The 57,671-nt window shown below is 41.2% G+C and carries 48 protein-coding genes (2 of these 48 only partly in view); 11 read left to right on the top strand and 37 right to left on the bottom strand.

The window, feature by feature from the left end; translation table 11 throughout:
* The 6 genes from M2419_RS16380 to M2419_RS16355 form a co-directional block, all read right to left on the bottom strand.
* Positions 1 to 1,987 carry the 5' portion of a hypothetical protein gene (locus M2419_RS16380; RefSeq protein WP_153848302.1) on the bottom strand. The gene continues 170 nt to the left of window position 1, outside the view, so only the first 1,987 of its 2,157 coding nucleotides appear in the window; the start codon lies at positions 1,985 to 1,987; its stop codon lies beyond the left edge, outside the window.
* Between the two features lie 4 nt (positions 1,988 to 1,991).
* A complete protein-coding gene (locus tag M2419_RS16375) occupies positions 1,992 to 2,732 on the bottom strand; it encodes a TolC family protein (RefSeq protein WP_153848301.1) in 741 nt (246 codons plus the stop codon).
* Between the two features lie 20 nt (positions 2,733 to 2,752).
* Complete coding sequence (locus M2419_RS16370; RefSeq protein WP_153848300.1) at positions 2,753 to 3,949, bottom strand: sugar transferase; 1,197 nt, start codon at positions 3,947 to 3,949, stop codon at positions 2,753 to 2,755.
* A complete protein-coding gene (locus M2419_RS16365; RefSeq protein WP_075994586.1) occupies positions 3,949 to 4,314 on the bottom strand; it encodes a PleD family two-component system response regulator in 366 nt (121 codons plus the stop codon). The genes M2419_RS16370 and M2419_RS16365 overlap by 1 nt, the downstream gene beginning before the upstream one ends.
* A 118-nt stretch (positions 4,315 to 4,432) precedes the next feature.
* The gene (locus tag M2419_RS16360; RefSeq protein ID WP_259255393.1) at positions 4,433 to 6,676 is read right to left on the bottom strand and encodes an LruC domain-containing protein; all 2,244 of its coding nucleotides are present in this window, start codon (positions 6,674 to 6,676) and stop codon (positions 4,433 to 4,435) included.
* Positions 6,677 to 6,924: 248 nt separating this feature from the next.
* Positions 6,925 to 7,755 (bottom strand): AraC family transcriptional regulator, encoded by an 831-nt coding sequence (locus M2419_RS16355; protein WP_153848298.1) that lies wholly within the window; start codon positions 7,753 to 7,755, stop codon positions 6,925 to 6,927.
* A gap of 1,143 nt (positions 7,756 to 8,898) precedes the next feature.
* On the opposite strand from M2419_RS16355, the gene M2419_RS16350 reads away from it, so the two are divergent.
* Both M2419_RS16350 and M2419_RS16345 read left to right on the top strand, forming a co-directional pair.
* Positions 8,899 to 9,066 (top strand): hypothetical protein, encoded by a 168-nt coding sequence (locus M2419_RS16350; RefSeq protein ID WP_153848297.1) that lies wholly within the window; start codon positions 8,899 to 8,901, stop codon positions 9,064 to 9,066.
* A 41-nt stretch (positions 9,067 to 9,107) separates the two neighbouring features.
* Positions 9,108 to 11,060, top strand: coding sequence for a fimbrillin family protein (locus M2419_RS16345; protein WP_075990659.1), 1,953 nt, complete (start codon positions 9,108 to 9,110; stop codon positions 11,058 to 11,060).
* A 416-nt stretch (positions 11,061 to 11,476) separates the two neighbouring features.
* Here M2419_RS16345 and M2419_RS16340 read toward each other — a convergent pair whose 3' ends face one another.
* From M2419_RS16340 to M2419_RS16290, 11 genes are all read right to left on the bottom strand, one after another.
* Positions 11,477 to 13,744: a DUF4838 domain-containing protein gene (locus M2419_RS16340; RefSeq protein WP_153848296.1), complete on the bottom strand. Its 2,268-nt coding sequence runs from the start codon at positions 13,742 to 13,744 to the stop codon at positions 11,477 to 11,479.
* A gap of 11 nt (positions 13,745 to 13,755) precedes the next feature.
* A complete protein-coding gene (locus tag M2419_RS16335; RefSeq protein WP_259255392.1) occupies positions 13,756 to 16,164 on the bottom strand; it encodes an aminotransferase class V-fold PLP-dependent enzyme in 2,409 nt (802 codons plus the stop codon).
* Positions 16,165 to 16,184: 20 nt separating this feature from the next.
* Positions 16,185 to 19,055, bottom strand: a complete 2,871-nt coding sequence (locus tag M2419_RS16330) for a tetratricopeptide repeat protein (RefSeq protein WP_153848294.1) — start codon at positions 19,053 to 19,055, stop codon at positions 16,185 to 16,187.
* 6 nt (positions 19,056 to 19,061) lie between these two features.
* Positions 19,062 to 20,570 carry a glycosyltransferase family 2 protein gene (locus M2419_RS16325; protein ID WP_120335792.1) on the bottom strand — a complete coding sequence of 503 codons (1,509 nt, stop codon included), beginning with the start codon at positions 20,568 to 20,570 and terminating at the stop codon, positions 19,062 to 19,064.
* A gap of 10 nt (positions 20,571 to 20,580) precedes the next feature.
* A complete protein-coding gene (locus M2419_RS16320) occupies positions 20,581 to 21,660 on the bottom strand; it encodes a HEAT repeat domain-containing protein (protein ID WP_153848293.1) in 1,080 nt (359 codons plus the stop codon).
* Between the two features lie 3 nt (positions 21,661 to 21,663).
* Positions 21,664 to 22,680: a ParM/StbA family protein gene (locus M2419_RS16315; protein ID WP_147420966.1), complete on the bottom strand. Its 1,017-nt coding sequence runs from the start codon at positions 22,678 to 22,680 to the stop codon at positions 21,664 to 21,666.
* Between the two features lie 25 nt (positions 22,681 to 22,705).
* Positions 22,706 to 23,524, bottom strand: a complete 819-nt coding sequence (locus tag M2419_RS16310; RefSeq protein WP_259255391.1) for a PleD family two-component system response regulator — start codon at positions 23,522 to 23,524, stop codon at positions 22,706 to 22,708.
* A gap of 261 nt (positions 23,525 to 23,785) precedes the next feature.
* Positions 23,786 to 24,436 (bottom strand): response regulator transcription factor, encoded by a 651-nt coding sequence (locus tag M2419_RS16305; protein ID WP_153848291.1) that lies wholly within the window; start codon positions 24,434 to 24,436, stop codon positions 23,786 to 23,788.
* Between the two features lie 22 nt (positions 24,437 to 24,458).
* Positions 24,459 to 25,229 (bottom strand): hypothetical protein, encoded by a 771-nt coding sequence (locus M2419_RS16300; protein WP_075990650.1) that lies wholly within the window; start codon positions 25,227 to 25,229, stop codon positions 24,459 to 24,461.
* A 1-nt stretch (position 25,230) separates the two neighbouring features.
* Positions 25,231 to 28,209, bottom strand: coding sequence for a histidine kinase (locus M2419_RS16295; RefSeq protein WP_259255389.1), 2,979 nt, complete (start codon positions 28,207 to 28,209; stop codon positions 25,231 to 25,233).
* Between the two features lie 176 nt (positions 28,210 to 28,385).
* A complete protein-coding gene (locus M2419_RS16290) occupies positions 28,386 to 29,174 on the bottom strand; it encodes an HAEPLYID family protein (protein ID WP_153845448.1) in 789 nt (262 codons plus the stop codon).
* A 213-nt stretch (positions 29,175 to 29,387) separates the two neighbouring features.
* On the opposite strand from M2419_RS16290, the gene M2419_RS16285 reads away from it, so the two are divergent.
* A complete protein-coding gene (locus tag M2419_RS16285; RefSeq protein WP_153845447.1) occupies positions 29,388 to 29,999 on the top strand; it encodes a helix-turn-helix domain-containing protein in 612 nt (203 codons plus the stop codon).
* Positions 30,000 to 30,013: 14 nt separating this feature from the next.
* Here M2419_RS16285 and M2419_RS16280 read toward each other — a convergent pair whose 3' ends face one another.
* Positions 30,014 to 30,850 carry an AraC family transcriptional regulator gene (locus M2419_RS16280; RefSeq protein ID WP_153845446.1) on the bottom strand — a complete coding sequence of 279 codons (837 nt, stop codon included), beginning with the start codon at positions 30,848 to 30,850 and terminating at the stop codon, positions 30,014 to 30,016.
* On the bottom strand, positions 30,826 to 31,272 hold the full coding sequence (locus M2419_RS16275) for a response regulator (protein ID WP_153845445.1): 447 nt from the start codon (positions 31,270 to 31,272) through the stop codon (positions 30,826 to 30,828). The genes M2419_RS16280 and M2419_RS16275 overlap by 25 nt, the downstream gene beginning before the upstream one ends.
* Before the next feature lie 473 nt (positions 31,273 to 31,745).
* On the opposite strand from M2419_RS16275, the gene M2419_RS16270 reads away from it, so the two are divergent.
* Entirely contained in the window at positions 31,746 to 33,002 is a 1,257-nt protein-coding gene (locus M2419_RS16270) for a tyrosine-type recombinase/integrase (protein WP_153845444.1), read from the top strand.
* Positions 33,003 to 33,059: 57 nt separating this feature from the next.
* Here M2419_RS16270 and M2419_RS16265 read toward each other — a convergent pair whose 3' ends face one another.
* The 4 genes from M2419_RS16265 to M2419_RS16250 all read right to left on the bottom strand — a co-directional run bounded on the left by M2419_RS16265 (position 33,060) and on the right by M2419_RS16250 (position 37,720).
* On the bottom strand, positions 33,060 to 34,235 hold the full coding sequence (locus M2419_RS16265; protein WP_153845443.1) for a C1 family peptidase: 1,176 nt from the start codon (positions 34,233 to 34,235) through the stop codon (positions 33,060 to 33,062).
* On the bottom strand, positions 34,232 to 35,362 hold the full coding sequence (locus tag M2419_RS16260; protein WP_153845442.1) for an acyltransferase family protein: 1,131 nt from the start codon (positions 35,360 to 35,362) through the stop codon (positions 34,232 to 34,234). The genes M2419_RS16265 and M2419_RS16260 overlap by 4 nt, the downstream gene beginning before the upstream one ends.
* A gap of 104 nt (positions 35,363 to 35,466) precedes the next feature.
* The gene (locus M2419_RS16255; protein ID WP_153845441.1) at positions 35,467 to 36,549 is read right to left on the bottom strand and encodes an endonuclease/exonuclease/phosphatase family protein; all 1,083 of its coding nucleotides are present in this window, start codon (positions 36,547 to 36,549) and stop codon (positions 35,467 to 35,469) included.
* An 85-nt stretch (positions 36,550 to 36,634) separates the two neighbouring features.
* The gene (locus tag M2419_RS16250) at positions 36,635 to 37,720 is read right to left on the bottom strand and encodes a mechanosensitive ion channel family protein (RefSeq protein WP_259255388.1); all 1,086 of its coding nucleotides are present in this window, start codon (positions 37,718 to 37,720) and stop codon (positions 36,635 to 36,637) included.
* An 822-nt stretch (positions 37,721 to 38,542) separates the two neighbouring features.
* Here M2419_RS16250 and gldL point away from each other — a divergent pair.
* Positions 38,543 to 39,355, top strand: coding sequence for a gliding motility protein GldL (gene gldL, locus M2419_RS16245; protein WP_259255387.1), 813 nt, complete (start codon positions 38,543 to 38,545; stop codon positions 39,353 to 39,355).
* Between the two features lie 30 nt (positions 39,356 to 39,385).
* Positions 39,386 to 40,921: a gliding motility protein GldM gene (gldM, locus tag M2419_RS16240; RefSeq protein ID WP_259255386.1), complete on the top strand. Its 1,536-nt coding sequence runs from the start codon at positions 39,386 to 39,388 to the stop codon at positions 40,919 to 40,921.
* Positions 40,922 to 41,031: 110 nt separating this feature from the next.
* Here gldM and M2419_RS16235 read toward each other — a convergent pair whose 3' ends face one another.
* From M2419_RS16235 to M2419_RS16195, 9 genes are all read right to left on the bottom strand, one after another.
* Positions 41,032 to 41,457 carry a hypothetical protein gene (locus tag M2419_RS16235; RefSeq protein ID WP_259255385.1) on the bottom strand — a complete coding sequence of 142 codons (426 nt, stop codon included), beginning with the start codon at positions 41,455 to 41,457 and terminating at the stop codon, positions 41,032 to 41,034.
* Positions 41,458 to 41,521: 64 nt separating this feature from the next.
* A complete protein-coding gene (locus M2419_RS16230; RefSeq protein ID WP_259255384.1) occupies positions 41,522 to 42,082 on the bottom strand; it encodes a CHAP domain-containing protein in 561 nt (186 codons plus the stop codon).
* The gene (locus tag M2419_RS16225; protein ID WP_153845437.1) at positions 42,001 to 42,387 is read right to left on the bottom strand and encodes a hypothetical protein; all 387 of its coding nucleotides are present in this window, start codon (positions 42,385 to 42,387) and stop codon (positions 42,001 to 42,003) included. Before M2419_RS16225 ends, M2419_RS16230 begins: the two co-directional genes overlap by 82 nt.
* A gap of 28 nt (positions 42,388 to 42,415) precedes the next feature.
* Positions 42,416 to 42,958: a DUF6266 family protein gene (locus tag M2419_RS16220; protein WP_153845436.1), complete on the bottom strand. Its 543-nt coding sequence runs from the start codon at positions 42,956 to 42,958 to the stop codon at positions 42,416 to 42,418.
* 82 nt (positions 42,959 to 43,040) lie between these two features.
* A complete protein-coding gene (locus M2419_RS16215) occupies positions 43,041 to 43,685 on the bottom strand; it encodes a DUF6266 family protein (RefSeq protein ID WP_153845435.1) in 645 nt (214 codons plus the stop codon).
* Positions 43,686 to 44,056: 371 nt separating this feature from the next.
* Positions 44,057 to 44,362, bottom strand: a complete 306-nt coding sequence (locus M2419_RS16210; RefSeq protein ID WP_259255383.1) for a hypothetical protein — start codon at positions 44,360 to 44,362, stop codon at positions 44,057 to 44,059.
* A 30-nt stretch (positions 44,363 to 44,392) separates the two neighbouring features.
* Complete coding sequence (locus M2419_RS16205) at positions 44,393 to 45,145, bottom strand: LytTR family DNA-binding domain-containing protein (RefSeq protein ID WP_259255382.1); 753 nt, start codon at positions 45,143 to 45,145, stop codon at positions 44,393 to 44,395.
* 29 nt (positions 45,146 to 45,174) lie between these two features.
* Positions 45,175 to 46,233 (bottom strand): histidine kinase, encoded by a 1,059-nt coding sequence (locus M2419_RS16200; RefSeq protein WP_259255381.1) that lies wholly within the window; start codon positions 46,231 to 46,233, stop codon positions 45,175 to 45,177.
* 71 nt (positions 46,234 to 46,304) lie between these two features.
* The gene (locus tag M2419_RS16195) at positions 46,305 to 47,225 is read right to left on the bottom strand and encodes a hypothetical protein (protein ID WP_259255380.1); all 921 of its coding nucleotides are present in this window, start codon (positions 47,223 to 47,225) and stop codon (positions 46,305 to 46,307) included.
* Positions 47,226 to 47,369: 144 nt separating this feature from the next.
* On the opposite strand from M2419_RS16195, the gene M2419_RS16190 reads away from it, so the two are divergent.
* The 3 genes from M2419_RS16190 to M2419_RS16180 all read left to right on the top strand — a co-directional run bounded on the left by M2419_RS16190 (position 47,370) and on the right by M2419_RS16180 (position 48,863).
* Positions 47,370 to 47,582 carry a hypothetical protein gene (locus M2419_RS16190; protein ID WP_259255379.1) on the top strand — a complete coding sequence of 71 codons (213 nt, stop codon included), beginning with the start codon at positions 47,370 to 47,372 and terminating at the stop codon, positions 47,580 to 47,582.
* Between the two features lie 25 nt (positions 47,583 to 47,607).
* Positions 47,608 to 48,366, top strand: coding sequence for a Crp/Fnr family transcriptional regulator (locus M2419_RS16185; RefSeq protein ID WP_259255378.1), 759 nt, complete (start codon positions 47,608 to 47,610; stop codon positions 48,364 to 48,366).
* A 107-nt stretch (positions 48,367 to 48,473) separates the two neighbouring features.
* Positions 48,474 to 48,863 carry a hypothetical protein gene (locus M2419_RS16180; protein ID WP_259255377.1) on the top strand — a complete coding sequence of 130 codons (390 nt, stop codon included), beginning with the start codon at positions 48,474 to 48,476 and terminating at the stop codon, positions 48,861 to 48,863.
* Between the two features lie 43 nt (positions 48,864 to 48,906).
* Here M2419_RS16180 and M2419_RS16175 read toward each other — a convergent pair whose 3' ends face one another.
* From M2419_RS16175 to M2419_RS16160, 4 genes are read right to left on the bottom strand one after another with little or no spacing between them, the layout of a single operon-like run.
* On the bottom strand, positions 48,907 to 50,250 hold the full coding sequence (locus tag M2419_RS16175) for a RagB/SusD family nutrient uptake outer membrane protein (protein ID WP_259255376.1): 1,344 nt from the start codon (positions 50,248 to 50,250) through the stop codon (positions 48,907 to 48,909).
* Positions 50,251 to 50,278: 28 nt separating this feature from the next.
* Positions 50,279 to 53,485 (bottom strand): SusC/RagA family TonB-linked outer membrane protein, encoded by a 3,207-nt coding sequence (locus M2419_RS16170; RefSeq protein ID WP_259255375.1) that lies wholly within the window; start codon positions 53,483 to 53,485, stop codon positions 50,279 to 50,281.
* Positions 53,478 to 54,104: a TlpA disulfide reductase family protein gene (locus M2419_RS16165; RefSeq protein WP_259255374.1), complete on the bottom strand. Its 627-nt coding sequence runs from the start codon at positions 54,102 to 54,104 to the stop codon at positions 53,478 to 53,480. The genes M2419_RS16170 and M2419_RS16165 overlap by 8 nt, the downstream gene beginning before the upstream one ends.
* 1 nt (position 54,105) lies before the next feature.
* Positions 54,106 to 54,483, bottom strand: a complete 378-nt coding sequence (locus tag M2419_RS16160) for a hypothetical protein (RefSeq protein WP_182330469.1) — start codon at positions 54,481 to 54,483, stop codon at positions 54,106 to 54,108.
* A gap of 875 nt (positions 54,484 to 55,358) precedes the next feature.
* On the opposite strand from M2419_RS16160, the gene M2419_RS16155 reads away from it, so the two are divergent.
* Positions 55,359 to 55,844 carry a hypothetical protein gene (locus M2419_RS16155; protein ID WP_259255373.1) on the top strand — a complete coding sequence of 162 codons (486 nt, stop codon included), beginning with the start codon at positions 55,359 to 55,361 and terminating at the stop codon, positions 55,842 to 55,844.
* A gap of 306 nt (positions 55,845 to 56,150) precedes the next feature.
* Here M2419_RS16155 and M2419_RS16150 read toward each other — a convergent pair whose 3' ends face one another.
* Positions 56,151 to 57,059, bottom strand: a complete 909-nt coding sequence (locus tag M2419_RS16150; protein ID WP_259255372.1) for a hypothetical protein — start codon at positions 57,057 to 57,059, stop codon at positions 56,151 to 56,153.
* Between the two features lie 270 nt (positions 57,060 to 57,329).
* Between M2419_RS16150 and M2419_RS16145 the strand changes: the two genes are divergently transcribed.
* On the top strand, positions 57,330 to 57,671 hold the 5' portion of the coding sequence (locus M2419_RS16145) for a hypothetical protein (protein ID WP_259255371.1). The gene runs 414 nt beyond the window's last position; the window shows 342 of its 756 coding nt (coding positions 1-342); the start codon lies at positions 57,330 to 57,332; its stop codon lies beyond the right edge, outside the window.

Here is a 57,671-nt window from a genome sequence, read left to right as displayed (position 1 = left end):
TCAACTCATCTTCTGTTTTCCATACCGAGTCAGCCCTTAATACCAATAACGTTGCCATCCCCCGCTCTAAAAATAGAGAAGGAATAGGGCGTAATGCCATAGAGCCATGCTTGACTAATGCAATATCATAATTGCCCAGTTTTTCCGCCCACGCATCATCCACTAAATATTCCCTCGATTCGGCACTAAAATCAGTCCCTTCTTTATAGGCTAGTACATTAATACCCAGTCCCTGCCAGTAGGCTGTTAAAATATCTGTCAGTGAGCCCAAATCTAGTGTAGAAGAGAACTTGATGATATTGATAAAGTTTATAGGATTCGAGTTGTTGTAAAAGCCATATAATCTATTGGCTAAAACATGGATCGCTCTTTCTTCAATTTTAGTCTGTTTGACACCACTTTTCCCAAGCTTAGGTAGCGCTGCAATCACTTTTCCTTTTGTAATCCGTTCGGTTCGTGTTTTATCTCTTAACGTACGGTCAAAAAGTTCAATAATAAGTAATATTCCAAGTATAAATGCCACAGTCCCAAAAAAGACAGCAAATACAATCAATTTTCTGCTATGCGGAAGTGCATTTAACGGAAAGCTTGCCGGATTGATCACTTTTAGCGTAGCCGAATTCATTTCCAAGCTCTTTAATCTCAACCGCGCGGCATTTAAACTGGATAAGATTGACAAATAAGATTGCTCGGTAAAGGATATACCACGTTCCTTACGTTTTAAGACAGAGCCAATAGGTGAATATTGGGTGTATTTATGATCCAGTTCCTGCTTAAAATCACGGGCGACATTAAGTTCCGCCTCCGAGCGTTTGAAACGTAGAAGTTCTTCTACCCATTGTTTCACATAATTTGAATTTGGATAGCCGTTTTTAGTGTATTTTTCCGCAGTATATTGATCCATAAACGAACGGAAGCCCTTCTCCTTTTGATCCAATTCATGCGACAGTACATCTAGATCAGCTCCGCCCTGTTTTTGCTTAAGAGAATCTACACTCAACGTCCGTATCTTTGAAATATTATAGTTGATGTCTGCAATCTGATTCATGCGTGCCAAAAACTCCGTATTATTTTTGATCGCACGCATATTGGCATCCATTCCCGACTCCAATTGTTTTATAGCTGCTTGCGCACTGTTATACACAAACAACACATCTTGGTGCCTTAGTTCATACTCTTTATCCAATAACGCAATCGCCTCTGTCTGTTTATCATAATTGATCACCCGGTTTTCAACATTATACATAGTCAGCGAATCTTCCTGTCCGCGAAGTTCGCGGCCTATACGTTCAAGCTCCGCCTCAAAATACCGGATGACATTGTTGGTGCTGCCAAATTGCAAGTTGGTATATTCGATCGCAAAAACTTTACTCAAAATATCCAATGTCTGAAAAGCCACCCCAGGATCGTTTGCCTGATAGTTGATCTGTAAAATATCGCTATTGTCTACCCTGTTGATCTTAATATTTTCGCGTAGAGCATTATAGCTGAAATAAGGATGGTTCCAGTTGAAAAGACCATAGACAAAATTATTACGGTCTGCTTTCTCATATTTTTCCAGATTCTTTACCGTATTTTCTTCCGAGCTCTTATCAATCAACTTCTGTACGTCTTTGGGGGTAATTGCGACGAGCTCCTTGTAATGTTTTGCGGTAATATAGACATTATCTTTAGTAGGATCGCCGTGAATCATAAGACGTGCATAAAGCTGCATGGAAAGCCTTTTGATCGTTTCCTTCGAATTAATGGTATTGATAATATTCTGGATCGAATTATTTAATACGTTCCAGTCTTGCGAAGCATTGGATTCGCCTGGATCACTTCCATAACTTGAAATAACACCTGTATAGATTGTAATATCAGTCTTATACTGCCGATCCATTTGACGAGTCAGGTAGATCGCCAACAAGGCAAAACCTAGCGGCAAAATCAACAGCCACCACTTAATTCTGAAAATGGCCCGAAAGATATAATGGAAAATATTCATGATGTTATTGGCTTATAATTTTTGTCTTACTCAGGATTTCTAAGGTAAGAATTTCATTGGTAATAATAGATTCGTTGGTTTTCAGAATTTCATAAGCCTCTGTCTCCAACTTCTTTGCTGTATTAAGATCGCTAATATTTGCATTGCCTGACTTAAATTCATTCTCAGTCATTTTGTAATTCGCTAAGGCGATATTGTAATCTTCAATTTTCTTCTTGAGTGTAGAAAGAGCTGTTTTTACTTTCGTATAGGAGTTGACGATACGGATCCGTTGCTCATCAAGCCACTTGTCTAATTCCAGCTGCGTAAACCGCTGTTCCATCTTCTGACGTTTGATTTTATTGCCTCTATCGAAGAGATCATCCAAAGGAATATTCACTCCGGCAGTTCCATAATAGGAGCTCTGGGTTACGCCAGAAGACTGATAGAAAAGAGGAGTATATTCATTCGTGAACGCTGAATTGATCGCGATATTGCCGTACTGCCAAGATCCACCGACCCTGAAATATTTTAACCAGCTTCTCTTTTCTGTTATCAACTGATTAGCCTGAGCCTCCATTTTTGCCTCATACATTTCCACTCCTGGACTTTGCTTGGCATTTTGATAAAGGATTTCCAAAGGCGGAAGTTTAAGCTTTGTAAAATCAACCATATCCGTTGGGTCCATCACAGATTGTGCTTTTAGCAATAGGCTTGCTGTAACTAAATTTAACAGCAAAAAAGCCCTTTTAAGCAATAAGTTCATCGAAATTATTATTTATGTTATTAAACATCCGCCTTTTGGATGAATGCGGAAAACGTCTTATACAATATTTTTAAATCCATCCAGACCGAATAATGCTGTGCATAGTCAATATCCAGTTTTATTCTTTCCTGATCGGACATACTTCCATTATCGCCCCGCTTTTCTACCTGCCATAAGCCCGTTATCCCTGCCGGAGCCATAAATCGCTCAACACTATCGTCTGTCGTCAGCATCTCGGCTTCATAGAGTGGCAAGGGCCTATTTCCCACAATAGACATATCGCCTTTAAGTACATTAAACAACTGGGGCAGTTCATCAATGCTATATTTACGGAGAATACGCCCGACCTTGGTTACACGTGGATCTTTCTCAAGTTTAAAGAAAGCCGCCTTTTTTTGTCTTCCAGCACTATCAGAACTTTTTACAACAGTATCATCATCAATAAGTACATCACGTAGCTCATCTGTCGTAAAAAGTTGCGCATCACCATCGCTTATCATAGTCGCGACAGTGCTACGATTAACGCTCAACGATGCATCCGCATATTGATTAAGCGCCATATATTCCTTTAGACGCTTGTCAGCATCCGGGTACATGGATCTGAATTTATAAAAATCAAACATATAATAGCCAGATCCTATCCGTTTCGACTTATAGACTGCCGAACCTTTACTTTCCAATTTGATGGCAATATAAGTGATTGCCAGTATCGGAGAAAGTAAGAGGATTAAAATCGAAGAAACTGCAATATCAAACAATCTTTTTCCCAGCGGAATTCCTATTTGAGGAAAAGAAGTGTTTGCTGTTTCAAATTTTTCAGTCTGCGTTGTCGCCTCAAAATATAGCCTTATGTATTTTCTAATTGACTCAAAAACATCTGCATTGGCGCGTGGACTAATAGTATTTGTGATACCCGCCTCAAAATAAGATTGTTTCTCAAAACGTGAAAGATCATTTCCAATCAAGATCAATAATGTATCTTTGCCATGTTGGACAAGCTTTTTCAACCGTGATAAGTCTTTACTTAGACTTTTACTTTTTTCATAGAATATTACAGAAAAAAACTGCCCTTCTTGTTCTTGAAAATACATATCCATGGCTTCAAATGAATCAAAAAACCTCAAGTCAACACCCAAGATGTCTTGGACTTGTTGATGAAAATAATCAAAAGTTTCGAGATTATCGCCAAAGTATATATAATCGCTATATTGGGGCATTATTTTAATGCTTTTTTAATCCGTAATTTTAACTCAAGGGGATTAAATGGTTTTAAGATAAAATCATCGGCACCAGCTTCGAGCAGACTGATACGTGTATTGGAATTATCCTCACCAGACAAAAAGATAACCGGAATATTCTTTAGAAACTCGTTTTGCTTAATCATAATGAGCAAATCGTATCCATTCATCTCCGGCATGGTATAATCCGATAAAATTAAATCAACACTGTTCCCTTCCTTCAGCCAATTATAGGCGTCCATCGCATTGCTAAAGAAACGAAAGTCATAATCTGCACTTAAATAAAGTGTAATTAACTGACCAATTGCTGGTTTGTCATCAATTATTAGAATCTTTTTTTTCATGACGTCTTTAGAATATAATGGTTTAGGCGTATGGATTGCGTTATTTAGGCGATCTCCATATACCAAAGTACTCCTTTCTGTTGGACTACTTTGGTATAGGGAGATGTTACTATTTTTATTATTTCTTATGTAGATACCAATCTGCATTTTGGCTACCTCCGCTCGTCGCCCAAGACTCAAAGAGCGGATAAGCAGTTGTAATCGCCTGTCCTTCCAATGGATATATGAAAGAAACCGGAACTAACAAACCAAACGGTTCATTCGCTTTTGTCTTAAATGGATCGGTAGACGACAACAGGTTGCCTGTTTCCTTCAACACCAAACTTTTATTGATTTTATCAGTCGCTTTATAACCAACCAGGTGCACCTCATTTCGGCCAGCAAGGTTTTGGTTGAAGTTTACAATAAAGGCATTTAATGTGCCATAGGTAAAATTATCTATTGGTGTATTAAACTCAACAGTTACGATCACCTCAACAGGCGCATATTGTCCCGATTGAGTCGAGATAAAACGTGTATCCGACACGCCAAAAGCTTTATGCGCATCATCCCATAATGGAAGCACAGCATACGTTTGTCCAGATTCCGTACCATTTGCTCCTAGAGGCAAGGCGGTACCTACCAAATCTTTGCGTGAATACGTTACACTTTTGACATTTCCCGTCGCGATACCATCAAGCTGCACAGCGGTCGAAAAACGGATCGAAGCACCTATTGATCTTAATTTTGCTTTCAAAACCACTTTAGTCACCTTATTCGCTGTATTTTGAAATTTGCTGATGTTCATATCCAACACACAGTCATTCATGTCGTAGTCACCTTTAGCGGGCCACTTATCTTCGAAGATGTAAGAATATGTACCCAAATTAACTTCGGTTACGGTTTGGTCTGTTGGATTGCCACCAGAGGCATTATTACCACCAGCGTTACAAGAAGTACCTGCAATCACCACGGTCGATTTGTCGTAAGGAACCAATTTTGCTGGACTATTGATCACATAATAGGTGCTCCATTGAGCATTAGCAGTATGATCTGAGCAGGCTACCTCTAGGTTACCACCGTACGTGATTGCCATCCACTGGTTGTTTACATCAACTTTTTTGAGACGAGCCAATGCCTGACCTGAAGTTGGGCCAGTCATGGTGCTCGACTGGCTGTTAAATTTGGCCAGGGTCTTGACATCTAGAATTGATGACGCTGCCAAATTAATTTTTGTGCCACCAGCATCTAACTTATCTAAGCTTAATAAAGCTCCTTGCGCCACCGAAATTGTTGCTCCATTGGTGGTCAATGAATTGATTACCGTATGACAAACAGCTTCCAAAGTTGCATTTGTCAAAGTCGCATTTTGCACAGTAAGTGTGCCCTCATTGCGTACGACTGTACCATTTGTTGTACTGCTCAGATTTTGGATTGTCGCCACACCATAGTTGGTAAAGTTACCATTGGTGATATCTGCTTTATCAGCTGTAAGTGTACCATAATTGACGTACAAAGTATTATTTTTCGTTTCCATTTTGGAAAGCGAAGCCGATCCATAATTAACAAAACCTCCAACTGTATTCTGCGTTACATTCACGAGTTCAATGGAACCCGCCTGTGTAATATACAATCCATTATTGCTTCCAAGGTTTAGCTCAAAGCTTGTATTTTTCCAAGATCCCTGAATGTAAATCTTCACATTACTTGTACCGTTGTTGGCATCGATCTTACCTGTAAAGGTAACTCCAGACTTGACGACATAGGATTTATTGGACTCGACCGAAATTGTCGAGTTTCCCGATAGCGCGATTGCATCCGAAGGAACGACTACTGGTGTAGCTTCAACCGTAGCCGCTTTTAAACCACTACTAGCCAGTGTACTTGTTGTGGTTGCAGCACGCAAAACGCTCGCTTTGCTGCTTGATCCCGCTTTTGTACCATCCACACTGATTGTATTTTGCTGCCCAACTTCGATCATGCTGACTGCTGCAACACCTAGCGGAGAAGTCTCTCTTAAATAGATATATTTTGCAATTGTCGGAATCATCAGCTTACCAACAAAATCCTGGCCCGATTTCGCCTGCCCTGCAGCCAGGATATTGGCTCCACTTGCTAAAGTTGGATCATTATCAAAAACTTCAACCCGATAGAAGTATTTACCGCTAAATTGATCGTCTACAGCCACGCGCAAATCTACAGTACGTGTTGAATTCCACATAAAATCGGCTGAAATATTGCCTCCCCCAGGAAGTAGGGTGGACGAATCAGATCCTTTTTCGGTTTCGTTGTACAAATCTTTTACTTTTGAACAACTTGCCCCCAAGAGCGTAATCCCTGCAAGACCCACCAAGAAGAGATTTAAGCTTTTTCTGTTATACATAATTAAATAATAATAGATCAATACCAAACAGCCCCATCATAGATGTCACAAGACTTTAATACTTGGCTTTGCGAATAATATTAAGGCCGAACTGTTTAAAGCAAAGATATAACTAATTCAGCTGACAATGGGATAAAATACACAACTACAGTATAAATTACAAATCTTGTAGCGCTTCAACTACAACGGTGCATCGCGAACTACAAATGAGAGTTTATAACTAACAAAAAGATATTTAACTATAAGGGTTATTTCTGCCACCTTTTCCGGTACTCAGTCGGCGTCAAGGTGGTTTCTTTCAAGAAAAAAGTACTGAAATTATTGACATCTGTATAACCAAGTTCCCAAGCAATCTGTTTGATACTCATCGACGATTCAACGATAAGTTTCTTACTAACACGCAGCAATTCTTTAATGATAAGTTCTTTTGGCGTTGCTCCCAAAATTTCTTTAGTTAAGTTGGTTAATTTTTTATTTCCGACATGGAGTTGTTCAGCATAAAAGGCGACCTGCTTTTCTTCTTTTACATGTTTTTTGATCAGTTCCTGAAAGAGTGTTATCAGCTTTGCATCAGCACCATGGCACACTAATCCATTTGACGGCCTATCCTCAGCAGAAATTGCAGCAAGGAGCACAATCTGTTTAACGATATTATGCGCTAAATCGCGATAAATTGCCAGATTATAATTTTGCTTAGAAAGCTTAAGTTGCATGCTTACAAATTCGTAATAGCTTGCGTATTCTTCAGGAACACGCAATACACGGTAGGTATATTCGTTTTTATTGAATGACTTAAAGTTATGCAGAAAAGCGGTATCTATCTCCGTACGCGCAAAAAAACTTTCCGAAAAATAAATAATAAGAAACGATCGCTGTTCATCTGGGTTGGCTTCAATTTTAATACCTCTTGGAATTAACACCAAACAGAATTCTTCGATTTCTGTAATCTGATTATTGATTTCCACGCTACAGCCACCCTTTGACACAAAAAGAACAACATAATTTTCTTTTGCTGTTGCATCCGTAATTTCGGAAGGCTCCTGCGCTACACCAATGACCCGATGAACTCCAAATTCCATATTTTTATCTAATGCATATAAGGCCCGACAAGCATTTCATATTACTGAAATACGGGCAATTTAGGAAATAAAAGCCAAACACAAAAAATTCATTTCCAAAGAAACCATGCATTTGCAACATGCTTTTTTAGAGCGCAACAGGAAAACCTGGAGACACTAAATGAAATAGCATACAAATAGGTTGGCAAAACAAATATTAGAGAAATAGCTACTCAACCTATACAAATAGACAGCAAATTTCACAACCAAAACATAATTTAGTTTAAACAAATACAATTTGGCGAACTATACTTAAAAGCTATGAAGCGTGTTTTTTAACACTTATTAACAAAAAAATAAAATTATAAAAGAGATTAGTTGCATCCACAATTTTCTTAAAATGAAACAATACAACTAATCAACAAACAGAATGTTTAATTTATAAATAGAGATATTATATATCATTTAGAAATAATAAAGCAATATTAATATTGAATTTCAATAAATTTTACAAATCAAAAAATATAAAAAGAGGACACTTAATGACTATAAGGAAATAATTATTTAACACTAAACGTATATCTTTAAGAAATATATTTCCAAATAAATTTGTATAATTACAAATATAGACCATAAAAAACAATCTGTTTAAACATATTAATTATAGAATAATAAATAGCCAAAAAAATATTTTTAAAAAACGCTAAACAAAATAAATTATGATTTGTTTATTCGAAAGTTGGCAAGAAGAAAGCTAACTGTATCCGGTTTTTTTAGATAAAAAATGCCCTAAAACGGTGATTTACCGGAAATCCATATATGATTATAACAATGAAGAAAGTTGTTTTATCTCGAATTTAATAACACAAAGAAAAAAGTTTACAATTTATTTTTGCACAAGTTGATATTAAGTCGTAATATTACAATTCAATTCGGGAAAAGTATAACTAGCCGATAGCAAAATAAGTATTAACAATTAAATTAGGAATCAACAAACAGACAAAAAATTTAGGAGCACCTAAGTGATAACAGCAATATATTGCCTATACGCAAAGGCATGCCGTTATATGCTTAAGTATTCCTATCAAATAAACGAGGGTTAAATTGTCCATTAAATTTAAACCCCATGTTGTTAACAGCATGGATTATCCAAATAATATTATCATGAATAAGAACGCAAAAAAAATGTACGTAGCTCCGTCCATCAAGGAGCACGTTGTAGAGCTTGAGCAAGGAATTGCTGCAGGTTCTCAGGCACAACCAGGTGTAACACCACAAACCGACGGTTGGGGAGCAGGTCCAGACGGTACTACTACCGGCGAAGGCGCTTAAGCATTATCATCAAATTACTAACAACACGAAAAAGCACTAAAATGAGATTTAATCTGACTAAAAGAGCAAACTGGGTTGTTGCGATGGCAATGCTAGCAATCCCCGGGACATTAATCACAAGTTGTTCCAAGGACAACAAGACTGAAAATGTCGAAAACAAAAGCAATGTACTTACTTTCGCCGTAGGCGGCATTAAGACGAGCGATACTGGTGACGCAGTGAAAGTCGGCTCGACAAAATCGAGTGCAACAACCAGCAAAGTACATTCATTCTCGGACGTAGACATGGTTGTTTCTACTGACAATAATTTACCAACTATTACTAGTGATGCGATAGGCGTAAAACGCGGCGGTGGCTTAGCTGCTGATGCCGTTCCTGGGGTCACTGAAAATATGGTAGCAGGCACAAAGTACGTCGTTTATATCTACTCAGGAACAACATTAGTTACCTCCAAGGAGTTGGTAGCAGGAACAGCAGGTACCATTGAAGGGCTTAATCCAGCGACTACCTATACATGGGTAGCACTATCTTACAATACTTCAGATGCTAATCAACCTGCACTTACACCAACAAATGGATCAATTGCTCTTGCGCAAAATAAAGATGTCCTTTATGCTAGTGGAACTGTCAACCTGGCAACCAATTCAAACATCAGTATCCAATTCAGCCACAAGTTTTCACGCATAGGAATTGAATTGAATACCAAAGGCGTTTTTGGTAATATCACAGGCAATCCTACAGTGAACGTAACGGGTTTAAATTTAGCAACAGGTAGTATCGCATTGCTGGGTGGAACTGTTACTGCAGGAGCTAGTTTTACACCAACTTTAACGTATGCCAACTTTACAAATATTGATCCTGCCTTCAATGATGCAAAAATTGCCTATGTTTATACCGCATCTACTGCAGCTCAGAGCGCCATTAATGTTCAAGTTCAAAACTTAAATATTAGCCACGTAGACGGTAGCCTAGCGCGTACCTATTTTACAACCGCATCTAACTTTGGATTTTCTGTAACACCACAATTGGGCAATAGCCATCACTTGTTGCTAAACGTTGTGGAATCGCCATTAATTACCAACTATGGTGGCCGTACAGTCAAATGGGGACGCTCGAATCTGTTTTACAGAGGCAACATTGGAAATGGCCGCAATTACGCATTCTATGCAAACAATCAGCTGACCGCTAGAGCAAATGGCTATTTTGCTTTCGGAAGTATTGTTCCTGGACAATTTGCGACTACAACAACGAATAATGGCGATCCATGTGCTTTGGTATATCCAGCAGGCCTTTGGAAACAACCTGCTAAGGCAGACTTTGCTAACATGGTTCGAGGAGATATCGAAGTAAATCAACTTACTGGAGCGTTAGGTGGCTTGGGCCAAGTAGTTGATGCAACGGGTACTACAGGGCTTTTAAACATAATAACTAATCTCTTGGGCAATGCAACATCTTTGCTAGTAAATACAGCAGCTCCTAATTCATCATTAGCTCCTTCCAGTCCATTTAATTATGGTCAATATACATTAGCTTCTGGTGCAAACGGTGCTCCTACTTCAGGTTCGAATGCTTTTGGTGATGTAAACAGTGCATCAAACAGACTTCGCTTTTACTATAATGGTGAAATTTCAAACGTAAATATCTTGCCACTACTTGGAAATGGTGGTTTAGCAAATATTGGCTTGAATGATCTCAGCGTAGATATTGCAAACTTCCAAGTTGTAAATTTAAATATTCCGTTGTTGGATAGTTACGGCAGAGCAACAACGCTTTGGACAAATGAACAAGGAGCTAATATTGTTGGCTTAGTTGGCGCAGGTACATGGGGTTATTATGGTAACGCTGGTCGTGGTCTAACTTTAATTCCTCTATCGTTAGGTACTAGGTTCCATATGGCAAACAATACCGGTCAACTTTTGAATGGAGTTAGCGCATTAGGTGCAAACGTATTAAGTACATCATTTAAAAACGTTCGTTGCGTGCGTTCAAACTAAAAAATTGTAATAATTTTAGCTTCGGCAACCAAACGAAGACGGCTAGAAATTCTAGCCGTCTTTTTTTATGAATGACGTAGCCCTTCAACTACGGCGTAGGTTTTTACACGATTATCGTAAATTTTTACAGGAGAATTTCAATAATATTTTTTTACATTTGGGCCATCAAGTCATTTTTTTTGCGTTCGACTTGATAATATTAATGGATATAATGGGGCGAAGGCGTTCGCCCCATTTATTTTAATTCTTTATAGAACCTCCTAAAGCACATTTTTTCCTGATTTGATCTCAAGCGTTAAGCTTATTTTATGATTTATCAAGCTTATTGATTCATCCTATTTAACTATCCGCTTAATCAGCATGATGTATATAATAATGAACAAAAAACTATTTCCTAATTTTAAATCCAAATGTCTCTATCTGTTCATATGAATTTCATCAATGGCAAAAAGCGGTTTGCGATGCTTCGACCCTTCAAACCAATGCGGAAATTCTTGCGAAAAAGAAATTTTCACTTTTAAAAAACGTCCTTCTTGTTGTTTTAAGCCAAATGAAACTGGAAAACATATTGGACCTTCGGCATTAAGACCAGTGTCAATCTTATATTTCCCGATGTTCACATACGAAATATTATCTTCTGAGGCTTCTACCGCTATTCCATCCGGAAGGAAAAGATAATGCGCCGGATCAAGTAGAAAATTAAGCTGAATTTGCGAAGCCATTCTTTCATCCGGAAAAGGAAAAGTAATCTCCACATCCTTACTATCAAATAATAGCCAATTGTAACTGTAATCTGTCGTTCCCGATAAACCATCATTCAGTGTTGTTTTTCCATTTGCGGGAAAATCTTCCAAAAAAGAAGGTTTAAACTGAGGAATTATTCCTTGGAGCACTGAAGGCAAATAGGGTTTATTTAATAGTGTTAGCCATTGCTGCCGATATTGCTCAAGACTACCACCAGTTTCAGCCAATTCGATCGCTCCGCCTCGAAGTGCATGGTCCAAAAACTCATCAATGCGCTTCATCCAATTAGGATTGACCACCCACTGACCATCAGCTTTCCTGTTTAAAAAGCCAAATGGATGATCACCATAAGCCTTTGACTGCTCCAAAGCTGCATACTCGAGACCTAAAGCAATCAATTTCACGCGACTTATAAATTTCGAATCCCCAGCTACAGCTTTTTGCGCATTATTCACAAGTTCCTTAAAAAGTCTCATCTTTTCTAAACTTAGATATCCATGTCGCGAAAGGATGGGATTACCATATATATCAAGCGTCGAGCGACTTGTTTTTCGAGCATCAATAAGTTGTTTTAGATACTTTTTAATATCCTTTGATGCGGCACCATAATAACCGTCCAAAAAATCCTCTTCCACCTCAGCTTGATCTAGCTCAGGATTCCATAGGCTTTTGGCCTGCAAATAACTGGCATAGGCGGACATATCAGCCAGCGTATGGCCAGATCCATGTTCAAAGATACCTTTTACACCATTTTGATACATATAGGCGATATTGCCCTGGTAATGATCATACATCGGAAAAGGATTTATATAAGCTGTAAATTGCGTGGTATAATCCCACACAAAAATATGCGATGAGATCTTCGACCAGTCGTTGAGCTGGCGTCGAAAAGGAGCAGCTGTTGGATTAACCGCCAGGCCCTGCTCCCGCGTTGCATCTATCGTACTTAGCAACACATATACATTGTCCAATGGCCGAGTTATTTTGGGAGCTTCTGCGGTGTAACCATAGGCTAAGGTCGTAAAATTCTGTTCTGGAAATTGAGCCGCAATACGATTCACAAATCGGATGAGCGTACCCTGAGGCCCTCCCTCCTCCTGATCAACCTTTGTACAGCGATCGCAGGTACAGTAACCTTTTCCATCCATTGGTGCTATAGACCAATAGACCGCATCAGGATTATCGGCAATGGCCTGTCGAAAATAATTGATTGCAATTTTCTGGACGTCAGGATTTGTCAGACAGAGTTGTGTTGCACTGCGCTTTCCGTTTGTTAAAGCGAAATATTCAGGATGTTGCTGAAAATAGTCTTCCGGTGGTATAATTTTAAAAAATGAATGCCCCCATAAGCCCCACAGATCCTCAAATCGATGCAAATGATGCCAATCCAGGTATTCAGCATCTGCAGAAGCGGGGTAGTAAGACTCCCGATAACGCAAAGGGGGTTCAAAACGCAAATTGAAATCCTGAGGAAGCGTCAGATTCGCACGCTTCGGGACCCATGCTGGCCCTTGATCATATTTCCGAGCGCCAAATTGCTTCTCAATAAGTTCATATACGCCATACAGTAGTCCTTTTCCTGAACCTCCAGTTAGATATACTTGTCCGTCCCGAACACTAATTTCAAAACCTTCGTTTCCAAGCTCAACCTTCTTTCCAATCTGCTGTTGATAAAGATTATTCCCTATAAATACTACATGTTCTTTTGTCCGAGAGGGGCTCGATAATATCGCTAACTGTGCACCGGTGATACGTTTGATATAATCTTGTAATACCAGAGCAGCCTTTCGTTCCAAATTTGATGGACGCGAGGAAATAACGATTTCAGTTTCGGCTTTCTTATCGCGCACGATGTCCACTTGCTGTGCCATACAGCTGCTAATGAACAGTAATCCAACAAGAACGAACAGGTTCAGTTTATAATTTGCATCTTTCATCATTGCATATTAAACTAGATCACCAAGTCAACTTCTTGTTTATCCATGATAGCACAATCCACAAAAGATGCTATTGTATCAAGTACCATGCGCAAGCGGCCCATATTTTCATAATAAGGTATACCAAAACGCAGTACATGTCCAACCTTCGCTTCTACTCTACAGTGCTTAATGCATTTAATATGGATGTCTTTCTTTCTCAAAAACTCGTACAGCGGATAAGGATCATAATCTGACACCAGTAGACTTACGACCGGAGACACATCATCTCCCATAAAACAGTGCGTAATGCCTGCATGGCTCAAGATCCCATTAAGCTCTCTTTTCAGATAAGATGCCAGATAGGTACTGCGCTCCAGAATCGCTTTCGGCCCAATTTCTCGATAGTGCTTTAAGCTTTGCCTCAACCTTTCATACAATAAGAAATCCTGCCCCCCAGGAATGCTGAACCCATGGGTTTGCGGATCTTCAAAAAGATGCTGCTTATTCCAATATAAGGCCCCGATCCAACTTGCAAAATCTTCTTTGAACCAAGCCAAACCACCACCCAATGGTCCATGCAACCATTTATGCGTACTCCCGATCAATACATCGGCATCCCCAAAAGGAAGTTGCTGAATCCCTAATGACTGGGCTACGTCAAGAATCAGAATTGCATTCGGAACAGCCTTTTTTATATTGCTCAGGCGCCACTTGTCTTGCATCAGTTTTCCTGTGGGATAATAGACATGGGATAAGAACACGATGTCTGGTTGCATTTCGCGCAAGCATCTGTTAAATTCCTCCGTGTCATTAAGGACAACATCAGGGAGATAAGTGAGCTTATATTCTGGCAAATGTTCAAAGGGGCCAATACCGCCCGGATGTTCATGCTCACTTGTCAGGACCTGAAAACACCTCTTCCCATCCTCCTGCAACCTCCGTAAAAGCGCCAATGCCAATAAATTCATGGCCTGAGATGTGCTGGTAGTCACATTACAGCGATAACCGATAGCTGGCCACAATTTAGCACATTCCTCCTGTATGGCATTGAAAGCTTCCCTCCCTAAAGCATATAAAGAAAGGGGATTGCCGTTTGCCTGATTTTTAATGGTTTCGAGCCGATCCTGTGGCAACGTAGCCAGGCAGCCCGGATTCAGATTTACCCGGGTCGAAGGAAATGTATTATTTCGTATCTGATCCCAATACGATTCATTTTCTATTTTTCGGACGGCATCTACTCTTTTAGGATCAAGATTTATCCCATCAGAACATTCGTTCCAGGCGCTATGGGGTGAAAAATGATGCGATAGAAGTCTACTATATTGTTTCTGTAAAAGACTAATGGATTCTCTTATCACGGTATGGAAATCGGTATGATACAAATGACTTCCCTGCAAACTTGTCTCAATGCTGTATATAGGTTTCTTGGCAGCACTTTCCCCTCTAAGATCGGAGGTAAAAGAAATCTTGGGATCCAATCCAACACCTCTAGCAATGTCAGCAATATCCGACGCTAATTCATTGATGGAATAGTGTGTTTCCGTCACATGGTTCACCACACGATGTTCACCCATCGGTGGTATATCTACAGCAAATCGGGCCAGCGAATTTACCGCATCGTTCAACGCCATGAGTCCAGTACGCTGGTTTCCGCTACCATATACTGTCATCGGAGAGCCAGAAACTACCTGCGCTATAAAACGGTTAACTACCGTTCCAAATATCGGATCGTAATCAAAACGGGTAAAAAGATCAGGCGAGGCATCCATTTCGGATGTTAGCAGACCAAAGACCGTTGCTTGCATCACTTCCGTGATGCGAAGCCCCCAGGTACGCGCCGCCATCGCTACGTAATTCGAGTCATTTATTTTGGAAACATGATAAATATCGTTTGCCGCCCTAGGGTAAGGTAAAGGCGTCGACGCCAAATGCCCTTTATAACCAGGCTTAAAATAGCCTTCGGCGATCGGCAATCCGCCCTTGGCATATTCACCAAACGATCCAAGCTTAATAATATGGGCTTTCGGAATATATTCGCGTACTGCCCAGAGCAGACGCATATTACCTTCTTCATTGTTACGGATGGTATAAAGAGCCTGTTGTAATCCCAACATCGAATAACTCGCCGAACACTGCTGTGCGAGATGATAAATCGTATGCGGCCGTTCCCGGCGAATCAGTTCTGCCAATTCGTCCGAGCAAACCTCAGCGTGCAAAGCGCACATATTAGCTAAACCATATTTTTGGCCAAATACTTCGATACGACTTGAGAGATCCGGAATCTGTAGCCAGGGTCCAAATCCGAGATTGGCAACCGTGCTTTTGCGCCAGCCATTATCCAGCAATATAATTTTTTGGTCTGGATGGTGCAGCGCTAACTTCATGGCCAACGGCCAGCCCAAGTACCCTTCGGCACCTAAAATTAAAATTGTACGATTCATTGTTCAAATATTGGCTAGAGTTAAAATTTCACCTGTAAGGCGAGCAGTAGATCATATTGATTACGAAATGTTGCCGTACCAATTTTTTGACTCGTGTAGGTACCATTTAGACCTAACGATGTACGATAATTTATTGTACGTCTATATCCCGCGCCCACACTTCGACTCATAACACCACCCAATTCAGGCAATAGAATAAGCCTGCTTCTGTCGTCTGGTGAAGTTCCAAGTCCAAAATTTGCCTGCAATAAATCAGCTTCAGTAAGCTCATATTTTGCGCCTGCCTGAAAAGCGAAATAAAAATCCTTTTCCTCCTTGATGGCAAAGATTCGTGCATTCAGCAGAAAAGGGTCAAAACTTTTGCTCGCACCAACAACCAGTGATGCTGCTTTGATCGCGACAACTTCCAGAAAACGCGCACCAATCTCCCCTTCGAAACCTTTTCCGAGCTGCCGATAGAGCGAATAGGCCAACCTATATTTGGGAAGCAACACATTATTGGATATACCTATCGAAGCATTCCAGTAAAGCAATTTATTCGTCGTATACGTCAGGTCGCCTTCTCCCATAATGCCCGTACCTGATTGCCTTCCCGTGAATAACAGCTGTGCACCATAGCTTATTTTTGGCGACAAACGACGGTTATAATACAGTGTTGCAATACGGTATGCAGGTGGCGCCGGATTATCATCAACACCTGAAAAGGAGCTATTCAGCAAAGAAAGTCCAAAAGCGTTCTGCATGGTTTTACTTCGCAAAAGAGCTGCATATTCCCTGTGCTTCCGCAGATCGAAGCGCTTAGATAGCGTATCGGCATAATGCGCAGCTTCAACAAACCGCCCCAAACTGTCGAGTACGATTACTTTTTTTAGGAGAAAGGGTTCGGCATACTCAAAATGCTGTAATGCCGTATCCACACTCTCCAAGGCATACGCAAAGTCTCCTTTTGCCATCAGAAGGTTTATTTTATTCCCATAGGCGAGCGAATCTGTCCGATTGCCCTCAAGGACGCGATCAAAACAAAAGATTGCGCTATCGGCTAACCCCTTTTTTTGAAAAGCCAATCCCGCCGACATCCAGGCATCCTGTACCATTGTACGGTACTTTTGATTGTACGGATATTCTGTCCGCAGCATAGTGGCAACCTGAGCAGCTGCCATATACTGCGCACTATTATGAAGGATTGAAGCTTTCTTCTGAAGAAATTCGCGGTCACCCGGATAACTTTGCAGGGCCTGCTTAACAATGAGCAAAGCTTCCGGATAGCGTCTTCTGAGGTCAAGAATATTAGAAAGGTAGTGTAGGGCTTCTTTATTATCGTTGTCTTCAATGAGTAATTGACGAAGATGCGTTTCCGCTTCTCCGTACTCTTCCACCAGCATGCAGGCATTGGCTGCGGCCAGCTTTTGCTCCAAATAAAGCGATTTAATTTTCGGATTTCCCGGATAACTGGCGTAAAGTTTTTCGCTTAAAGCTACAGCTTGTTGTATTTTGCCCGATTGTGCCAGGAAACCCGCCTTTTTTAACTGTAAATCGATATCATTTGGATAATAACTGATCGCCTGCTCCAATTCTCGAAGGGCCGAGGATAAATTATTTTGCAGGACAAGAGCGGAAATACGCCCTTGCAGAGCTGGCATATTGCTGTGATCTAAATAAAGAGTACGATCATAGTAAACGATGGCGCTATCGGCTTGTTGCTGTTGCAAATAATAACTGCCACAGGCATTGATCATTTGCAATGCTTCTGATCGGAAAGCTTTGTCACTATTGCTCCCATAGAGCTTAGCAGCAATATCTGCCGCTGTCTGGTAACGTTGCAGTTGATATTCAAAATCCATTTTTCGACGCAGCAGTATACGGTCTCCAGCATTTCGCTGTAAAGCACGGTCTACCCAATACAGTGCCTGTGTCGTCTCCCCCCGAGAAGCGGCTATGCCCACCACCTTTTCCAAGGCTTCCCGGTCGCCTGGATTCTGATCCAAAATCGACTGATAAAGAGCATAAGTATCTGTGTTCTGATAATATCCGGCGGCTTCTTTCCTTAAACTATTGTTTAGGTCAAGGGCTTTTTTATCTTTCGGATAATAGCGTAAAATCAGGCGTAACACTTCTAGTGCCTCTGCATAACGATGTGATTCCTGTAGCAGACTGAGCTTTTGGAATAACGCTTTGTAAGATTTACTATCGCTGTTCAATATCGCATTTGCCTTGGCAATTCGTGCATCATAATCACCGCCCTGAGACACGAGATTGTTCATTTTTTCGATGAGATCTTTATTTTTTGGCGCGAGTTCGAGCGCCTTTTCATAATATGAATTGGCGAGATTATCCATTTTATTTCCTTTATACCAATCGGCTTTTGCTTCATAATGACCGGCCATAGCGAATCTTACGCTCCCATCGGTCGGAAAGCGCCGGATCAGAACCTGCGCCCAGGAATCTCCATCCTGATAGCGTTTGAGCATATCCAGTATATTAAGCTTTTTGATTCCGAAATCTTTATTAGCAGGAAAACGCGCCAATCCCATTTCGACGTAACGCAAGGCTTCAGCAGGCCGATTTTTTGATAAATAAGAACCTATAATATAATAGTACACATCCTCATATTCAGGCGAAGCACGCAGTACTATTTGTGCGGTACGGATCGACTGATCATAGTGTTTCTGCGCCATATAGATTCGGGCAAGTTGCACCTGTGCATCGATATGGGCTGGATTCAGCTTTATGGCCTCTTCCAATGACTTCAAGGCCTTTTGCTGTTGAGCAGATTTAATTTCTACCACAGCCTGCTGGTACAATTTTTCGGCACGCACGGAATTCCAGGTCTGCGCTTGCAGCACTGGTGCAGACAGTAGGAAGAGAATAAAAATAATATAACGGAAATTCATAATAGCTTAAGCTTGATTTTTGACGGTGGATTTCTGGCTTGTAAAACCTTTACGCTGCATATTCCCCCATACCAGCTTTTGCCTGAACATGGACTGTATGTAGCCTTTGATACTAAAAAAAACTATGAGCGGATGATAAATAAACGGTTCAGCAAAGGCCGTGAGGCAAAGGCCTATCACCTCGCTCGTTTTGCGGTAATGTCTTTCAATCAATTGATCCCACAGCACAGCTATTGAGCTTACCAGGACGGAAAACATATAAAGAAAAGCGAGTAATGTAAATGTATTTTCCCAATTGATGGCACCGATTACAATAAGATAGATGTAAAACAACAGCCCCAATACCTCGAAAATAGGCGCCAAAAACTCAAATAAGAAATTATAGGGAAAGACAATAAGACCGAGCCTTTTAAACTTAAAATTAAATAAAACATGACGGTGGAGCAGCATAATCTGGATCAATCCCCGAGCCCAGCGTACACGCTGTCTACTGAAAACCGGAAAGGTTTGTGGCCCTTCCGTCCAGCACAGAGAAACAGGAATATACCGAATCGCATATTTATGATTATTCTGGATCATGTAAACACTCATGCGCGTCACCATATCAATATCTTCGGCAAATGAGCGTGGATCATAGCCCCCTACTTTCACCGCAATATGTTTATCAAAAAGGCCAAGCCCCCCAGATACATTTGGAACACAATTAATTGAACTCCAAGCCATTTTAGAAAGCAAGTATGCCCGAATATACTCCAGTTCCTGAAAACGTGGGAGTACTTTATGTGGCGGTTTGAAGCGTGTTATTACTCCATTATCCACTTCAGAAGAATTGATCATCCGCAAGGGTGCACCTACCGCAATGACCCGACGCTGGTTGTTCTCCACGTGGATATATCCAGTATCGGGAATCACTTGGATGTCTTTTAGGCGGCTCTGGCTCTTTTCATCTAAAATAGGTCTCATAAGCCTGGAAAGAGTATCTTCGTGCAGGATACAATCGACATCTGTACAGAGAAAGTAATCAAATTTTGAAGCGTTTATACCGGCATTCGAAGCATCAGCTTTGCCTTTTCCGTTCTCCTTATCGATGACCAGCAGCTTTTCATAAGCGCGATTAGTAGATCTAAAAAAACGCTTTACAGCCTTCGTTTTGATCTTTTCATTGTAGGGGAGATCTACTTCCTTAAGTTCGAAATGCTCCACCAATTTTTCCAATGTATCATCCGTACTACCGTCATTGACAATAATAACTTCATACAATGGATAATTCAGATGCATTAATGCATATACATTATCAATGATTGTCAGGCCCTCGTTGTAAGCCGGAGCAATGACCGAGATGCCCGGTGAAAGTGGGCTCGAAATTACATTTTGTGTATAGTGCTCTCTATTTTTCCGTCTATATAACATAATTCCCTTATACGATAGCACCGCCATGATGACGTAGATCACCATGGTCAGGCTACTGTAGGAAAATATAAAAAGTTGGAAAACGTCAATTATATCTTGGATCATATTGTATGCGTTATTGTTCGTGCAGATAATAGTTTAGAATGCGTTGTTTTCGTGAAGGCAGATGTAAAGGATTCCACGCCAATTGTTTGTTGCGTACTAAGCGGGCGAGTATTGCAGCAACATGATTTTCGATTTCAAAATCAAAGGCCGACTGAAATTGTTCCGTCAGAAATTCCATGGCTCTGGGCGTCCGAAACATGCCGAGTGAAAACAGGATTTCGCACTGGCAATCTACCGGCTGGTTCGGATACATTTTAATCAGTGTTTCCTGAGTATGTACAGCCCTCAAATGCCCCAGCGCATTGATGGCATGCGAGCGCAGGCTATGGTCGTTCACATTGAGCAATCCTTCAATACTGTCGATAGCCTCCAGGCTCTGCTCGTGTGCCGCAAGCTTCATGCAGCAAATAACAACTGTTTTGTTGCGCGAATAACGGATCCAGTTGGCAAAGTTTGATTTTACGGTATCGCGGGATTGTTCGAGAATCCGAAAAAAACCAATCAATTCCCAAATACTCAAGGGATCGCGCACCTCATCAAAAAAGCGGAAAGGCTCATTCTTGCTGAAACGCATGAAAGCGCTTCGGGCGGCAGAGCGCAATTCGGACTCTTCGCTAAGGTTGAATCGGAGAATATCAATATCGGAGATCGCGTAGTCCATTAGCGTCAGCTCGTGCAATCCCTGAACATTGCGATACCATTTGCGCGATTTCATCTTTTGCAACGAATCCAGATTTAGCCCAAGAAGCACATAGATACGATGAAGAATCAGCGCGTTTGTTCCGGCCACATGCCATCGGAGTCGGATCAAAGTATCAATTAGGGTCTGGCGGTTTCTTTTGTCCATTAGGGCCAACTCATCCAGCACAGCCTGATCGATGGACACATGCGCACTTTCTGTACCCATTTCCTGGATAAACTGCGGCAGTATACGATCTTCGATCAGTTGGTCAAGCTTATTTTGCCGACGCTGTGCTTTTGCCGTTCTGAAACGGAGCACGATGATCACAGCATAAGCGACAAATGTTCCAATAAAGGAGCTTGCCACAATCCCCTGAATCACCGCAATAAAAGTTTGATCTACCGTCATACCTTAATTTTCAGCAAGGGCTACACGCGTTTGTATATTCCCAATATCTATCCCCACCGGCAATTTGGACTGATCCTGAATGTAACGCATGGAATTTAGTAAATACCCTTTTACAGCGAGGGATTCAGGCTGGTCGACAATTTTAACACCTGCAATATCCCCAAACTCTTCGAGAATACAGTCGATGAGATCGCCATAATGCGCACCACCACCACATAGAAAGATTCGATTTGATTTAGCCAGATTTCTATCATTGACCACATCACCCAAAGCTGGCGAGACAATTTCGGCATAATAAGTCTGTATCGCCTTTTTGCGCAGTCCCTGAAGGTCAATTTTTTTACGGTTGATATAGAGGTAGCCGTTTCGAAAAGCCTCATCGAGCTGCTGAATGCTCTGAAAAGAGAGGTCATACGTCTGCTGCAGCTGTTCGCGGAGGATATTGACAGCATAATGCATACCCGGAGCACTCCCCATCGCATTTTCTACTACGCCTTCATCGGTACTTAGCCCAGTTTCCAATGTACCAAACCCAAAACTAAAAACGAAGAAAGCTCCCCTTTCGCAACTTTCTCCCCTGCGCAACGCCACCATACAACTCACCACCTCCGGCAAAACGTCAATATGCGCGACCTCAATTGGTAATATACCGGATCCGTCCTCACCATAAACAGCGGGATCCGACTGGATGATATGTTTACCACGAAGCGTTTGTTCGGCAGTTTCCCGATACAAGCGATAGGTACTATTGGGCAAGCCGATGGTTACCATAAGCGGAGTGTCGGCGCTAACACCACTGCTTAAAATTGCTGCCTTAAACAACAGTTGGCATTCCAATGATTCCGGAGATGCATTCAGCGGTCTTCTAGGGCTATTCCCTTCATTTAGTGCCAATTTACCACAGATATACCACTGCTGCCCCATTTGTATTTTCAAGCCGGTCAATAGTGAGTTGGCGGTGTTTACCAAGGGTGAATTTGTTGCCTGCATCAGGCTTGAGAATGACTGTATTGTATACATAAAATTTTTCGTGTGTACTAATTATTTACCACCATCGTTTACCTGACATGACCGGAGATTTCTGCGTATCCGCTGCTAAAACAGGTTGTTCAGGTAGTATATCTATCGCCAAAGTTTCTTCCTTGGCGACAAATTCAGCCACAAAAAGCTCATTCATCACAGCCTCTTGTGCCTGTACTACCGTCTGTATAGCCATCTTTTCCTGTACATCTTCTATCTCACGCACAGCTATTAGCTCCTTCACAGCTACTAGTTCCTCCACAACTACTAAATCTTGCACAGCTACTAGTTCCTCCACAGCTACTAAATCTTGCACACGGGCTATTCCCTGAGGTTGCTCGGAATGTGCTATTTTTGAGTTTTGCAGGAAAGAATCTAATTGCATCTGATGCGGCAAAGCTTCGTCGCACTGGATCTCAGGCATATTTATGACCTTCGGCCCAAGCTCACCTTCCATGATGTGCTTCACTCTTTCCAATAGTTTTCCCACGACAAGTGGCTTTTTAAAACAGTCTTCACGGACAATTTCCAGTCCCTCACGAATATGGAGGTAACTCATGTTGGATGTAATAATTGTCCGGGTACGCGGCGATTCTTTCAGCACCTTATTAATAATTTCATACCCGTTTGCATATTGCATATGCATTTCGGTAATGACGATATCATACTGATAGTCTCTCGCTTCTAAAAGGGCAAAGGCTTCTTTTCCATTGGCAGCGGAATCCAGCTGAAATGCTTCATTGGAGAAAACTTTCGAAATTATTTTTCGCATGAGCAGATCGCTGTCTGCATGCAATACCGAAAAAACCCTAGATTGCTTAGGTTTGAGATCATGAATTTGCATACTTTTAATTAAATAGATTAAGTTGCTTTAAAATGGCATCACAAATTTAAAAATACAGGCAAAGTGATTACCCGCCCATAAGGGTGGTTTTTACAAAAAAAATTAACTTAAAATAGGTATTTGTCGGTAAGATAGAATCTTCTTAAGAGGTTCTTAAGAAGATCTCAAAAACAGATAGTGTATGCACCGCACAGTTAATCCATCGATTGAAACGAGCAGCACATTTTCTTTAGGTATTGTTTTTCGCGAAAAGAAGTTCTGTCAAATCGGTTTATTATATTTCAGCATAAGCTCCGAACGGCTGTTAACCTGTAATTTCCCATAGATGTTCCTAATATGGAATTTCACGGTATCTACACTAATAAATGCAGTTTCAGCAACCTTTTTATAGGTATACCCCTGTTGCAAAAGGGAAACAATTTCGATCTCGCGAGGGGTAAGCTGTTCGCGATGCCGGTAATCGACTTTATGCTCGAGTGCTGGGTTAAAGTGAGATATGACCAGACGAGCCACCTGCGGACTCATCACCGAACCTCCCTTCATGACTTCCACGAGCAACTGCTCCATCTCGGGTAACGGCGTACTTTTAAGCAGGTAGCCGGCGGCACCCGCGCAAAGTGCCTGAAATATATGTTCTTTATCATCAAACACCGTAAACATAACGACCTGTATATGCGGAAATTTGCGCTTTATATACCAAGTTATTTCAATGCCATTTTTATTCGGTAGTCCAATATCGCAGAGCAGCAAATCTAAACATTCAGGACTCCAGTTCGCTTCTAGCAGCTCATCAAGTTCACGTGCAGCAACCACCAGATCAAACTGAGTGTTATCCTCGAAGTAAGATTTTAATGATTCGAGAACAGGCATACGGTCTTCTATGATTGCAAGTCTAAATTTTGTGTTTGGCATAAAAAATAAAGATAAGTATGTTTTATTTTAAGTAGTATAATGTTGATTTTTTATTTCCATCCAGCATAAACCACAGGCTAAACAAAAGAAAGCAAAAACTTACCCAGACCAGCTTATCCAGACTTTTAAGAATATAGGCCTCCTGACTGCTGTTAAGGATAATGGCTAAGACTATACTACATTGCAGCAGAAGATAAATGCTGTAAACGCTGTTAAAAATCAGCACTTCTCTTTTTGTGGCTTTCGCATCTACATCTGCATTATAATATAACCGCCATTGTCCAATAATATAAGCAATAGCGAGTCCAAATCGCAGCATATAATGTAATTGTTGATCCACAAAACCATAATGGTGCTTAAATCCTAGGGGGATGTCTTCCACCAGCATCCTGAGCAGTTTTTTTTGTTCTTCTAGCGGGGCTATTGCATACGGAATGACATCAATCAATCCAAAACAAAAGGGCAATAAATGTAGTAGCCAATATTTAGGCAGTGTCGAATTGGGATTAAATTTGAGCCAAACATAAAAATAAAAGCAGGGGCCCACCAGATAATAAAATGGAATTCCTTTGTTATAAATACGCGGATAATATTGAATTTCCCCCGTATAGATCATGCAATAGATCATGACATGCCAAATTAAGGCCATCACCCCCACACTGATCAGTAGCTGTCCTATATCTTTGTATTTAAAAAAACGATAAAAGCGGAATAAAAGACCTGATATGCAAAAAGCTCCCCCCAATATAGCGAAGCTTAAACTTATCCAAAATTGGGGATTATGCTGCATCATATCAATTAAAAAAGTCAAGAAAAAGTTTATTCACGTTGAGTTTCGCAGCTAATTGAATACGATAACGTGTTGCGGACCTTTCGGCTTCGAATTTAGCCCCTATCGCCTCTGCCCGACGTTTCATGTTGGCCGTACCCTGACCATGTCTCAGATACTTCGTATGTGAGATCGTTCCTTCCGTCAATTGTATGGTATTACACAACCTTAAAATCAGCTGATGACGATCTATTTTTAAAAATATATCAACTTTCGCATTGGGACTGTGCTTGCAGATATTATGCAATGCTTCTTTAAAGATGAGATATACATTCTGACGTACATATTGAGGCAGCTGGCCGGCACTTTGCAGATTTATATCAAATTTGACATCGACATCCTGCATCGGCAGGATCTGCGAAACCAAAAACCTCATCCGGTCTTCTAAGCTTCCCTGGCTATTATTGCGCGAGTCTATTGCCCAGATGACGTCATCCATCGTTTGTACCGCCTCCCGACTATAGGCTGCAATTTTTTCCAGCGACTGATGCCGCCCTGCGGACTGCTGACCTATAGCCATAAGATCAGTCTGCATCGCAATTCCCGTGAGCAGGCCGCCAACCTCGTCATGCAGATCGCGCGCGAGTTCCAGCCGGAGCTTTTTATCCCGCTTGAGCTGCGAAGATCGCAGAATAGCAATGACATAAAGAACAACGCCCAGCCCTAGGGTAACCAGCACATAAAAAAGCTGTGTCTCATAAAATTTCGGCTTTTTATAAAACAGCCACCGCTTGGTTTTCACACTTAGACCATTGTCGCTTATCGTCTTCAATTCAAGTTCGTACTCGCCTGTTTTCAGATCGGAAAGGTTAATTTCTCCCGATGCCGGCACTTCCTGAAAAGATTTAATGAGGGGCCGGAGGCGAAAGTAGATTTTGTAATTTTGCTTATAAGCATCTATTTTTGCTATTCTAAGATTTGCAAATTCAATTTTTTTGTCGAAAATTAGCGTGTCCTGACCATCCTTTGGTGTAAAGGAAGTTACGATATTCCCGGAGCTGGTACCCATAGAAATTGTTGACAATACCGGCGGCGGCACTGTTTCCTGCTTCAGATTATACAAAAACTGCTGCGGCTGGATGGCAATACAGCCGAGTACACCACCAATAAACAATTGCCCTTGAGGCTTATCTTCGAGTATAGAAGCCTGATTAAATTCTTCAAATGGAAGCCCATGCATCGCATAAGCATTATAAAAATTTTTACCGTCCCAGACCGACAGGCCCCGGAATGTCCCCAAAAACAACAGATCATCTACCCACGCCATATTAAAAACCACATTATGTGCTAACCCACCATTCGTGTTATAGGTGTCAACATGTCCTGTACTGGCGTCTATGGCTATCAGCCCCTTTCCTTTTGTTGCCAGGAAAACCTTATTATGTCGAAATGAATGGCTGTACACCTGGAGTTTCTCACTTTTTTGCGGATAAATTTTCCGCAGCTGGCCCGCCAAGTATTCAAAATATCCATTTTCGGTAGTGAATGAGATGACCTGTTGTCGCACTTGAATGGAATTGACTCGTTCACCCATCCCAACAAGCTTTCCCATATTATCCCTTAATGGACTTACTGATCCCGTATCGCGATTATAGATCCATAGCCCACATGATGTCCCTAACAGATAGCTGTTTTCCCGATAGTGACAGAGGCTGTACACCATGGTGGACAAATCTTCTAGGGTTCCCTTTGCCTTTTTATAAGATAAGGATCTAAATTTTCCATTGGCCAGTAACCCCAGAAAGTTACCCTCCAACCCGACAAGCGCAGTATCTTTGTCGATTGGCAGAAAAGCATAATAATTATTGAGCGGGGCCGATTCTTTTATGGCTAGGTTATTTGACATAAAATATTTTAACGGGGCATAGCCGCCCACGTAGTATTTATCCTGCTGTTTTACGATTGCCCTGGCCGTACCCGTATTCCAATAATCCAGCTCAAACGTTCTTCTTACAAGGCTATACAAGCCATTCTCTGTTGCACAGAGACCTTCGTGCCCATTAAAATCAAGCTGGTTGAGCCTTGATTTGAACAGACTGCTGCGGATATCGTGTTTATCCTGACGTAAGAGCGTCATTTCGAGGTTATTTCTAAATTCAAAATAGCGGCCATCACCGAAAAGGAAAATGATCTTTTCCGTTTCAGCAAAGGACCAATGGGCCCAATCGCGCATATCACCACTATTGAGGCCCTTCAGATGTAATTGGTGAAATTCCCTTCCGTCAAAGGTCATATAGCCTAAACCATAATTTCGCAGCAGCAGACCATTTTCCAATAAAAATAGATCATCCAGCTCCCGATAAACCCTTTTTGGCATCTGAACCTGCTGCGTTTTTCCCGATTTTAAATCTACAAAAAAGAGTAAGCTGTTGTAAGCAAACCAAAGCCTGCTTTCATCCGCAATAAGACTTTTACCTATCGGCCGTCGCAATTCCGATAAAGCGGGCTGAAACTCCATCAGCTTTTTCTTCCGAAAACCGCTGATCTGCCAGAGAATACCCGATCGAGTTGCCACAAAAAGGTTTTTCCCTTGATTAGATAGCGCAATGATGTCCTCGCCCACGAGCCCTTTAGAAAACGTATCTTTTTCAATAAATTGCCATAGCTGTGTATCAAAGATGAACAGCCCATTTCTTGTCTCCAACCATAGCCGTCCCAAATCATCGGTGGTCAGTTTATTCACTTCCGTGAAACCTAAGGGTTCTGTATAAAGTTCATTAAATGCTTTTATTGCAACGCCATCATACCGGTAAAGAAGGCTTCCAGCAACAAACCAGATAAACCCTTGTTTATCGCGGGCCGCAGATTCTATATTACGGTGAAAGGGATCTATTCCCGAGAGAATTTCAATTTCATAATAGCCTGAAGCCACTACCCTGTTAAAAACAGGCATAGCAAAACAAGTGCTCAATAGCAATAGAAATTTTAGCGCTTTTTCAAACACAATCGACTAAGTTCAATAATATGGACAGATCAAATATAGCTATTTGAAAATAATTATATATTAATAATCGATATAAAATTTTCCTCCAACGAGATTTTAAAACCTGGAGAAATAACTGCTTTAAGTTAAATACCGGTCGCAGCAGGCGACATTTTGCGATCAGAAAACCAGTTCCGCTAAAGCTGATAAATAATGCGCAAAAAGGAACTTAGCCTATTTTCCGCCCCGCCTATCGGTAGGCCAATTGCCACACCAGCGGCCAATTTTTTGCTGAGGCCGAGTTTGATCTGGGGATGCAAAACAGTATGTATGCCTTCGGACGAAATTTCCTGGTTGATCTCAACACCGACAAAATGATCGGTATTCGGCACAGTATAATGAAACGACGTATTGACCTGCCAATTCAAAGCCGTTTTGGATGTGGCGTATTGATAAGCAATCTCCGGTCCGGTGTAAATTAACGTATGCCAATGACGCTGCCAGTTTTTGGCGGCTATAAAAAAAGGATTAAAGGCGGTACCACCGTTGACAAAGTTAAAGATCTGTGTATATCCGACAGCCAAGGTTGTCGCATTCTTTTTTGATACATAGAATGAATATTGCGACGACAATCGCAATCTTTCCAATTGATTTGTTGAAGGTACATTGGCAATACGGCTTTTAGCATAGGTAAAATCCGTTTCCACCTCGAGTCCTAAGCGATCAATTGGTGCAAATTCATACTCCATGAGATATCCAAAGTCATCCTTTAGACTTGTTCGTTTGATATCCGCTCCCAGATTAAATTCTTTTTCCCCTTTTCTTGCGCCAAGGTCGCGTACAAGGTCATTATAAAGGGGCTCAGCATGGTGCACCTTGTCCGGTAAATTTCTATTCTCCTGAGCAAGGAGAGCACAGGAAAAGAACAGACTGTAGGACAAAAATATAGATTTCCACAGCTTGGTATTTTGAAAATTTCTTGTCATAACACAAACCTCTCGCTGAACTTTGGAAAGAAATGGGAATTTGCACATGATAATCCCTGTTTCTTACACGTTATTCTTCACTTTATTAACCTAGCTTTGACGAACAGTTTCTTAAAACAAGCAACGGTAGACCCTCATGTACCTAGTGGAACTTATGGATAAAACAGTGTTGCAATACCTTCGCATGATGTTGCAGACAAGAAAAGATGAATTATGGGAAAAATATCAGATCAGCAAATAGCAGAATTAATTTCAAGAAGAATACTGGAAATAATCGATTTAACAGGATTAACCTTAGAGAGCCTGGCCAGTTTTGTAGGGGTATCCACATCCACTATTCGGAGTGCTTACCGTAAAACCGGTTCATTATCTGTGGATAGCCTTTCAAAAATCTGTCGGCCATTTGCCATTCAACTAGCAGATTTCTTTGATTCGGCCTTAGCTTTAAAGATCGACGAAGAACACCTAACAGATTTAAAGGAATTTAAGAAGAGCTACTTTGCGGATCAAGAATTAACGAGTCCGGTATCTTCATTTGATGAAAGCAACAGCCAAAGCGAGCACCATCGCCAACAACGCGAGCTCATCGCCTATATAATCTATCGATCTGACTATTTCAACAGTCCAAAGACACTTGAAGCGATGGTCGCCGACTTTAGGAAAGAGTACCAGGCGGCATTCACCTCGGAAAGATTATATGCCTTGCTGTTAAAATACTTAGGCAGTGGAATCCTCGACAAAAAAGCCTTGCCGAGAACTGCCCGCCGGATGCCGGCCAATAAGCGTCCATATTTATACTTCAAAAAAGAATCTAAAAAAGCATAAACGAGTTCCCAAAGTTAAATTTGACGATAAGCAAGCGGATTGTTACCTGTCTGCCTTTTAAAAAAATTGCGAAAATTAGATTCATCCGAGAAGCCCATCTCATAGGAAATCTGGGATATTGAAAGGTCAGTGTGCTTTATATAGCGCAAAGCCTGCTGGGCCACAACAGTGGATATCACACATTTAGCCGATTTACCAGCAACGGCAGAACACAGCTCGGTCAACTTCCGTGGAGAGAGGTGCAGACGGTCCGCATAATACTGCACACTGGTATGTTCGCGGTAGTGCTTATGCAATAAGACCGAAAATCTGTTAAATAGCTGAACGGAAGCGATCTCTGCAGATCCACGCGTTGTTTCTAGCGATAACATAGTTTGATATCCTTCGAGCAACAAGGACTCAAAGCAGTGATGGGCAACCATCATATCAATAGTACGGTACTCAGCGCAGCCTTTCAAACGTTCTACAAATAGCTTCTTGAACACCAGCTCTGTTCTATAGTCCCGCATAGCAAGAAAGGGATGACTTCCAAAAAACAATTCCGAATTGAGTATTTCGGTATCGAGTTTAGATCTTTGATAAAAATCTGCAGTAAACCAAAGTAAATATCCTTCGCCAGTGATAGCTTGGGGAATCTCGACTTCATCATGCGGCCCAATAAAGATGAGTTCGCTATTCGGAAAATCATAAATAGTCGGGCCAATTTTTATGCTGACAGGAGAGCAGGTTCGAATGATGGAAAAAACCGAGTTGCTATATAGCCTGTTACTTAACCGCTTACAGTACTCCGATAGTTTTAATGTCCCAAATTGGATCCAGTCATTTGCTACAGCTGGTTTACAAAATTCCATTTCCTTAATAAATTCTTTTCAAAATCAATAATGTCCAGATTTTCACAGAGTCTCGTATAATGATAAATCGATTTCAACATCTTTCGGGGAGATTGTTTTGAGAAAACGATCTTCACACCACTATCAAGAAACCTTTTTTTTTCATCTGCACTTTCACTGGCCGAATAGCCAAATAAGAGAATCAAGGGGTAGCGGCTTCTCAATACGCGAGCAGTCTCCATCCCGTCCATCTCCGGCATATGTAAATCCAGAATGCACACGTCTGGCTGTTCCATATTGGTTTCAAGCAGATGCACAAGTTCCCTTCCGTTGTGGCAGGAATATAGCATCTCATAGTTTCCCATTTCTCTAGCCAGATGCTCAATTACTTTCAGGTGCAATACGTTATCATCTGCAAATGCAAGTTTTAATTTCTTGTCCATTAAGGCAACTGTTAAATTATAAATGTGACACCTTGTTTTTTTCAGGTTGGCTATATTTGTCTTTATTGCAGGAGTACATGTTGATGAAGTTGTCAAAGCAATTCTCCAGTACAATTAAAAGCATCTCAATTTTCGGCGCAACATATCTCTGTTTACTCTTCATATTTCGGTCTATTATATTTTTTCAACAAGCTTGTACTAGCTATTTTAATTGTAAATTATTAGTCTAATTCAGACTAGAAAAAAAACATTACAATCTGATTACAAATAAGTTAAGTAGAAAAGTTTTTGATTTCTAACTTGTTTTTTGTACAATTAAAAACATTTACTAACCGAATGATTATTTTAAAGGCATATCTTGTAAGTAATTAAAAAAAATAGTTATATTTGAATAGGTAGGATTGTAGTCTGAATTAGACTAATCTGTATAATCTAGTATCTTTATGCTCAGACAATAGCAAAAAGTTTACCTCATGATTTTTAATTTTACCTTATTGAATCCTACTTCAATATCATTCATCTACCTTGCATTTGTTGACGATCAACAACAGCAGCTTCTTATTAAAACTCCTTTAAAAATTATCCCTGCACAATGGGATGGGGAGAAACAGCGTCCCTGTAACATTTATCTGAAAAATTTTAAAAAGCTAAACACAAAGCTCGATGCACTGAAGATTGCAATATCGACTTATCTTTCTGACTTAAAGTCGAGTAAAAAGGAGTTTTCTCTCCGTGCAGTCAACCGCTTAGTCAAAAAATGCTGCTCAGAGGCGACGCCTTCGCTTCCAGCAGGTGGACTGCTACAGAGTGTAGAGAATTTTATCAAAAGCCGAATTCACCTTATTACTTCGACCACACACAAACGCTACCTCGTCTTCTTCCGTTTATTAAAACGCTTTGAGGGGTATCAGCAAAAACATCTGATGCTAGATCAGGTGAATAGCCTTTTTGTACAGCAATTTATTGCCTATGGTGAAGCCGAAAACTACAGTATAAGTACTACACACCGCACCATACATTTTGTGCGTACAGTACTTAATTTTTTAGAAAAAAGAGGCGTACGAACTTTTGTTTATGAATTAGAACTGCCCAAGGTCAAAAAAATAAACCATGCCGTCAGCCTCAGTGAAGATGAAATTAGCACAATAAAAAATATAGAGGTGCCAGTCCATCTGAAGGCTGCAAAAGATTGGCTAGTGATCAGTTGTTACACAGGTCAACGTGTGTCAGATTTTATGAATTTCAATCTCGATATGATGGAGATTCTGGACGGCAAGCCCTGTTTATCCTTCACCCAACAGAAAACACAGAAAAGCATTTTACTTCCACTTCATCCTACGGCATTAATTATTATGTCGAATAACGGGCATCGCTTCCCCCATAAAATGACTGCTCAAAAATATAATGAGCAAATCAAAGAAGTGACACGTCTTGCAGGTATTACCACGCTGGTAAAAGTCAGGAAGCGGAACGGATTCCGTTCCTCAGACCAGCTTATTCCAAAATGTGAAGCCATAACCAGCCATATCGGCCGTCGGAGTTTTGCCACAAATTTTTATGGTAAAATTCCTACAGCATTGTTGATGGATGCCACTGGACACAGTACAGAACAGATGTTTCAGCGGTATATCAGCAATGTGGATACCGAACGTACCCGATCCCTAGGGACTTACCTGGAAAACATGTATCAAAATCGAAGCAGGACAAAAGAAGATCACTTAATCAGCTAGGTTAAACACCTAACTGGGAAAATCGAGTACTTGCCGAGCCAATTGGTATTTACAATTTCAGTGGATCGCCAGCTTATTTTTTAAGGCAGAAGGAAGAGCATCTTTGTGAAGCATCAAGGCTGTGCTTTTATAGCGTACGTATTCTTTCGTGAGGTAGACAAAGCCCTGGAAGGCATTGCCCCTGCCCCAAGAATTCTTAGCTATATAGTATTCTTTTCCGTTTTGATCTTTTACTAAGCCAATAATATGTAACGCATGATCATCTGTTGTTTGCCATGCATCGAATGCGCTTTGGCGCGCCATAGCATCAACTTTACGTTCAGGTTGTGGCCTGACGAATTGCATCTTCTTTTCTTCCGCTGTCATGTCTGATGCCGACTTTTGGGGAACATACGCGATGCCATAAGGCCAGGAAAAACCAGGTTCCGAAATGTCAATTGTACACGCTACCGTAAAGCCCTTTTTTAAAGCCTGATCAATAACAATGGTAAGTTCTTCCATAGGAAGGTTCAAAAACTGACTGAACGACCAATTGTCGGGAATCAAAAAAACAAATGCTTTGTAATAGGGAGCAGTGGTAACAGAAGCGATGTGCATATATTGATCCGGATCGATGCCTATCACCTGATCAGCAAAACTACGTGCTGTATAGGATTTACCCTGATAGTCAAAATTCGCGGAAACTTTGCCCAGATAGTCATCCATTAGCAGCTCCACATCTTGCTCCCAGCTCCTTTTCAGCTCCCTGCTTTTTACCATACTGGATAGTCTACTGTTGAGTACAGCGCGCAGGGCCTTGAAGTTGCTCGAGCTTTTACCCGCTTTAATTCCCGTGTAGGCAGCTCTAGGCATTGCCCCATGCATACGCAGTATCTGCATGACATCATGAAGCTGTCCACCCTCATTTAATTTTAGGCCACCGTGCAGGCGCAGGTAGTTTCTCGCTCGTTCAAGATAAGCCTTCCTGACGGTATATAGTGGCGAAATCGCTACAGGCTCTCTACCCATTCGGATCATTTCTGATTCGAGAAAAGAGTTCCCGGTATAAGACCAACAGGTATTGGAAGCTCCCTGGTTCTTCACTGTTGTACTTTTCAATCGGATCAACTCCGTAAAAACAAACTCCGACTTGAGCAACTTTATATTTTTCGGATAATAAAATCTATAAAGTATGGCTACGGCTGCCAATATAGCAACGATGATTGCTAAAATAATCCAATTCTTTTTTTTCATGATAATCTACCCCCGCAAATAACTGCCGTAAAGCTGGGCAACAGTTTCTTAATAGCCCAATAAAACAATAGTCCCAACAGTATAACAATAGCTGGGCAGAGAAAATACAAAAACAGCAGTGTAGCATCCGTTTGCGGTCTAATCTGGTTAAATAAGAATTTGATAATAAAAACCAACGGTAAACGGTGGTAAGCAAATATAAAAAAGCTGGCGCTGGCCAAAAAGTAATAGGGCCGCCAGCGTCCCTTTTCGATAAAGCAGGCGATTACTGCAACCACGCTTATTAAGCCTACCAATACACTGGCACAGTAGCTATAGCTCCACCAGTCTTCGCCCAAACTATAAAATGCCGATACGAGCAGCAGGATATAACATGGAATTGGCCAGGGCAAGAAAGACTTCATGAGGAGCACAAAATTCTTCTTATGCAAACTAAAGTAAGCCCCTGCCGAAAAGAAAAAGAAAGAAACCGTACTCCATCCAGGCAGATAAAAATAGGGATTGCAGACCCAGATACCCCCTATTACCAGCACTGCGAATAGGTGTAAGTTTTTAATTAAAATATAAACGATGGGCGACAGGACCACAAGCACCATGAGATCACGGATAAACCAAAAAGGTGAATTGATGGGTAAGTTTTTTGTTGCCTGGAGATGGATATGCGAAGTATCCCAAAAAGACCAAAGCCAATCTGATATACTGTACTGAACAATTGGCTTATTGGCGCCCGATAAAAGTCCACTGAAAAAAGTCTGTGCCAGAAAGAAAAAAAGTAGTACCGCCAAGTTCCAAAAAATGTAAGGAATAAACAGACTGTGCAGCCTGCTCTTTAATTTTTTGAGATAGACCTCAAACGTGAAGGACTCCGTACGATAAAAAAAAAGAAAGCCTGAGATAAAAAAGAAAAGCGGCACACAGACTTCGAAGACGAGCTTCGAAAACAAGAAGAAAACCTGTGCGAAAACAGGAAAATGAAGCGTATTAACCTGTTTTGAACCTTGAATGACGATATTCGAAAAATCAGTATGAATAAATACGACCCCTACGATCAGGGGGAAGCGGAGAAAATCGATAGTTTTCGACAAGAGCATTGCCGAAGTTAACGAAGAAGAATGATCTCTTTCCATGGATTGGATTTGGCTATCTTGCTTAGTGTAGTTAAATTAAGCATTTTAAACAAATTTTCTTCCTTTTTTCATTAAAAAGAAAGCCGATACGGAATTTAACTTCCCTATTTCCCTTCTGGAATTCGATTGTCGCTTTCTTCCTCTTTACCCTCAGCAATCATCTCATTGACATCCGCCATGTCGCCGGCTTCCAAATGTTCAATATCTTCCGCCTGCTCTTCGGAATAGCGATCGATAAAAAATGTACAGCCCATGGGAAAATGGTCGGACCCAACTGATGGATAGATAAATAGCTTGTCAATAAATACGGTTGGACTATGAAACAACAGATCCAGCGGCACTCTGAAAAACCAATAGTTGGCATGAAAGGTAGAAAGAATGCCACGTCCGATTCGTGCATCGATCAATCTGCTGGTTTTTTTGAACAAAAGGGAAGATTTGGCCCAGGCCACATTATTAAAATCTCCTGTGACAACTACGGGCATTTTATAATCGCGCACCCGCTTGGCCACACTGAGCAGATCGCCATCCCTTTCTTTGGAAGTTTCCTCTTCTGTCGGACTCGGCGGCGGCGGGTGAACGGCAAAAAAGATAAAACGATGTCCGTCGGCAGTTTCCAGTTCAGCTTCAATACTGGGAATATCATCGGCTACAAAATAATGCACCTCACATTTGTTGATCTTCAGATTGGTATAAAAGTGCATACCGTAGGTGTTGTCCAAAGTTACCTTCTCAAAATTAGGATAATCGCTCTCCAACTCTCGCAAGGCTTTTTCCCATGCCGCATCACTTTCCATGGTCAAAAAAATATTCGGCTGTTCTTTTTTGATCAGCTCAATAAAGCGATGATACGCTGAATTGAATTGTAGCACATTGCAGGAGATTACTTTAATGCTATCGGATGAATCCTTGCCCTTTTCATATTTTTCACGACGCCAAAATTTGGTATAGCGGATCAATATATAGGCATGATATACAATCAGCGCCAACTGTACACCTTGCAACCACCAGATCCATGAATCTTCCCCCACGAGATAAAAACCAATTGCCAAAGCCGGCAGCTGAAATACCAGCAGCTGCAGCTTCACAAATTCAGCTACCCGAAAAATCCAATGCTGGCTTTGGGCAAACGGTAATACACTCAGTACAATTAATATCCCTGAGAAAACAGTATAGAAAATCAGCATATCGCTCGCGCTAAAATTTTAGACAAACTTAAACAAATTACGTTTATTTTCAACAGACCATCATTTTTCAAGCGCTCCTCAGCTATTATATATCCTTTTGAAAACCCTCCTGATAATCCACCCTTGTCCTGGCTAGTGCATTCGGGAAGTTTGTGTGGATATACGCTATCATTTCCTCGCGGATAAAACAGCGCAGGTCAAAAGCCTGCCCCGAATTGCGGCAGCTCATCAGGCAGCGGACCTCCATGGTACGCTCTTTAAAATCAGTCACCTGAAGCACGTTTACTTGACCGTCCCAAAGCGGATGTCCGGTGAGTAAGGCCGTCAGTTTTTCACGCAATAGCTGGACAGGTACGGTAAAATCTGTATAGATAAATACGGTGCCTAATATCTCCGAAGTCGTACGTGTCCAATTTTGGAAGGGTTTTTCAATAAAATAGGTAATGGGTAATACTAAACGCCGTTTATCCCAGATATTGACGACCACATAGGTCAGATTGATTTCCTCCACACGCCCCCATTCCCCTTCTACCACCAGTACGTCATCCATACGTATAGGTTGTGTAAAAGCAATCTGAAAGCCAGCGAGGAGATTTCCCAAAGACTTCTGTGCAGCAAAACCGATGATAATTCCGCCCACCCCCACGCCTGTGAGCAAGCCGGCGCCGATCTTTTGCATACTATCAAAGCTTAACAGGATAATCGACAAAGAAATCACGATGATCAGGGTAACGACCACTTTTCGGATAAAGACGATTTGCGTCCTGATCTTTCGTTCGCGCAGGTTATTCTCCTTGTTAATATCAAAGCGATGATAGAGATAATCTTCAAAAACCTTAATGCCCTGTATCAACACAATAGCAAAGAAACTAACCAATAAAAGTTCATTGGTTTTGCTCACCACACGGAGCGTCCTTTCGTTAAATTGGGTAAAAGGCAGTAAACTATTGAAAACAATTAATGGGATAAACACACTCAGCACACGATTAAAGCGCCTAATAAAGGAACGGAAAAGGGAGTAGGATTCCTGTTGGATGGCCTGACGCCGTAGTAGGGGAATAAATATGAGTTTAATCAGGATACCGATCAAAAATGAAAAGAGGATTAATGCAATATTCCAGAGCCAAGCGGGCCATTTCTGTGAAAGTTGAATTAATGTTTCGTTCATCATAGTGTTATTTCTTTGTGTTTACGACTATATCTCATTAAAGTATAACGGCCCTGAAGGTCTAACGTTTGTTTTATTTTGAGAAAAATCGGTTGAAAGGATAGCTAAGAATAATTTTACGCATATTGCTAAACATAGACGAGCATTTACCGATCTAAAAAATGGGATTTAAAACAAAATTTTACACCTTCCATAAGATTAAAACCACACAAAAACACCCTTATTCAACAAAAAAGAAGTTAAAAAACCAAATAAAAACACCTATTTATTACAAAAAAGCAGACAATTGCACAAAAAAAACAAAATATTAATAAAAAAAGGCAAAATAAAATACATAAATAATTAAAACATCAACAAAAACCACCTTTCATTTAAAAAATTAGATAAAAAACAGATTAAAATTACAAACAAAACAAAAAAACCATATATTTACATCACCTTGATAGGTTTATAATTGGTTATTTGAAGGTTTTCATTCTCCCCGAGTGAAAACCTTTTTTTATTTTATATTTAATCCTCAATAAATGTGCTCTTTATAATTCTCTACAACGAAATCCAATCAAGCTATAGCAGATTAGCAAAAATATATCCAACAACTTCATGCTCTTAACTTAAATTCTCAGTATCTAATATTTTGGAAGTGATGAATAGCCTTTTGGTATGTTTTTTGAGCCTACAGAGCCAATTACAAACAGATAACTAGCTTTACATGGCGTGCTTTACTTAAGCATACTATAAAAAAGGTATTTACCGTTTATAATAAAGTTTAAAGCGTAGGAATTTCAAGCTTTCCAAGAAAAATTAAACCAAAACATAGAGATAACAATGAGCAAGAAAAAAGACAATTCTAGATGGCTGAATGTGGCCATATCCTGGGGAGCGAGTATCGTCATCATCGGGGTACTATTTAAGATTCTACATATCGGCGGCACCACAGCCAATTATATGATCGGAATCGGTTTAGGTGTAGAAGCCTTCCTTTTCTTTTTAATGGGTTTCAATCCGCCAGCACCGGAACCAGACTGGACCCGGGTTTATCCCGAATTGGACGACAATTTTAATGGTGAGCTACCACAAAGAGGAAAAACTGTTGTTGCCCAACCCGCAAGTCCATCGGCCACAGCCGCTTTGGATAAGATGTTTGCCGATGCCAATATTGAACCCGCAAGCATTGAAAATCTCGGTCGTGGCCTGCGTGATTTTAGTGAAAAAGTATCCGCTATCAATAAGCTTTCAGATGTTTCACTTGCGACAGAAGAATTCACCAATAAGCTCCGAACAGCAACTTCAAAATTTGACAACCTAAGCAACGCATTTGAAAAAGCGTCAGAAAACCTAGTCGCCATGTCAAATACTTCCGGCGATACATCCAACTACCACGAACAGGTAAAAAGTCTAACAACCAACCTAAGTCAATTAAATGCAATGTACGAACGTGAATTGCGCGATTCGGCCTCACATTTACAATCGATGAACAAGTTTTATGAGAACCTAAGCTTTACCATGCAGAACTTCAACGAATCGCTGGATGATTCCAAAGCATTTAAAGATGAAGTGGGCAAGCTAGCGAAAAACCTCAATGCCTTAAATGCCATTTATGGCAATATGCTGAGCGCGATGAATCAACCGCGTGTGTAATTAATTCTTGTATTACTTAAATCAAAAACAATGGCATTAGGAAGAGAAACTCCAAGACAAAGGATGATTGGCATCCTTTATCTGGTCCTGCTCGCCTTATTGGCGCTCAATGTACCGGATTCCATCTTGGATGCATTCAAAAATATCAATAACAGTCTCGAAACATCCAAATCGAATGTCAGCACAGCCGTTCAACAACTGTTCACAGCATTCGAAAACACCAAATTAAAAGAAGAACCCGCACGTGCCAAACCGATCTACGACAAGGCAAAAAAAGCGCAGGCTATTATTGGAGAACTCAATCAATATATTGGTTCTTTAAAAGAAGAGTTCGTTAAACAAGGTGGTGGATACGATGAAGAAAAAGGCGATCTGGCCCAACGTGAAAACGAGGATATCTCCCCCAATCTCATGATCAATGAGAAAAAAGGAACTGTTTTAAAAGATAAAATCAATACAACACGTACTAAACTGTTGGCCCTACTCACACCTGAAGAACAAAAGATGGTTTCGTTCTCTCTGGAGGCGAAAGATCCCGAGAAATCTGTAAACGGTAAAAAATCCTGGGAAGAAATTAATTTTGGCAGTGGCACACCTTTGACCGCAGCGATGACTATTTTAACCAAAATCCAGACCGATGCACAAAATGCAGAATCTGATGTGGTGAAGCTCATCTTAGGCAAAATGGATCAGGCCGTGGTGAACCTGGATAAATTTGCAGCGGTTGCTGTAGCTCCTACATCTTATTTGGTGCAAGGACAGCCCTATAAAGCCGAAGTATTTCTGACTGCATCTGATTCCAAATCTGAACCGGCCATTTCTGTTAATGGATCATCACTTCAGGTGGTGGATGGAAAAGGTGTTTATTCGGTCAACACCAGTCGGGAAGGTATCTATACCTGGACCGGTGTGATCAAAGTAAAACAAACCGACGGATCTTATAAAGAATATCGTACCCCTGTACAGACCTACCAAGTAGCTCGTCCTTCGGCAGTGGTATCACCAGACAAAATGAATGTACTTTATATCGGTGTAAACAACCCTATATCAGTATCAGCTCCGGGCACATCTACCGATAAAATCCGTGTCAGCATGAGTGGTGGAAGTATTTCAAGTGCTGGTGGCGGTAAATATAATGTGAAGGTAAGTTCACCGGGTACAGCACATATCTCTGTTTCGGCTGAGGTAGCACCGGGAAAAACACAAACTTTGAGTTCGACAGAATTCCGTGTGAAACGGATTCCGGATCCGATTGCCAAGTTTGCTGGCAAAACAGGTGGATCAATGGCTACCGTTGCACTTAAAGCACAAAATGCATTGTTTGCCAAACTGGATAACTTTGACTTTGACGCAACTTTTAGGGTCACCAAATTTACGATGATTATTGCTAAGCCGCGTGCAGATGCAATCGTATTGTCCACTTCTGGTGGCCAGCTGAGCTCAAGCATGTCTTCAGCCCTGAATGGCATTGTACCAGGCACACGCGTTATCTTCGACAATATCGTTGCTGTAGGTCCTGATGGAACTTCCAGACAACTCAATGCAGTTGCTTTAACAGCAAATTAATATAACCGACCTATATCTGCTACATAACAAGCCCTGCTCCCAGAAAGAGCAGGGCTTTTTTTGGCTACGACACACCTTAAAAACACACAGATTTTAAGGTGAACTCTGTTTTAAACCTTAATCATAGCCTTTTTTCTCCGTCGCCACCAGATCCAATAGCCTAGCGCAGCTAGTGAAACGACCCCTATCGTAAAGAATTCAGCTGACAACACCTTATTTTCCCGTTTCACACGCGAATCCGAAACGCTTGCCGCTTCGCTGTTTGCCTGCCGCAGCTGCAAATTCTCTTCGGCACTTTTTATGTTCGACAGGTGAGCAAAAATTTTCCCGCTCTTGGCCCATAATCCACTATCCGGGTGAAACCAGAATGTACTATCTGTACTAAAATACCAATAGGAAGACAAACGATCCTGCTGTTTCTGATGAAATTGCAAATTCTGCTGCTCATATTGGCTATAGATCTTAGTAGATTTCTCCTCCAGCTGCTTTTTTCCCTGCAAGACACTACAACTGATGACCACAAAAATGCTTATCATGAAGAGGCAAAACACTGGACTCCCAAAGACTGAAATTGTGTATTTATTCATGACCGCACCCTCCTCAATCAATCCAGTCTGCGATAGCATAAATAGTCGCAAGTGGACGCCGCCGCGATTCTACCCGGTCATGACTATTGCCTTCTACCGAGATCAATAAAGGACCATTCAGCGCTTTAACCAGGCCGACATGACGAATCCGTTTCAATTGGCTGCTATAGATAGCAAATAGATCTGCCGGCTTGACATCTCCCTTATCGATTTGGTTTTGTGGACGACGACGAGCTTTGGGAAAGAGCGCAGGACTCCATGCACTGCGCGGTATTGAAAGACCAGCCTGCCCATAACACCAGCTGGCAAATGCTGCACACCATTCATAACCTTCATCTAGGCCTACATAGGCCAGGTACTCCGAAATCTCTGGCCCCTTATTATCGCCTCCGGTCTCCCTTACCCCAATTTCATTTGCTGCAATTTTATAAATCTGCCGTCTAAGCAGATCGGTGTTACGTCCTGTCGTATAAGCATCGCTATACTTTCTGCTTAAAACAGCATTTCCAGTAGCAGCAGAAATGCAAAGAGCAATAGAAAAAAAACCGAGAAATAAAGAATGGATTGTTGCCATGAGCTTAATTGATTAAAATGGTAATAAATATCCTGTCTATAATATTTGAAGGGTCTCCATAGATATTCCAGCAACCAGATGCAGCAACATATAAAGACCAGTCCGGCCATTAGCCCAAAATAAAGCAGGGACAGTACCCCCAGATCAAGCGCAGCTGATGCCGGGTCGAAAAATTGTAATATACTCCCAACAAATAGGAAAATAATTACCAGTAATATACTTGCCATACCGAGCAGATACTTGGGCTCAATCGGCAGTTTTTGTGTTAGACCATACCATGGTCCTTTCATTTCTACACTGTTCATAGTGATATAATTTAATGATATAAAATAGTTATACCTTACCTACATATTGACTGCGCGAATAGCGGTTTCGATTCCGGTCGCGCACCAAGATAAAGACATCGAGGCCGACATTTTGCATGTAATCAGGCAGTTCGAGCATTAAGCCCGAGTCCGAGCGCGTTACCAGCGTCTCATTACGGATAGCAACACCCCCTATCGGATCATAAACCACTAATAGCAGCTCGTCATCGTGATTCAAGGCTGTAATCTCACCACCGTCAAAACTCAGCCGCAAGGCATTATTTCCTAGCGTAATGCTTTCGACGCTTACGTTCTGTACGGGGCCATCGGATAGTAGGATAAGAGCGGGATCAACATATAATTGGGGGTACTCACCCTTGACAGCATATTTTACAGCATGCGCCATTGCCAGATTGCGTGCAGACAGCTGCTTTGCTTTTTCTCGCTGTATACGCTGCGCAAATCCATCCTTAATAATCGATGCCAATGGCAGCAGATATTGGCTCGCCAGGTAAAATTTCTGCTGCGTCAGCAGCATCCCTATTGTCTTATTTTGTTTTCTTTTTTTCATCTGAAACTGTACTAATGTTAACGTTCAAATTTCCTTTCCAAAATCTGCCAGGGGCAAATGATCCCCTGGCAATTGATCCAGCCTAGGCAAGCATTATTTCACCGAGATAACTGCTTCTACTGATTTTGGTCTTTGTCCGATCGGACATAAAATACCAGATATGCACGGCATCACCCAACAGATGCTCAGGTACCCCAAATGTGACCTCTCCATCTTGCCTTTTCGCCACGGTCGGCGAAGTCATGAATTCATCTTTCACCGGATGATAACAGATTAAATAAAATAGATCGTCACCCTTTGTTTCGTAGACATCGTTATTAGCCGTCGACCAGACCACTGTTAGGGCATCTGCATCGAATCCCGCTTCTACTGTTCCACCACCACCGTAGATTCCATCGGCAATTCGGATCTTGCTATAATCCAAATTTAGTGCAGGATAAACACCCTGAATAGCCAGTTCCTGATTCAGCTGAAAAGCATAGTTGAGCGGTGTAAGACGATCTGCCTTCTTCTGGCCAAAACCGATTTTTAGAAAATTATTGATTGGTAGCAGAAAGCGCATCAGTGTCTTAAATCTTGCCTGCACGATCAGCTGCGCTTCCGTATAAGGTTTGTTGCTCTTTTTAGCAAGTCCTCTGATATAGTTGATGCTCTTCCAGCTAGCACCGATCACTGAGCCGGCCTTACCACTAAAGCCCCCGTTTGCTCCGTTTACTATTGTTCCCATTTTTAAAAATTTTAAGGATTAAAAAATAAATCGCCAAGATTTTTATACCGGTATTTTTGCTTGACAGAACAAACATAAGGCATTCATAAACAGAAAAATACAGGACAGAACAGATTGTCCGATGCTTGTCCGACGGTTGCCCACCAATTGTCCGACGACCGCCAATAACCAACGCCAACGCCACTGCACAGACCATTGAAAGGGCTGCTTATAACCTGCGTCTGAGCTTAACCTATCAGCTACCGACGAAGCCCCTAGTTCCGACCTAGTTTAGTAGGTAAACACTAGGTCTAAACTAGGGGCAGACTAGGGATATCGGCGAACAAAGCCTATGGAAGGAGTGGATAAAGGCATAAGCAGGTGCGAGGTGCCTAGCCATTTAAGTAACGTTTGAGCCGGAGCACGTCATCAAGCTTAAAATACTTTTTGCCCCCTTTATCGCGCTGGTACACCTGAATAAGGCCTAAGTTTTGATACCGCAGCAACGTACGGTCCGATACGCCTACGGTGTCTTTGACAAATGCTGTATCACGAAGTTCGACAGTGGTATCCGCTGTCTGAAAGCTATCCTGTATTGCTCTTTTTAATACTTGTATTTCTGTAAAGAGAATATGTAAAGCCTGCAAGAGATGCGCATCTGTGTTACGGCCGATATTGTTAAACGAATCTTTTCTCATATTTTTAATTGTTTATAATGACAAATACGCTTAGCCACCAAGGATATTGGAGTTAATGAAGCTAAAGAAGTCTGCATACAGTTTCTTATCACCTACAGGAAGTGTTTTTTTCGTCCCTTCAGTCATCAAGACACCGCCGACTCCATAGCTGTAAAAGAAATTGATATTAATTACAATACTCTGATGGCATTGCTTAAACCACTTAACCGGCAGTCCCCCCAGTACTTCCCGCATGGTACTGTTGCAGCTCAGTGTTTTACCCCCGATCATGTGAAATTTAACCTGTCCATTGGTACTTTCCACATAAACAAGTTCTTTCATACGAACCTCCGTACGCTGATAACGCACCGGCCCTTTGATCATAAAATAATACGTATAATTTTCCAGTGAATCGTGATCAGCGAGTGGGATCAATTTAGCGAGCGCTTCATCCACCCGGCGCAGTGCGGCATAGAAACGGCTCTTAGACACCTCTTTAAGCAACACATCAACGACACCGAGATCATATCCCGGATCTTCGTATTGGCGGTGTGCCGTATAAAGTATCGTTTTTAGATTTGAGCTGGGTAAGGTTCTTAAAAAATCGAAAGCGTTAATCCTTCCAAGCTCCACGTCGAGGATCATAAAGTCCACTTTGTTGGCACGCAGAAAAATCCGGGCTTCCTGCGGATCACTAAATGTTTTGGCAATCTGCACATAGCCAATCTCTTCGACCATCTCAAGCAGATGGTCGATATGCGACTTTTGGTCATCAATGATGATCCCAATCCATATTCTATTCATATTTTCCGTCATTTTTTTTGTTCCTTTAATTAGTTGTAGCGCTGCACACTTAGCGTGAGTTCATAATGCTCATCGTCCTGCTTTTCTTCCATCGAAAAGTCCGTTCCAAAGAGGTAATCCATGCGTGTTCGTACATTTCGAAGTCCCACATCGTGACTTGGCATCATCTGAGGCCCACTTCGTTTTTTATTTTTAACCTTAATTCGATAGCCGGCATGGCCGACAAGAATGTCGATTTTGGCCGGGTGATCTTTATCCCACAAGTCCGCATGTTTAAATAAGTTACCAGCAAGCGTCTGCAATAATGTCGGCGCAGTACTGAATCGCATCAGGTTACCCGTGCAAGAAAGTTTTATGTAAAAAGGATTTGGTTCGACTTTCTCCTGTATGGACAGGTACTGCTCCAGTGCTGTCACTTCATCCCCTAATAAAATATGGGTTGCCCCCTCCACCTGATGGGCCTCCATATAGAATTTCATTAAGCGATAAAGTTCCGAAAGCTGCCTTCCCAATTCAACATCATATGGGGCCACCTTATTTTTTAAATGGCTAAAGATATTTGCCATCATATGCGGATGCACCTGCGCAGATAAGGTCGTATACTGAAAGGATTTCATGCTAGATTCTGCGGCGAGACGTGCGTTTACAGCTTCAAGTTTATCATTTGATTCGCGAAGCTTACTCTTATAGTAATAATAGCCCACCGCCATCACCGTATAATTACTGTGCATGACGAGAAAGGTCTGGATATACTTCCCCCAACTAAAAGCGTGTTTAGTGATGACATACCTATTATTTATTATCTCCAGACCAAATCTTCCATACAATTCGTAGTACACGAATATTCCGGAGAGTAAATAGAAGCCTATCATCAACACTAGAGTTCCCAGTATATGACCCCGATCGTAAACATACTTCAAGATCAGATAAACCGCATAGAAGATGATCGCACAATAAAATACGGTGATGAAGGAAGCTCCCAGATTCAGTCTGGAATTGCCAAGTGCATTTACCACGAAAAAATAAAAACTATATCCTATCCAGAAGTAGCAGTGCAACAACCACTTTCCTTTAAAGAACCTATTCATATTATTGGTTTATATTGATAACCTAAAGATAATTATAACATCATGTTTAAACAAGTATCTAGATCAGTTTTTCAAAAAATAGTTCCAGGCAAGCGATAACTCAGGTAAGTAAATTTATCAAGCAGCAACTGTTTCTCTTTCATGCTAAATGAAATTATACGATTAGTTGCCGGCCACGATGCTACATCCGAGCTCGGTGACATGATTTTGTGTAGGTAAAACCAGGCCTCCCAGGCCTCCGGATATTCTAATAAGGCTTCCTCAAAATCCTCATAAATAATGCGGCTAAAATAGTCCGTAAACTGCCTGCCGCTCGGAAACCAGTTTTTATACCAATGACTTAATTCACAAATAACAATGGGCTCATTTTCTGCCACTATTCTGGCAATCAAAACGGTTATATTTTTTTGAAGCAAAAAAGCCATATGTAGAATCCCATGCTTTATCTTAATGCTGCCATTTAGAAAAGGAATTTCCCTTAATTTTTGCGCCTGGAAATCTTTTGCGGCACTTACCCCGCCATCGAGGTAGCAGAATATGTGAAAGCCAAGATCCATCTGCTGCCTTAACTTAAAGAAAAGATAAGGATCCTCGGCGTCTAGAAATACAACTTGTTTTTGCCAACGATCACCGAGCAAAGCTGCGTAATGCTGTGACTGCTGCAATATAACCTCTTTAGCCACAGGTATACAAAGTTTATAGCCGCGCTGAACCAGAAAAGCTGGGACGGCCCTATAGTAGCCAAAGTGAAAACTTAAGATAAATTGAGCGCGTTCTGGAGCAATCCAATAGGTTTCGTCCTCAAACTGAAATTTAGTAGCGTCCGTTTCTGCCTGCCGCCTTGAGAAATTGATCGCCGCACGGTGTAGATTTTGCTGGATATCGAGCTGATGGATACCCAAAAGATGCTGCACATTGGCCGAGAAAAAAACAAACTCCCGCCAGTCCTTTTCGGTGTAAACCTGCATAGCGGCTCTCCAAGTAAATTGCATATAAAATTATTTTAGGGTTAATATTGGGAATATGCTATGCCCAAGGATATGGCATAGCATACTCAGTTATCATCATGTTCTTAAGGGAAAACGATATTGCATTTCCCTCCATCGTCCTCTTCATCACTACCTAACATCAGGTCAGTGATGGTCAGAGGAGGTGGATTGTATAGTCCAAATTGGGCTAATAATGTTGTTATTTCCACGTTGTTTCTCGTAAAAGATAAAACCATAGGCTGTTCTCGCAACAGCATTACGGCTTCAGGCACTGAAGACTGTGGATCGATCGGGAGTAAAATTTCAACTAATAATTGGAGAGCCAAAGGACATCGTCTTCATCTGCCATTTGGTTCCTAAACTTTCCATTTTGTAGATAATTTGGGTGGCAAAAGAGGTTTTTCTAGAGGCAAAAGGTCTTATAGGGGTAGTTTCCTCATTGATCTTCAATCATCGTAGTTTTGCTAGTTCAATAGATATTACTGTCAGTAAACTCGATAAACCAACAAAACACTTTATTATGTCAATTAAGCACAACCCCAAGGCGGGATTCAAACTATTGTTTGATTTTTTGGGGAAATATCACACGATAGATCAATTTCACTATCAGTGGGCAAAGGACAACCTCAAAGTCAAGATTGTCAAACGAGGCGAGCAACTCAGTTCAGCTGACCGTCATTCGGAGATGACCTATTTTGTCGCGAAAGGCCTCCTGGCGCGGGTGGAAGAAAATACTAAAACCGGCAAGCGCAGGATTATGAGCCTGGCTATTCCAAACATGGCTTTAATGACGACCAATCACCTCTATACACATCATCTACACAGCGGGCATATTGTAGCACTCCGTTCAGGAATTATTATTGCGATCCCACATTCGGTACTAAGGCAGTTTCAGGAACAGGAAAAATCCATCGATACATTGATTGACGTATTGGGTAATAAAAAGAAGAGGCAACTGGTTTTGCTTAGGCAGGCTACCTTGAGCTACTCGCCTTTTGAGCGCTACCTCAACTTTGCCCGGCTGTTGCCCGAAATTAAAGCTGCGACCACTCAAATTGAGCAGGCAGATCTGCTCGGCATCTCGCGCCACACGGTTCAGCAGGCGCAGTATTTTCTGCTGACGGGCAAATATGCTCAAAAATAGCTCCTATGGTACAGGCCTATATCAGACTTGTTTTGCATGCAACTTTGTATTAGAGGCAGCGAAATTGCTGGCTTTGACAAACATTTTATAAACTAAACATTAAGCTTATGCTTACAAAAAGAAACAGCTGGCTACGCGCCGGCACATTAACCGTATTAGGATTGGGCCTCGCTTATGGAGCCCAAAGTTTCACCGAAAAGGAAGAGGTGAAAATGGAGAAAACAGTATCAAGATCACTTGATGATCAGACTTGGTACAATAATGAGCTGGTCAATTCAGATCCAACCAATCCAGCGAATTATGCGTTGACACCTAAATTTGAGTGTGGTGACGATGACCAGGAGATCTGTTCCATCAAAGCACCAGACAACGGTTCGGGTCAGCCCGACATGTCGCATCAAGTATCACCCGGCGTGACAGTTGAGGATCAGATTGAAGATGCAGTATCCAGTTCCAACACCAACACTACTGTACAAGCATTTCGCTCCAACCAGTAGACAAAAAAGCAGGCTTCCCTCATCGGAAGCCTACTTCCGTTTCTTACCTCGGATTTTGTTCAATATTACTTTGACTAATCACTTCGGCCGGAATGGGATATAGATAACGGGCATCGTTAGCCGGTAGTTCATATCGTTTCGTTTCTCCATTAGTTATGACCTCCCGTACCAGATTTACGGCATGCTTGGGTTCGAGATTCAATCGCTTCAGATCTGACCACCTTACACCTCGAAATAACATTTCCTTACGTCGCTCATTTAGGATCAAGCGCAATAAATTTTCCGGATTAGATAATTTCAATGCGGCAAATGAGCCCTTTCGGATCCGATGTTCCAACAGTTTATTGATATCCACCAATGCCGCCTCCGTAGCTCCTAAACGGGCATTGCATTCTGCCCGGATCAGAAAAAGCTCATCATTGGCGAAGCCCGCAAAATAAGTAGCCGAACGACCAGAGTAATAACCTTTGAAAGCATATTCTGTTGCATTCACGGATCTAAAATAAATGAGTTTACGGAGATCATTAGCATCAAATAGGTCATATACTTCCATGGGTATTCTGGCCCGACTGCTGTTCAGTGCAGCGCTTCCCGAAATTGTTGATCCATAGTAGATCATTTCTACATTTTTTGGCGTGATGGGGTAATTAAGCTTAGCATCAATAGTATTAAAATCCATCAAATCTGCATTTATTCTCAGGCATTCATTGGCATAATACCGTGCTTGCTCATAGTCTGCAATACTCAGATATATTCTTGCCAATGCGGCATACGCTGCTCGTTTGCTCGGTCTATTAATCTCAGCGGCCTGATCCCTCAAATATGGGATTGCCCCTTTGATATCATCAATAATCTGTTTGTACGTTTCATGTACCGTAGCACGTGTAACAGGAACATTAAAATCGGAAGTCAACCGTATCGGCAGCCCAAAAGGGCTATCCTCAACCTCATTATAAAGCGGGCAATACAACTGAGCCGCATAGAAGTGTGCCAGCCCACGGACAAATAGGGCTTCGCCTTCAATATCTTTATTTTTGATTGGCTGCAGACGCTCAACACCTTCCAGCACAATATTGGCGATCATAATGGTATTATAACAGGCTCTCCAATAGGCGACATCCGTTGTGATCATTTCTTTATCCCATCGATAAGCCTCCTGAAAACTGGCCAGCATATTATTATAGGTATCATTGTTCAGATAATAGTCATCTGTACCCAGCTCAATTAGTCCCGGATAATAGAGATTGATCTGAGACTCAAAGTCCAAAAGTGCTCTTAAGTCCTCTTCCTTGTCGGGAGTAGCCGCAGATAACTGTGGCTTTTCGTCCAAAAATTTAGTACAAGACTGGCAGCAAAGGCTCCATAGAAAGATGCCTATCCACATCATATTTTTCATTATAATTCCTTCCTTTCTGTTAAAAATGAATTGATAACCCCAAGCTATAATTTCGCGCAGGAGGCATATTGTTAAAATCGGGGTCTATGCCCCATTTGTTGGCTTTCCATAGCAGCGCTACATTGTTGGCAGAAGCATAAGCCTGTACGGGAAACTTACGCATGAGCAGCCATTGATATTGCAAACGAATATCCTGCAAGCGTATAATATCCCCCTTACCGATATTGGCTTCCGAGTAAGCATAGAAATCATCACGGTTTGAATTGGCCGGATAAGTCATCGATGGAACGGTTGTTTGAGATTCATCTCTCGGATTCTGCCAACGTTTGGCATAATCCCCATGCGTACGCCAACCATTGAAAAGATCGAGGTACCGAATTGTTTCCTTCTGGAAGAAGTGGCCAAACTTGTAGGCGATATTGACACTCAAGAGCCAGGATTTCCAGCTAAAAGTCTGGTTGAGCGATCCGTAATATGGCGGGATTCCCGAACCGTGGTACACCAGATTTTGGATGGAGTCTGCCAACATTTTAGTATAATCCTTAGAAGTAGCGCCTTGCAGCGATCCCTGCGGATCGCCATTTTCAGGATCAAGTCCCATAAAGCGGTAAGAGAATACTGGATAAAGCGCCTTACCTTCGATTGGAGAAACATTTCGCCCAGAATAAGCTGTAAAGGTCAAAGCACGCCAGGTACCGCCGTAATACTTGTCCACTTTATCCTTATTGATTGTAAATAGCACCTTCGTGTTCCATTTAAAGTTTCCATCCAATATTTTTGCATTGAGATCAATATCAATACCCCTTCCCGAAGCAATAGCCACATTCCTTCGCACAGTACTAAAACCATAAGTCGGGTCGATGGGATCAGAAGCAAAAAGGTCCGTCGACTTTTTAAAATAGGCATCCGCGGAAAGCACAATACGATTATTGAACAAGGCAGCGTCCAACGCTATATTGAACATGCGGACATCTTCCCAACGGAGCAATGGATTGGGCAGCAACGAGACAATGGCACGTGGAAAAGTACTGACATCTGTATTTAGTCCCGACATATAACTGATAATAGGCAAACTGGTTGTCATACCACCCGAATTACCACTATGCCCTAATGTAGACCGCAGCTTCAAGCTATTAACCATTCTATTCTTCGGGAAGAAAGCCTCATCCGACAGCTTCCATGCCAGTCCAGCCGACCACAAAGGATTCCATTTGTTGTTGGCATTTACCCCAAACAGGTTAGAGGCATCTTTCCGGCCGCTTACCGAAAAGATATATCGCCCCCGATAGGTGTAGGAAGCATTCCCAAATAGCGATACATATCGACGCATTCGTTTATCAAACCCATTTGTATAGGGAATACGGCTCAATCCACTCAGACCATCATAGATCGGATAAGCATTTATCGGATCTATCAATTGGCTATTGTACAGATTTTCATCAAAACCATAGGTTGTAAACAGGCTGCTTTCTTCCGTCCGTGCCGACACTTCAGCGCCGCCAAAGAAATTCAGTTCATGCAGGTCACTCCATGTGTGTGCAAAATTGAGCTGTACTCTTCCTTTATGGCTGGTGAAATCATTGTTACCATTGGTCAGTATCCCCCCCAGCGGCACAATCCGTTTTACCGTCCCATTATCGATCTGCGTAAAACGGTTGATCAGATCCCGCGTGAAGAAAGACTCCTGTCCGCGTAAGTTTCGATTCGCACCCAATTGACCTTCAAAGCCGTATTGGCCAGTAATCTCCAGACTATTCCACAGTTTGACCGACAGCTTAAGCCCTGCATTCCAATAATTGGTATTATTATTGGCTCTGGATGTACCAAATTCGTCCAAAGGTCGATAAAACCAGTCCAACAGCCCTTCATTGCGCGTAGCTACGGACTCCATATACCTAAAATTATATTGTGATGGAATCGCCAGCGGATTTCCGGCATCGTCTATCAACTGTGCGTAAGGGTATAGGTTCGTTCTTCCTCCGCCGACAGCTATTGGATAATCAATGAGGTCCGGATTATAGCTATTTTTCATATTTGAATAAAGCATGTTGCTCTCCAGCCTAAAGCGTTTCCAGAAATTCAGCTGATAGGTTCCATTGATCACCAGCCGCTGATTATTACTTTCCCTTTTGCTGAGTGTATTTCTATCGTAGCCGATCCCTACTCGGTATCCACTCTGTTCAGCACGACCAGACAGCGCAATATTATTTTGGCTTAAGACACCATTGCGATAGATGTAGCGGAGCAGGTCTTTTCGATAATCCTGCGTCTTATATTGTTCGATACGCGCATCCATTTCCTCTTGCGTGACCAATCCTTTGGAAAGATCATACAGGCCGTCTACAACTGGAGAAACAATACCCCTATTCGAATTTGTACCTTTCAATATGGTATTATAAAACCCCTTATCAAAAAGCATTTTTTCGACATCGATAAACTCTGCCGAAGACATTTTAGGTAAATACATCAGGTCAGGTTTTGCGGTAATGGTCAGATTAGATGAGAAGTCTACCGCCGTTCCTTGCTGTTTATTGCGATTTTTAAGTTTGATCACGATAACACCATTCCCGGCTCGTGCCCCCCAGACTGAGGTGGCTGCCGCATCCTTAAGCAGCGTAACGGTCTCCACATCATTCGGATTAATCGCGTTGATATCCCCTTCAAAAGGCAGATCATTGACAATAATTAGCGGTCCCATGAGCGCGTTGGAAAGCGTATTGATACCACGAATATTGATCTGATTGGTACCATCGCGCCGATCCATCTGTAGGGCTGAAAAATTCCCTTCCAAGCGGTCAAGAATATTGCCCGATGATAGTCTCTGCGTTATGACCTTATCATCTACCTGTGCAAAAGCCCCGGTAGCACGGTCTTTGGGAATGCGCTGATAGCCTGTCTCGACCATCACCTCCGAAAGCTGATTCGTTTTCTTGGTAAGAACGATCCAAAAGTTCTTATTTTTGGATTCAGTAAGCGCCAGTATACGCGTTTCATACCCCATGTAGCTGACAGATACCCGTTCACTAATATCAATCGCCGATACGTGAAACTTTCCTTCGCGATCTGTCCTCGTTTGCATCTTTGTTTTCAACAGCGTAATACTTGCGCCGGCAATTGGATGGGCAGACTCATCTACTACCGTTCCAGTATAATTGTGCTGCGCCTTTAATTCCATCTGCATGAAGCATAATGTAATGAACAGCGCGTAAGTTAACCATCTATTCATAATTACCTTGCCCCCTCAACAAGTCAATTACATTATCAATCTGTTCTTTATTTACGAATGTATGACCTGTAATTGCCAGCACGGTACCGCGTGGCGAGATCCATACATATCTCGGAATTGAAGCATGCGGGAACAAGCGTATCAAGTATTCATCATCATACACAGTAGGGAGCAAATTTCCTCCTATCCGAGATAACGTTTCGCTGTAGGCCTTTTTAATTTTTTGGAGATCATCCCGGCGATGTCTGGTATTGACAAGAACTATAGCTAGCGTATCTGCATACCGTTGACTCAGCTTCTCACCTTTTGACATCTGGGTTAGACACATTCCACACCATGAGGCCCAGAAGTCCAAGATGACCAACTTACCTTTCAGGTGTTTTAGATCTGTAGTGACAGCCTTACCATTCGTGTAAACTTTATACTGTCGGGTATAAAAATCTTCGGGAACCCGATCGCCTACATTGATCGCTGCAACTGCAGGAAGCCCATTAGCCCCGCTGTCCTTGCGGGGCGTTTGGGCAGATAAACTAAACATAGAAACCAAACACAGCAGTATCGCTCGTGCTCGTTTGCTCTTAAAAGCCTTGTATAAATTATATAGTATTGATTTCATCATCTTAGGGTTTTGGTTGGTTAATGGATTGAAAAAAATCGTTGATTTTTTTGGTCAGTCTGATTTCCTCCATATTCAGGTCCAGTGTCGACAGTTTTATTTGAGTTGTATCAATATGGCGACTATGCATCAGGAAATAAGCTATTAGCGTGCGCAAGATATCCGCTAGAAAGAGGGATTGCTGTACGGCTTCTAATTTGCTTTCGGAGGTTGTCCCGAGCGTTTTACATTTCAAATCCAATGCGTAGAGGTTTTCGCGTATTGTGGCCAGCGGATAATTACCCCAAAAGCTTTCGATACATTTCAATGGATCGTAACTGTCTTCATGGATCTCGTAGAATGGCCTGTCGAGATGCAGTAAATCTTCATAAATGGCTTTCATGTGTTTAGTTTTTAGCTGTGACCATAGCGCATAGCATTCCCTATCCGACCGAAATCAGCTTTTTGCGGGAACCTGAAAAAACTCAGGTAACAGCGGTTAAAAAATAAGAGATAGGTTATCGGGCGCGGTGCAGGACAGTTACACGTAATTTGATAGAGACGATACCGCGTCCATTGGTAAAATAAAAAACCGACCTTTTTTATAGAAATTCTATAATATTATTTTCTAAAATCTTTGCTTTTGAAATCGTAAACCCTTACTTTTAAAGTGCGAAGATAAAAGAGATGCGGGCTGTTCAATTTTAGAGCGTGGAACTAAAAAAATAGGTCGGCAAAATCAACAATTGGTATGCTATAAATAAGCCATCAAGGCTTTTTTATATCCATTCGATGCCCAGGGGCTATCGGCCACTGTTGATTTTAAGCTCTTGAGATGCTATTCAGGTGGGCAGTATTTGTTCTTGATGAGCAGTGATACTGCAAGCTGGTTAAGCTGATCCTTGATCTGCCGTCGTTCTGTAAATGTTCTTAGCTCTTTTGATCTCATAATCTTACAATTTGGTTAACAAAAAGAGTCTCAAAGGGGAAGTAAGACGCAAGCATCTATAAATATAAAAGAGGCAAGCCCCACTATCTTCCACTGAATACGAGGTACGACGAATACCCATGACACAGTTTCCAATAGGGGAGCTTGCCCCTTCCTTTTGCGAAAATACAAAAAGCACAGGGGGTTCGCAAACCCTACGTCTCGCGTCATTGAAATTTCGTCGTTTCCGTATTCGAGACTAAATCAGATTAACTGATTATAAGACAAATATAAAGATAAAAATCAAAATTAGTCTCATTTAAGACTTTTTATTTTAAAAACAAATAAAAATGGCTGAATATCAATTAAATAAACTCGAAGAATTCTCCAAATATATTTTATCCATACTTAAGAATAAGATTAAAAATAAATCTGAATTAAAAAATAAATCTAAAGAGATATCAAATCTTCTTAGTGAGAGCTCTCCCAAACTAGATGGCAGAATCTTTCATAAGACCTTGATTTTTTTAGGAGAAGATATCGATACTTTCTGTAATAATTATTTTAGTAAACATGAGGGCCATATTTTAGCGAGTCTAAAAAAGAATGAAAACTTATTTCACGATTTGATCAATCCTTATATAAATAGCCAGAATCAAATTAGTGATAGCTCTAAAATTATTGCGAAGAGATTTAATAGACTTTTCTCAGGAGAACTTAATGAACTATATGCGGATGAAATATATGGACTTTCTAAAGCTCTAGCGTGTAAACCAAGTCAACTCTTCGACTACTTCTATGGCGATGGTGAGCGACCAATAATTGGGTTAAGCTAGAATAGCCCCAAAAACGGGGAAAACAACCAGCAAAAAGATATTAGTAATTTTTCGATTTAAAAAATTATTTCTATATTAAAGCAGCCGGTTGAAATATACCAACATCTAGCGAAGCGCCTTATTTATTAGGGCGCTTCATTATTAATAATAAGATTTTTTCATAACAGAGTTAGTATTTAAAATTGTTCCTCTTTTATTGATTATAAAAGAGGATTTTTTGTTGAGTCAACCTTCTCTAAAATCAAAAAGCCACTCCCTTTCGGAAATGGCTCAAAATAAATATCTATAAACTTTAAAAGTATTTGATTACAGTTTTTCGATTTCTTCGATAGAAAGCCCGGTTCCTTTAGCAATATCAGCAATAGGTAAACCCATTTTCTTAAACTCCAATGCAATGGCAATAGCTTCCTCGCGCTTACCTTCAATCTTACCTTTCTGAATTCCTTTTTTTTCAGCTTTATCTAATAAATATTCTTGAGTGCCCATAGTATCGCTCCTTCCTATTTTTGTTTTAATTTCTTCTTCAAATATACTCAAAACTTCCTGATTATCAAAACTTACGTAATAAGTTAAAAAATCATAGAGCCCTTGACGTGTACCCTTATCCATTTCTCTTTTCATCATCTCATCATAGAGATCATGTTTTATTTCTTTCAGTCCCTCATCGGTCACTTTCTTGTTTACTATCGCCAAAAGTGCCGTAAGGACAATCACAGAAAATGGGTTTCTATTTGATCGTAATTCCGATTCTTCCTGATCGAGGATCTTGTAACTGTTAAAATCGTAACGCAATGAAGTTCCCATAAACTCCTGGCTATATACCACTGGTCGATAACCTTTGCTTTCATCAGCCAAAATTGCAATAGCAGTAATTGGAACTTTGTAACGATCCCATATTCTATAAAAATAGCGAAACATGCGCTCGGCCAAATCACCCCTGCCTTTATTGCTCTGGATCTCTACATGGCAGAGTACAAACTGTTCACGGCCATCATTTAAAAATACCTTCACAAGCTTGTCTACATAACGCACTCCCCTGCCGGTGTTTTCCGGAGGAAACAAAGTCTCGAACTCTTTATCGAGATAATCAAAGGGTCTGCTCAAATCAAAAATAGCATCTGCATCCGAAAAGATAAATCTTAGAAAATGCGAAAATGTTTGCTCCAAAATAGATTTCCGCAAGGGATCATCTACACGCCTTCTTCTTGTACTCATAATTATTTATCAACTGGTTAACAGTACAAAGATAGGAAACCGTCAAACAAAATGCTAATTTAATTAGCATTTTATAGGGTAGGGTGAGTGCTCCATTATGGTCGCATCTTTAGTATCCACTTTTCTAAAAAGGAGACCTATATTGAGTATCAGCAGTGTACAATAAAAATAAATAACCTTGCGTATAATAACTTCCAGTTATTATAACTATCTTTAAAATTATACAAAGCTTAAGAATCACACATCTTGTTTACTCAAATCGCAAAAAATATGCAATTTAAAACACCTCTCCGCCCTCTGCTTTTTGTCTGCGCCATCGGCCTGTTGTTTAGTTCTTGTCAAAAGGACGTCCCTTCTGAGCAGAAGGATCTTATCGATATTGAAACGAGAGATGCTGCATGGACGAAATTGAGTATCCCGGGACAGCTTAGAGGCACATCGGCTATTTATGGCAATATTGACGACACCTTAGTTGTGGCCACCATGTACAAGATTTATATGACTACAGATAAAGGAGCTTCGTGGCAGATGGTCCGCGATGAAGGACTTGGCATACCAAGCTTCAGTATATATCAGGGAGAACTGATGGCTTTAAGCAACTTCCAGGATCAT

The organism is Sphingobacterium sp. BIGb0116, assembly GCF_024808035.1.
GTDB lineage: Bacteria > Bacteroidota > Bacteroidia > Sphingobacteriales > Sphingobacteriaceae > Sphingobacterium > Sphingobacterium paramultivorum.
This window is presented reverse-complemented; position numbering and strand designations above follow the sequence as displayed.

Bases quoted from the DNA above. Each gene is read 5' to 3' on its own strand.
- M2419_RS16355 (WP_153848298.1), bottom strand. From the start codon at position 7,755: ATGGAATTTGGAGTTCATCGGGTCATTGGTGTAGCGCAGGAGCCTTCC.
- M2419_RS16270 (WP_153845444.1), top strand. From the start codon at position 31,746: ATGATTTTTAATTTTACCTTATTGAATCCTACTTCAATATCATTCATC.
- M2419_RS16290 (WP_153845448.1), bottom strand. From the start codon at position 29,174: ATGACAAGAAATTTTCAAAATACCAAGCTGTGGAAATCTATATTTTTG.
- M2419_RS16315 (WP_147420966.1), bottom strand. From the start codon at position 22,680: ATGTATACAATACAGTCATTCTCAAGCCTGATGCAGGCAACAAATTCA.
- M2419_RS16285 (WP_153845447.1), top strand. From the start codon at position 29,388: ATGGGAAAAATATCAGATCAGCAAATAGCAGAATTAATTTCAAGAAGA.
- M2419_RS16155 (WP_259255373.1), top strand. From the start codon at position 55,359: ATGGCTGAATATCAATTAAATAAACTCGAAGAATTCTCCAAATATATT.
- M2419_RS16320 (WP_153848293.1), bottom strand. From the start codon at position 21,660: ATGACGGTAGATCAAACTTTTATTGCGGTGATTCAGGGGATTGTGGCA.
- M2419_RS16165 (WP_259255374.1), bottom strand. From the start codon at position 54,104: ATGATGAAATCAATACTATATAATTTATACAAGGCTTTTAAGAGCAAA.
- M2419_RS16230 (WP_259255384.1), bottom strand. From the start codon at position 42,082: ATGGCAACAATCCATTCTTTATTTCTCGGTTTTTTTTCTATTGCTCTT.
- M2419_RS16205 (WP_259255382.1), bottom strand. From the start codon at position 45,145: ATGAATAGAATATGGATTGGGATCATCATTGATGACCAAAAGTCGCAT.
- M2419_RS16220 (WP_153845436.1), bottom strand. From the start codon at position 42,958: ATGAAAAAAAGAAAACAAAATAAGACAATAGGGATGCTGCTGACGCAG.
- M2419_RS16170 (WP_259255375.1), bottom strand. From the start codon at position 53,485: ATGAATAGATGGTTAACTTACGCGCTGTTCATTACATTATGCTTCATG.
- M2419_RS16215 (WP_153845435.1), bottom strand. From the start codon at position 43,685: ATGGGAACAATAGTAAACGGAGCAAACGGGGGCTTTAGTGGTAAGGCC.
- M2419_RS16310 (WP_259255391.1), bottom strand. From the start codon at position 23,524: ATGCAAATTCATGATCTCAAACCTAAGCAATCTAGGGTTTTTTCGGTA.
- M2419_RS16370 (WP_153848300.1), bottom strand. From the start codon at position 3,949: ATGCCCCAATATAGCGATTATATATACTTTGGCGATAATCTCGAAACT.
- M2419_RS16150 (WP_259255372.1), bottom strand. From the start codon at position 57,059: ATGAGTACAAGAAGAAGGCGTGTAGATGATCCCTTGCGGAAATCTATT.
- M2419_RS16280 (WP_153845446.1), bottom strand. From the start codon at position 30,850: ATGGAATTTTGTAAACCAGCTGTAGCAAATGACTGGATCCAATTTGGG.
- M2419_RS16260 (WP_153845442.1), bottom strand. From the start codon at position 35,362: ATGGAAAGAGATCATTCTTCTTCGTTAACTTCGGCAATGCTCTTGTCG.
- M2419_RS16365 (WP_075994586.1), bottom strand. From the start codon at position 4,314: ATGAAAAAAAAGATTCTAATAATTGATGACAAACCAGCAATTGGTCAG.
- M2419_RS16360 (WP_259255393.1), bottom strand. From the start codon at position 6,676: ATGTATAACAGAAAAAGCTTAAATCTCTTCTTGGTGGGTCTTGCAGGG.
- M2419_RS16275 (WP_153845445.1), bottom strand. From the start codon at position 31,272: ATGGACAAGAAATTAAAACTTGCATTTGCAGATGATAACGTATTGCAC.
- gldM (WP_259255386.1), top strand. From the start codon at position 39,386: ATGGCATTAGGAAGAGAAACTCCAAGACAAAGGATGATTGGCATCCTT.
- M2419_RS16195 (WP_259255380.1), bottom strand. From the start codon at position 47,225: ATGCAATTTACTTGGAGAGCCGCTATGCAGGTTTACACCGAAAAGGAC.
- M2419_RS16305 (WP_153848291.1), bottom strand. From the start codon at position 24,436: ATGCCAAACACAAAATTTAGACTTGCAATCATAGAAGACCGTATGCCT.
- M2419_RS16340 (WP_153848296.1), bottom strand. From the start codon at position 13,744: ATGATGAAAGATGCAAATTATAAACTGAACCTGTTCGTTCTTGTTGGA.
- M2419_RS16225 (WP_153845437.1), bottom strand. From the start codon at position 42,387: ATGAACAGTGTAGAAATGAAAGGACCATGGTATGGTCTAACACAAAAA.
- M2419_RS16250 (WP_259255388.1), bottom strand. From the start codon at position 37,720: ATGATGAACGAAACATTAATTCAACTTTCACAGAAATGGCCCGCTTGG.
- M2419_RS16175 (WP_259255376.1), bottom strand. From the start codon at position 50,250: ATGATGTGGATAGGCATCTTTCTATGGAGCCTTTGCTGCCAGTCTTGT.
- M2419_RS16335 (WP_259255392.1), bottom strand. From the start codon at position 16,164: ATGAATCGTACAATTTTAATTTTAGGTGCCGAAGGGTACTTGGGCTGG.
- M2419_RS16200 (WP_259255381.1), bottom strand. From the start codon at position 46,233: ATGAATAGGTTCTTTAAAGGAAAGTGGTTGTTGCACTGCTACTTCTGG.
- M2419_RS16345 (WP_075990659.1), top strand. From the start codon at position 9,108: ATGAGATTTAATCTGACTAAAAGAGCAAACTGGGTTGTTGCGATGGCA.
- M2419_RS16375 (WP_153848301.1), bottom strand. From the start codon at position 2,732: ATGAACTTATTGCTTAAAAGGGCTTTTTTGCTGTTAAATTTAGTTACA.
- M2419_RS16255 (WP_153845441.1), bottom strand. From the start codon at position 36,549: ATGCTGATTTTCTATACTGTTTTCTCAGGGATATTAATTGTACTGAGT.
- M2419_RS16330 (WP_153848294.1), bottom strand. From the start codon at position 19,055: ATGAATTTCCGTTATATTATTTTTATTCTCTTCCTACTGTCTGCACCA.
- M2419_RS16300 (WP_075990650.1), bottom strand. From the start codon at position 25,229: ATGATGCAGCATAATCCCCAATTTTGGATAAGTTTAAGCTTCGCTATA.
- M2419_RS16180 (WP_259255377.1), top strand. From the start codon at position 48,474: ATGCTTACAAAAAGAAACAGCTGGCTACGCGCCGGCACATTAACCGTA.
- M2419_RS16160 (WP_182330469.1), bottom strand. From the start codon at position 54,483: ATGAAAGCCATTTATGAAGATTTACTGCATCTCGACAGGCCATTCTAC.
- M2419_RS16265 (WP_153845443.1), bottom strand. From the start codon at position 34,235: ATGAAAAAAAAGAATTGGATTATTTTAGCAATCATCGTTGCTATATTG.
- M2419_RS16235 (WP_259255385.1), bottom strand. From the start codon at position 41,457: ATGATAAGCATTTTTGTGGTCATCAGTTGTAGTGTCTTGCAGGGAAAA.
- M2419_RS16325 (WP_120335792.1), bottom strand. From the start codon at position 20,570: ATGATCCAAGATATAATTGACGTTTTCCAACTTTTTATATTTTCCTAC.
- M2419_RS16210 (WP_259255383.1), bottom strand. From the start codon at position 44,362: ATGAGAAAAGATTCGTTTAACAATATCGGCCGTAACACAGATGCGCAT.
- M2419_RS16350 (WP_153848297.1), top strand. From the start codon at position 8,899: ATGAATAAGAACGCAAAAAAAATGTACGTAGCTCCGTCCATCAAGGAG.
- gldL (WP_259255387.1), top strand. From the start codon at position 38,543: ATGAGCAAGAAAAAAGACAATTCTAGATGGCTGAATGTGGCCATATCC.